42 protein-coding genes and 1 pseudogene are annotated in these 54568 nt (G+C 69.3%); 10 read left to right on the forward strand and 33 right to left on the reverse strand.

What is annotated here, in order from left to right:
• Positions 1 to 146: 146 nt before the first annotated feature.
• The 6 genes from GAS53_RS03000 to betA all read right to left on the reverse strand — a co-directional run bounded on the left by GAS53_RS03000 (position 147) and on the right by betA (position 8610).
• Positions 147 to 1118, reverse strand: a complete 972-nt coding sequence (locus GAS53_RS03000; RefSeq protein ID WP_151475827.1) for an ABC transporter substrate-binding protein — start codon at positions 1116 to 1118, stop codon at positions 147 to 149.
• Between the two features lie 12 nt (positions 1119 to 1130).
• Positions 1131 to 3149, reverse strand: a complete 2019-nt coding sequence (locus GAS53_RS03005) for an ABC transporter permease (RefSeq protein WP_151475828.1) — start codon at positions 3147 to 3149, stop codon at positions 1131 to 1133.
• Complete coding sequence (locus tag GAS53_RS03010) at positions 3149 to 4237, reverse strand: quaternary amine ABC transporter ATP-binding protein (protein ID WP_151475829.1); 1089 nt, start codon at positions 4235 to 4237, stop codon at positions 3149 to 3151. The genes GAS53_RS03005 and GAS53_RS03010 overlap by 1 nt, the downstream gene beginning before the upstream one ends.
• Before the next feature lie 20 nt (positions 4238 to 4257).
• Entirely contained in the window at positions 4258 to 5727 is a 1470-nt protein-coding gene (locus GAS53_RS03015) for an aldehyde dehydrogenase family protein (RefSeq protein ID WP_151475830.1), read from the reverse strand.
• 372 nt (positions 5728 to 6099) lie between these two features.
• Entirely contained in the window at positions 6100 to 6936 is an 837-nt protein-coding gene (locus GAS53_RS03020) for a methylenetetrahydrofolate reductase (protein ID WP_151475831.1), read from the reverse strand.
• A gap of 3 nt (positions 6937 to 6939) precedes the next feature.
• Entirely contained in the window at positions 6940 to 8610 is a 1671-nt protein-coding gene (betA, locus tag GAS53_RS03025) for a choline dehydrogenase (RefSeq protein WP_151475832.1), read from the reverse strand.
• Between the two features lie 199 nt (positions 8611 to 8809).
• On the opposite strand from betA, the gene GAS53_RS03030 reads away from it, so the two are divergent.
• A complete protein-coding gene (locus GAS53_RS03030) occupies positions 8810 to 9556 on the forward strand; it encodes an IclR family transcriptional regulator (protein WP_151476010.1) in 747 nt (248 codons plus the stop codon).
• 81 nt (positions 9557 to 9637) lie between these two features.
• Here the strand turns inward: GAS53_RS03030 and GAS53_RS03035 are convergent, their stop codons facing one another.
• The 11 genes and pseudogenes from GAS53_RS03035 to GAS53_RS03085 all read right to left on the reverse strand — a co-directional run bounded on the left by GAS53_RS03035 (position 9638) and on the right by GAS53_RS03085 (position 21543).
• A complete protein-coding gene (locus tag GAS53_RS03035; protein ID WP_151475833.1) occupies positions 9638 to 10768 on the reverse strand; it encodes an aromatic ring-hydroxylating oxygenase subunit alpha in 1131 nt (376 codons plus the stop codon).
• A gap of 130 nt (positions 10769 to 10898) precedes the next feature.
• Complete coding sequence (locus tag GAS53_RS03040; RefSeq protein ID WP_192582922.1) at positions 10899 to 12062, reverse strand: NAD(P)/FAD-dependent oxidoreductase; 1164 nt, start codon at positions 12060 to 12062, stop codon at positions 10899 to 10901.
• Positions 12059 to 12421 carry a bifunctional 3-phenylpropionate/cinnamic acid dioxygenase ferredoxin subunit gene (locus GAS53_RS03045; protein WP_151475834.1) on the reverse strand — a complete coding sequence of 121 codons (363 nt, stop codon included), beginning with the start codon at positions 12419 to 12421 and terminating at the stop codon, positions 12059 to 12061. The genes GAS53_RS03040 and GAS53_RS03045 overlap by 4 nt, the downstream gene beginning before the upstream one ends.
• Before the next feature lie 419 nt (positions 12422 to 12840).
• Positions 12841 to 13737, reverse strand: coding sequence for a dihydropteroate synthase (gene folP, locus GAS53_RS03050; protein WP_151475835.1), 897 nt, complete (start codon positions 13735 to 13737; stop codon positions 12841 to 12843).
• Positions 13734 to 14963, reverse strand: a complete 1230-nt coding sequence (locus GAS53_RS03055) for an NAD(P)/FAD-dependent oxidoreductase (RefSeq protein ID WP_151475836.1) — start codon at positions 14961 to 14963, stop codon at positions 13734 to 13736. The genes folP and GAS53_RS03055 overlap by 4 nt, the downstream gene beginning before the upstream one ends.
• Positions 14960 to 15322: a bifunctional 3-phenylpropionate/cinnamic acid dioxygenase ferredoxin subunit gene (locus GAS53_RS03060; protein WP_151475837.1), complete on the reverse strand. Its 363-nt coding sequence runs from the start codon at positions 15320 to 15322 to the stop codon at positions 14960 to 14962. Before GAS53_RS03060 ends, GAS53_RS03055 begins: the two co-directional genes overlap by 4 nt.
• A 195-nt stretch (positions 15323 to 15517) precedes the next feature.
• Positions 15518 to 15832 (reverse strand): annotated as a pseudogene (locus GAS53_RS58225) (chorismate-binding protein); the annotation flags it as partial.
• Positions 15831 to 16466: an MBL fold metallo-hydrolase gene (locus GAS53_RS03070; protein WP_151475838.1), complete on the reverse strand. Its 636-nt coding sequence runs from the start codon at positions 16464 to 16466 to the stop codon at positions 15831 to 15833. The gene GAS53_RS03070 and the pseudogene GAS53_RS58225, both read right to left, overlap by 2 nt.
• A complete protein-coding gene (locus GAS53_RS03075) occupies positions 16466 to 17551 on the reverse strand; it encodes an S-(hydroxymethyl)mycothiol dehydrogenase (RefSeq protein ID WP_151475839.1) in 1086 nt (361 codons plus the stop codon). Before GAS53_RS03075 ends, GAS53_RS03070 begins: the two co-directional genes overlap by 1 nt.
• A 222-nt stretch (positions 17552 to 17773) precedes the next feature.
• Positions 17774 to 19399, reverse strand: a complete 1626-nt coding sequence (locus GAS53_RS03080; protein ID WP_151475840.1) for a BCCT family transporter — start codon at positions 19397 to 19399, stop codon at positions 17774 to 17776.
• A 161-nt stretch (positions 19400 to 19560) separates the two neighbouring features.
• Positions 19561 to 21543 (reverse strand): ABC transporter ATP-binding protein, encoded by a 1983-nt coding sequence (locus GAS53_RS03085; RefSeq protein ID WP_225858685.1) that lies wholly within the window; start codon positions 21541 to 21543, stop codon positions 19561 to 19563.
• Positions 21544 to 21687: 144 nt separating this feature from the next.
• Between GAS53_RS03085 and GAS53_RS03090 the strand changes: the two genes are divergently transcribed.
• The 4 genes from GAS53_RS03090 (at position 21688) to GAS53_RS03105 (ending at position 26564) form a co-directional block, all read left to right on the forward strand.
• Positions 21688 to 22650, forward strand: coding sequence for a lysylphosphatidylglycerol synthase transmembrane domain-containing protein (locus GAS53_RS03090; protein ID WP_151475841.1), 963 nt, complete (start codon positions 21688 to 21690; stop codon positions 22648 to 22650).
• A 124-nt stretch (positions 22651 to 22774) separates the two neighbouring features.
• Complete coding sequence (locus tag GAS53_RS03095; RefSeq protein ID WP_151475842.1) at positions 22775 to 23539, forward strand: crotonase/enoyl-CoA hydratase family protein; 765 nt, start codon at positions 22775 to 22777, stop codon at positions 23537 to 23539.
• A gap of 384 nt (positions 23540 to 23923) precedes the next feature.
• On the forward strand, positions 23924 to 24997 hold the full coding sequence (locus tag GAS53_RS03100) for a mechanosensitive ion channel family protein (protein WP_151475843.1): 1074 nt from the start codon (positions 23924 to 23926) through the stop codon (positions 24995 to 24997).
• Positions 24998 to 25079: 82 nt separating this feature from the next.
• Positions 25080 to 26564, forward strand: coding sequence for an FGGY-family carbohydrate kinase (locus GAS53_RS03105; protein ID WP_151475844.1), 1485 nt, complete (start codon positions 25080 to 25082; stop codon positions 26562 to 26564).
• A 32-nt stretch (positions 26565 to 26596) separates the two neighbouring features.
• On the opposite strand, the gene GAS53_RS03110 is transcribed toward GAS53_RS03105, so the two are convergent.
• From GAS53_RS03110 to GAS53_RS03130, 5 genes are all read right to left on the reverse strand, one after another.
• The gene (locus GAS53_RS03110) at positions 26597 to 28660 is read right to left on the reverse strand and encodes a beta-galactosidase (RefSeq protein WP_151475845.1); all 2064 of its coding nucleotides are present in this window, start codon (positions 28658 to 28660) and stop codon (positions 26597 to 26599) included.
• Between the two features lie 45 nt (positions 28661 to 28705).
• Positions 28706 to 29602, reverse strand: coding sequence for a carbohydrate ABC transporter permease (locus GAS53_RS03115; RefSeq protein WP_225858687.1), 897 nt, complete (start codon positions 29600 to 29602; stop codon positions 28706 to 28708).
• Positions 29599 to 30540 carry a carbohydrate ABC transporter permease gene (locus GAS53_RS03120; protein WP_151475846.1) on the reverse strand — a complete coding sequence of 314 codons (942 nt, stop codon included), beginning with the start codon at positions 30538 to 30540 and terminating at the stop codon, positions 29599 to 29601. Before GAS53_RS03120 ends, GAS53_RS03115 begins: the two co-directional genes overlap by 4 nt.
• Positions 30541 to 30663: 123 nt before the next feature.
• Complete coding sequence (locus tag GAS53_RS03125; RefSeq protein WP_151475847.1) at positions 30664 to 32004, reverse strand: ABC transporter substrate-binding protein; 1341 nt, start codon at positions 32002 to 32004, stop codon at positions 30664 to 30666.
• 144 nt (positions 32005 to 32148) lie between these two features.
• Positions 32149 to 33210: a LacI family DNA-binding transcriptional regulator gene (locus GAS53_RS03130; protein WP_318720985.1), complete on the reverse strand. Its 1062-nt coding sequence runs from the start codon at positions 33208 to 33210 to the stop codon at positions 32149 to 32151.
• A gap of 279 nt (positions 33211 to 33489) precedes the next feature.
• On the opposite strand from GAS53_RS03130, the gene GAS53_RS03135 reads away from it, so the two are divergent.
• Positions 33490 to 34440 (forward strand): alpha/beta hydrolase, encoded by a 951-nt coding sequence (locus GAS53_RS03135; RefSeq protein WP_151475848.1) that lies wholly within the window; start codon positions 33490 to 33492, stop codon positions 34438 to 34440.
• Between the two features lie 42 nt (positions 34441 to 34482).
• On the opposite strand, the gene GAS53_RS03140 is transcribed toward GAS53_RS03135, so the two are convergent.
• The 8 genes from GAS53_RS03140 to GAS53_RS03175 form a co-directional block, all read right to left on the reverse strand.
• Entirely contained in the window at positions 34483 to 35433 is a 951-nt protein-coding gene (locus GAS53_RS03140; protein WP_151475849.1) for a catechol 2,3-dioxygenase, read from the reverse strand.
• 10 nt (positions 35434 to 35443) lie between these two features.
• Entirely contained in the window at positions 35444 to 36535 is a 1092-nt protein-coding gene (locus tag GAS53_RS03145) for a 4-oxalomesaconate tautomerase (RefSeq protein ID WP_151475850.1), read from the reverse strand.
• Positions 36532 to 37281, reverse strand: coding sequence for a 4-carboxy-4-hydroxy-2-oxoadipate aldolase/oxaloacetate decarboxylase (locus tag GAS53_RS03150; RefSeq protein WP_151475851.1), 750 nt, complete (start codon positions 37279 to 37281; stop codon positions 36532 to 36534). The genes GAS53_RS03145 and GAS53_RS03150 overlap by 4 nt, the downstream gene beginning before the upstream one ends.
• Complete coding sequence (locus GAS53_RS03155) at positions 37278 to 38027, reverse strand: PIG-L deacetylase family protein (protein ID WP_151475852.1); 750 nt, start codon at positions 38025 to 38027, stop codon at positions 37278 to 37280. The genes GAS53_RS03150 and GAS53_RS03155 overlap by 4 nt, the downstream gene beginning before the upstream one ends.
• 172 nt (positions 38028 to 38199) lie before the next feature.
• Positions 38200 to 38850, reverse strand: a complete 651-nt coding sequence (locus GAS53_RS03160; RefSeq protein ID WP_151475853.1) for a GntR family transcriptional regulator — start codon at positions 38848 to 38850, stop codon at positions 38200 to 38202.
• Positions 38851 to 39008: 158 nt separating this feature from the next.
• On the reverse strand, positions 39009 to 39785 hold the full coding sequence (locus tag GAS53_RS03165; protein WP_404829168.1) for an FAD:protein FMN transferase: 777 nt from the start codon (positions 39783 to 39785) through the stop codon (positions 39009 to 39011).
• A gap of 5 nt (positions 39786 to 39790) precedes the next feature.
• A complete protein-coding gene (locus GAS53_RS03170) occupies positions 39791 to 40192 on the reverse strand; it encodes an FMN-binding protein (RefSeq protein WP_151475854.1) in 402 nt (133 codons plus the stop codon).
• Between the two features lie 10 nt (positions 40193 to 40202).
• Complete coding sequence (locus GAS53_RS03175; protein ID WP_151476015.1) at positions 40203 to 41489, reverse strand: ferredoxin reductase family protein; 1287 nt, start codon at positions 41487 to 41489, stop codon at positions 40203 to 40205.
• Positions 41490 to 41694: 205 nt separating this feature from the next.
• Between GAS53_RS03175 and GAS53_RS03180 the strand changes: the two genes are divergently transcribed.
• Together GAS53_RS03180 and GAS53_RS03185 are read left to right on the forward strand one after the other, a co-directional pair.
• Complete coding sequence (locus GAS53_RS03180; RefSeq protein ID WP_151475855.1) at positions 41695 to 42384, forward strand: response regulator transcription factor; 690 nt, start codon at positions 41695 to 41697, stop codon at positions 42382 to 42384.
• Entirely contained in the window at positions 42381 to 43862 is a 1482-nt protein-coding gene (locus GAS53_RS03185; RefSeq protein ID WP_151475856.1) for a sensor histidine kinase, read from the forward strand. Before GAS53_RS03180 ends, GAS53_RS03185 begins: the two co-directional genes overlap by 4 nt.
• 91 nt (positions 43863 to 43953) lie before the next feature.
• Here GAS53_RS03185 and GAS53_RS03190 read toward each other — a convergent pair whose 3' ends face one another.
• Positions 43954 to 44820, reverse strand: coding sequence for a LysR family transcriptional regulator (locus tag GAS53_RS03190; protein ID WP_151475857.1), 867 nt, complete (start codon positions 44818 to 44820; stop codon positions 43954 to 43956).
• 68 nt (positions 44821 to 44888) lie between these two features.
• Between GAS53_RS03190 and GAS53_RS03195 the strand changes: the two genes are divergently transcribed.
• Entirely contained in the window at positions 44889 to 45830 is a 942-nt protein-coding gene (locus GAS53_RS03195; protein ID WP_151475858.1) for an EamA family transporter, read from the forward strand.
• A gap of 80 nt (positions 45831 to 45910) precedes the next feature.
• Here the strand turns inward: GAS53_RS03195 and GAS53_RS03200 are convergent, their stop codons facing one another.
• Together GAS53_RS03200 and GAS53_RS03205 are read right to left on the reverse strand one after the other, a co-directional pair.
• Positions 45911 to 47329 (reverse strand): family 43 glycosylhydrolase, encoded by a 1419-nt coding sequence (locus tag GAS53_RS03200; protein ID WP_151476016.1) that lies wholly within the window; start codon positions 47327 to 47329, stop codon positions 45911 to 45913.
• Between the two features lie 98 nt (positions 47330 to 47427).
• Positions 47428 to 48864 carry a family 43 glycosylhydrolase gene (locus GAS53_RS03205; protein WP_151476017.1) on the reverse strand — a complete coding sequence of 479 codons (1437 nt, stop codon included), beginning with the start codon at positions 48862 to 48864 and terminating at the stop codon, positions 47428 to 47430.
• Positions 48865 to 49313: 449 nt separating this feature from the next.
• Here GAS53_RS03205 and GAS53_RS03210 point away from each other — a divergent pair, with 449 nt between their 5' ends.
• Positions 49314 to 54515 (forward strand): family 43 glycosylhydrolase, encoded by a 5202-nt coding sequence (locus tag GAS53_RS03210; RefSeq protein WP_151475859.1) that lies wholly within the window; start codon positions 49314 to 49316, stop codon positions 54513 to 54515.
• Positions 54516 to 54568 lie beyond the last annotated feature (53 nt).

Below are 54568 nucleotides of genomic sequence, written 5' to 3' on the forward strand. Positions count from 1 at the left end.
CGAAACGCGGCGGGGCCCGGCAGGCTGCCAGCGCAGCCTGCCGGGCCCCTTCCGGCGGGTTCCGGGTCACTCGTGCGTGACGGTCCGGCGTCGTTTTCGGAAACCGGAAACGGTGCCGCCTCGCCCTGCTTGATCCAGGCGTCGACCTACTTGATCCAGGCGTCGACCTTGTCGCGGTTGGCCTCGACCCACTTCTTCGCCGCGGCCTCGGGCGACATCTTGTCCACCGCGATGTACTTGGCGACGGTGTTCTGGTCTTCGTTCGTCCAGGTGAAGTTCTTCACCAGGTCATAGGCCGGGCTGCCCGACTTGGCGAACTTCGCGCTGGCGATCTTGTCCAGCTCGTACACGGGATAGTCACAGGCGACCTTCGCCGCGTCGGCGTCACAGCCGTCCTTGTACTCGGGCAGCTTGACCTTGGCCAGCGGCACCTCGGACATGAACCACTGCGGCTCGTAGAAGTAGCCGATCACCCATTCCTTGTTCTTCTCGGCCTTCCGGAAGGCCTGGATGAGCGCGGTCTCGCTGCCCGCGTACACCACCTTGAAGTCCAGATCCAGGTTCTTCACCAGCGCCTCGTCGTTGGTGACGAACGAGGGGTCGCCGTCCAGGAGCTGGCCCTTGCCACCCGACTCCGAGGTCTTGAACTTGGACGCGTACTTGTCGAGGCTCTTCCAGTCGGTGATGTCGGGATGGGCCTTCGCCAGCCACGGCGGCACGTACCAGCCGATGAGGCCCTTGTTGCCGGTCAGGCCCGCGTCGACGGCGGTCTTCTGATCGGTGATGTACTTCTTCTTCAGGTCGTCGTGACCCCAGTTCTCGATGACGGCGTCGACCTCACCCGTCCCGAAGCCCTGCCAGGCGATCTCTTCCTTCAGATCCTTCTTGGTGACCTTGCAGCCGAGGTCCTGCTCCGCGACATACGCGACGACCGCCGCGTTCGCTTCATAGCCCACCCACGGGTTGACCGCGAGATTGAAGGTGCCGCACTTGCCCGAGCTGTCCGAGCCGCCGGCGCTGTCGTCACCGACCTTCGCGCCGCCGCAGGCCGTGAGGGTGAGGCCGAGGACCGCTATTCCGGCCGCGCCGGCTCTCCACTGTCGTGCTTGCCTTGCCATGGTCAGTGCTCCTTATGCGCTCGTACGTCGAGCCGCTGCCTGAGTGATCCGGTCGAACATGACTCCGAGCAGTACGATGGCGAGCCCCGCCGCCAGCCCCTTGCCGTACAGCTGTCCCTGCGAGAATCCGGCCACGACGTCGTAGCCGAGGGCGCCCGCTCCTACCAGGCCGCCCACAACAACCATCGACAGCACGTAGATGAGGCCCTGGTTGGTCGCAAGCGTCAGGGCACTGCGTGACATCGGCAGTTGAACCTTGGTGATGATCTGCCAGGTGTTGCACCCGGCAGCCGTGGCCGCCTCGACGGTGGTCTCGGGCACCGCCCGCACTCCGTCGGCGATGATCTTGATGGCGACCGGCGCCGCGTAGACGACGGCGGCGACGATGGCCGTGAAGCGTGTCGCGCCGAACAGCGCCAGGAACGGCACGAGATAGACGAACGGCGGCATGACCTGTGCCGCGTCCAGGGTGGGCCTGAGCAGTCGGTCCACGAGCGGGCTGCGGCCCATCCACACTCCGCAGACGACACCGAGCAGCATCACCAGCACGGTGGCCACGACGGTCGACGCCAGTGTCGTCATGCCGTCCGACCACACGCCCGTACCGACCAGCAGTCCCACGCACACGGCCGTGGTGACCCCGGCGCGCCATCCGCCGAGCACCGTGCCGAGTCCGACCAGGGCCGCGCCGACGAGCCACCACGGAGAGTCGGTCAGCAGTGTCTGGAACGGATTGAGCAGGCCGTTGGTGATGGCGTCGCGGAAGGCGTTCGTGACACCCGACAGGTTGTCCTGCGCCCAGGTGGTGACGTTGTCCGCGGCGCGCGCGATCGTACTGCCGGTGCTGCCCTCGCCGGGGAACTCGGCCGCCCATACGTACGTGTGCGACAGGTACACCAGAACCGCCGCCGCCACTCCTCCCGCCGCCAGCAGCGGCCGCCGCCACTTGAGGAAGCGGTTCCCCGAGCTACGGGCCGCCTCCGCCCGCCCGCTCGCCGCGGTCGTGACCCGGTCCAGCACGATGGCCATGACGACGATGGCCAGACCGGCGTTGAACGCCGTGCCGACATCCAGCGACTGCAGGGCCTGGACGACGGTCTTTCCGAGACCGGGCGCGTCGATCAGGGCCGCGATGGTCACCATGGCCAGTGCGGCCATGATGGTCTGGTTGATGCCCATCACCACGGTCCGCCTGGACATCGGCAGCAGGACCTTCAGCAGCGTCTGCCGCTGTGTCGCGCCCATCGAGTCGGCCGCTTCGACGGTGGTCTCCGGTACGGAACGGATGGCGTGCGCGGTGATGCGGATCGCCGGCGGTGCCGCGTAGATCAGGGTGGCGATCGTGGCGGAGGCAGGACCGATGAGGAAGAACAGGGTCAGGGGTGCCAGATAGACGAAGGTCGGCATCGTCTGCATGAAGTCCAGGAAGGGCGTCATGATCCGGTTGAACCGGTCGGACAGCCCCGCCCACACACCCAGGGGAATCGCGAACAGCAGCGCCACGAAGACCGCGGACAGGGTCAGCGCCAGCGTGTCCATGCTCTCCTGCCACAGACCCTGCAGCCCGAGGAAGGTGAAGCCCGCCACGGCAAGGAGTGCGACTCGCCAGTTGCCCACCGCCCAGGAGACGTACCCGGCGATGCCGACGACGCCGAGCCAGCCGATCTGCGGCACTGACCGCCCGGCGGACGACTGGGAGATCAGATCCTGGACGAAGGTCACCAGATTGTCGATGACCAGGCGGATCTCGTTGAAGAAGTACAGGAAGAGCGGGTTGGAGTTGCGGTCCGCGCCGATCGAGTCGTTGACGTCGTTGAACCAGCGATGCAGATCGGTGAGGTCCGCCGCCGCCAGTGTCAGGGTGTGCTTTCCGCGCAGCACGGCGAAGAGCACCAGCCAGGCGACCAGGATCGCGGCCAGCATCATGCGACGGCTGATCCTGCGGGCGCCCGCGACGGGCGCGCTTCCCTCCGGCTTATCGACTTTGTCCGCCTTGTCGGCGTTCTCAGGCTTCTCTACGGCGACGGTCATCACATGTCGCCTTCCTGCCCGGCGACCACCGCGAGGATCTCCTCATCGCCGACGATGCCGAGCAGCTTGCCGTTCTCGACGACCTTGACGGGCTTCTCGGCCGCCAGCACCGCCCGGGTGGCTTCCCGCACCACGACGTCCGGGCCCAGCTCCGGGCCGTCCAGGGCGTCGTCCGGCTCCACCGGACGCATGATCCACCGCAGGGTCAGCACCTGGCCGCGCGGTACGTCCCTGACGAAGTCGCGTACGTAGTCGTCGGCGGGGGCGCCGACCAGTTCGTCGCCGGTACCGCACTGGACCATCTTGCCGTCGCGCATGATGAGGATGCGGTCGCCCAGTTTGAGCGCCTCGGAGAGGTCGTGGGTGATGAACACCATGGTCTTGCCGACCTCGTGGTGCAGGCGGATGACCTCGTTCTGCATGTCACGGCGGATCAGCGGGTCGAGCGCGGAGAACGGTTCGTCGAACAGGAGCACGTCCGGGTCGCCGGCCAGCGCCCGGGCGAGGCCCACGCGCTGCTGCATACCGCCGGAGAGCTGGTCGGGGTAGGAGTTCTCGTACCCGGAGAGGCCGACGAGCTCGACGACCTCCAGAGCCCGCTTGGTGCGCTCCGCCTTGCCCATGCCGCGGATCTCCAGGCCGAAGGACACGTTGTCGACGACCCGGCGGTGGGGCAGCAGCCCGAAGTGCTGGAAGACCATGGAGAACTTGCTGCGCCGCAGTTCGCGCAGGCGCTTGTGGTCCGCGTCGCGGATGTCCTCGCCCTCGAAGACGATCTCACCCGCGGTGGGTTCGATCAGCCGGGTCAGACATCGCACCAGGGTGGACTTGCCGGAACCGGACAGGCCCATGACGACGAAGACCTCGCCGGGTGAGACCTCGAAGTTCACATCGCGTACGGCGGCGGTGCATCCGGTGCGGTCCATCAGCTCACGGCGGGTGAGCCCGCACAGCTCCTCGGAGTCCGGTACCTGGTCCGCCTTCGGCCCGAACACCTTCCACAGGTTGCGCACGGATATGACCGGGGTGGGGGCCTGGTCCTGGGGCGTGCCGCGCCGCTGCGGCACCTCAGTCGTTGCTGGGGTCACGATCGGCCTCTTTTCGGCGTTCAGCCGCGGAACCAGCGCTGCGGCCTGGGTTGGATGTTCTGCCAGATGTGTTTGGGCTCTCGGTACTCGTCCAGGCCTGTCGGTCCCAGCTCCCGGCCCACGCCGGACTGCCCGAAGCCACCCCATTCCGCCTGCGGCACATAGGGATGGTAGTCGTTGATCCACACCGTGCCGTGCCGCAGCCTACGGGCGACCCGCTGGGCCTTCCCCGCATCCTGCGTCCAGACGGCTCCGGCAAGTCCGTACTCGGTGTCGTTGGCGATGCGTACGGCGTCGTCCTCGTCGTGGAAACGCTCCACGGTCAGCACGGGGCCGAATGACTCCTCGTGCACGACACGCATGTCCTGCCGGCACTCGTCGAGCACGGTGGGCGGGTAGTAGTGGCCGTTCGCCAGGGCAGGGTCACCGGGGCGGAGGCCACCGCAGCGCAGTACGGCGCCTTCGGCGAGGCCCGCCGCCACATACGCCTCGACCTTCTCCAGGTGCTGCGCGGAGATCAGCGCTCCGGTCTCGGCCTCGGGATCGAAGGGCCCGCCGAGGCGGATCTGCCGGGCGCGGCGGACGACCTCGTCGACGAAGGCGTCATGGAGGGAGTCCTCGACGATCAGGCGGGCGCCGGCCGAGCAGACCTGCCCGGAGTGCAGGAACACGGCCGTGAGCGCGAAGTCCACGGCCGTGTCGAAGTCGGTGTCCGCGAAGACGACGTTCGGGTTCTTGCCGCCGAGTTCCAGCGCCACCTTCTTCACGGTCGAGGCGGCCGTGGCCATGATGCGCCGGCCGGTCTCCAGGCCCCCGGTGAAGGAGACCATGTCGACGGCAGGGTCTTCGGAGAGCGGTGCGCCCACCTCGGGCCCGGCGCCCAGGACGAGATTGGCGGCACCGGCCGGGAGCCCGGCCTCCTGAAGTGCCCTCATCAGCAGGATCGAGGTGGAGGGGGTGAGTTCACTGGGCTTCAGGACGATCGTGTTGCCCGCGAGCAGGGCGGGCGCGACCTTCCACGACGCCTGGAGCAGCGGATAGTTCCAGGGGGTGATCAGCCCGCACACGCCGACCGGTTCGTACACGACGCGGCTGACGGCGTCGTCGCGGCCGGTGTCGATCACCCGGCCGGCATCGGTGCCCCCGATCCCGCCGTAGTGGCGGAAGCAGGAGACGACATCGGCGATGTCGTACTCGCTCTCCACCAGCCGCTTGCCGGTGTCCAGCGATTCGGCGCGGGCGAACTCCTTGGCGTCGCGCTCGATGAGCTCGGCGGTGCGCAGCAGCAGCGCACCGCGCTCCCGCTCGGGGGTGCGCGGCCAGGGTCCTTCGTCGAAGGCCCGGCGGGCCGCGGCGATGGCCGCTTCGGTGTCGGCACGCGTCCCTTCGGACACCGTCGCGGCGAGCGTGCCATCAGCGGGACAGCGGATTTCCCGGTGACCGCCGGCCACCGGTTCCCGCCATTGTCCGTCCACATACAGGTCTGCCACGCGGGGAGCCCTTCGAGGGAATTTCGTTGCGCATTGTGCATCGAATTGCTTGTGGTGGAACACTCTGGAGAACGTGTGGACCCACGTCAAGAGGTTGACGGTGACGGTTTCACCAAGCGGACGGTCACGCTACCCCGAGCCGTTTCTCCACGGTCACTTCGGCGTTTCCGATCCAGTAGCCGACATGAGTCGCGCCCCTACCAGCAGACACTCGCTCACTTCAGGAAGCCGGTCGCGATCGAGCGGGGCGGGGGTTCAGGTGCTCCCGCGGTGAAAAGGGGCGCCGGGCGGAGCCTGAGGCCGGCTCCGCCCGGCGCTGTATACGACCTGTGGCGGTGAGAGCACCCGGCCCCGGTCATTGCCGAGATGGGCTCAGCTGCCCAGCCGGTCGAGCAGGGCGCAGCGCCACCGCTCGGTCTCGGCGATCTGGTTGAAGGTGAAGAGGTGCAGGCCGGCCACTCCCGCCGAGGGCGCGGTGAGCGCCTCGGCACTGCGTGCGAGCAGCCGCTCGGGCGAGTAGCCGCCAGGTGCCGCGAAGCGCAGGAACCAGGAGGCGTGCTTGGTCAGGAAGCGGGTCGACTCCCCCACGCCGATCTTCGCCGCCATGGACAGCAGCTTCGCCCGCTGTACCGGCCCCGCGACGCCCACATGGACGGGCAGGGTGACCTCGCGGCGGCGAATCCGGCCGATCCAGTCACCCAGTACGCGCGGGTCGAAGCAGAGGTTGCTGGCGATGTACGTGGCGTGCACCTGCTTGTCCCACATCGCCTGGATGGTGAGGTCGTCGTGGATGAGCGGGTGGCTCTCTGGGTAACCGGTGATGCCGACATGGGCGAAGGGGCTGCCCAGCTCGCTCAGCCTGCGCAGCACCGGTAGTGCCCCGTCGTAGGCCCCGGCCGGCGGGTCGGCGTCGCCCGCAGGGACGAAGAGGTCGTCGATGCCTGTCTCGCGGAGCCGGTCGACGACGTCCTTCAGGTGCGCGTCGTCCCGCAGCAGCCTCGCGGGCACGTGCGGGACGACGCGGTAGCCGCGCGTGGCGAGCCTGGTGGCGAGGTCGAGCGTCGGTTCCAGGCCCTTGACCGGCGACGCCGTCACGGTGACCACGACATCGTGCGGAACGTGGGCGAGAACCTTGTCCTCCGTCGCCTTCGCGGGGAGCACCTCGTAGCGGACGCTCGACAGCAGCGCCCGGATGTCTTCGCCGCCCAAGGCCTACCCGGCCTGCTTCTCGGCGTCGCGGTACCGGTAGTACGCGGCCTCGGAGGGCGGCAGCGGCTCCTTGCCGAGGATGAGGTCGGCCGCCTTCTCGGCGATCATCATCACCGGTGCGTAGATGTTGCCGTTGGTGACATAGGGCATCACCGAGGCGTCGACGACGCGCAGCCCCTCCACCCCGTGCACGCGCATGCTCGAGGGGTCGACGACGGACATCTCGTCGGTGCCCATCTTGCAGGTGCAGGACGGGTGCAGGGCCGTCTCCCCTTCCTTGGCGACCCAGGCGAGGATCTCCTCGTCGGACTCCACGGCCGGGCCGGGCGAGACCTCCCCGTCGTTGTACGGGGCGAGGGCGGGCTGGTTGAGGAGCTTGCGCGCGACCCGGACGGACTCGACCCACTCGCGGCGGTCCTGTTCGGTGGACAGGTAGTTGAACCGCAGCGCCGGGTGCTCGTCGGGGTTCTTGCTCTTGATCTTCACCGAGCCGATGGCGTCGGAGTACATGGGCCCGACGTGCACCTGGTAGCCGTGCCCGCCGGAGGGCGAGGAGCCGTCGTAGCGGACCGCGATGGGCAGGAAGTGGAACATCAGGTTGGGGTAGTCCACGTCCTCGTTGCTGCGGGCGAAGCCGCCGGCCTCGAAGTGGTTGGTGGCCGCCGGACCCGTGCGGAAGAGCCACTGCAGGCCGATGAAGGGAGCACGCCACTTCGCCATGTACGGCTGCATGGAGACGGGTTGCTTGCAGGCGTACTGGATGTACACCTCCAGGTGGTCCTGCATATTCTCGCCGACGCCCGGGAGGTCGTGGACGACGTCGATGCCGAGCGCGCCCAGTTCCGCGGCGTTGCCGACGCCGGAAAGCTGCAGCAGTTGAGGGGAGTTGATCGCGCCGCCGCAGAGGATGACCTCGCGGGCGCGCACCTGCTGGGGCTTGCCGCGGCCGCGCCGGTACTCGACACCGACGGCACGCTTGCCCTCGAACAGGACACGGGTGACCAGGGCGCGGGTCGTGACCGTCAGGTTGGGCCGCTTCTTTACCGGCTTGAGGTACGCCTTCGAGGCCGACAGGCGGCGTCCGCGGTGAACGTTGCGGTCGAAGGGGGCGAAGCCCTCCTGCTGGTAGCCGTTGACGTCGTCGGTGCGGGGGTAGCCCGCCTCCTGGACGGCCTCGAGGAAAGCGGTGAACAGCGGGTTGGTGGCCGGGCCGCGCTCCAGGACGAGGGGGCCGTCGTGGCCGCGGAACTCGTCGTCCGGGTCGGCCGCGAGACAGTTCTCCATCCGCTTGAAGTACGGCAGGCAGTGCGCGTAGTCCCAGGTCTCCATGCCGGCATCGGCGGCCCAGCGCTCGTAGTCCATGGGGTTGCCGCGCTGGAAGATCATGCCGTTGATGCTGCTGGAACCGCCCAGCACCTTGCCGCGCGCGTGGTAGACGCGCCGGCCGCCCATGTGGGGCTCGGGCTCGGACTCGTACTTCCAGTCGTAGAACCGGCTGCCGATCGGGTAGGTCAGCGCCGCGGGCATGTGGATGAAGACATCCCACGGGTAGTCGGACCGGCCGGCCTCCAGCACCAGTACCTTGTTGCCCGGGTCGGTGGAGAGCCGGTTCGCCAGTGCGCTGCCGGCGGATCCACCGCCGACGATGACGAAGTCGTACTGCAGAGGAGCCATGGTGCCTCGTCTCGCTCGCGCCGTAGGTATGCGGGGCATGCTAGTACGGGTATCGCCATACGCACCAGGTTGCGAAGCACGCAACTTGTAGACTGTGTTACAGGTAAGCTTTTGCTTCGGTTTTGTTTACTGCGAGTATAGTTTTGCTGTGAGCAACTACAATTCACATAACGAAACGACAGGTCCGCAGGCCGGCGGGGTGCAGTCAGTCGACCGCGCCATCAGCGTGCTGGAAATCCTGGCCAAGCGCGGCGAGGCCGGCGTCAGCGAGGTGGCCGCCGAGATCGATGTACACAAGTCCACCGCCTTCCGGCTGCTCGGCGCCTTGGAGGCGCGCGGCCTGGTGGAACAGGCGGGCGAGCGCGGCAAGTACCGCCTCGGTTTCGGCATCGTACGTCTCGCCGGCGCGGTCACCGGACGCATCGACATCACCCAGCAGGGGCGCCCGGTCTGCGAGCGCCTCGCCGAGGAGATCGGCGAGACCGTCAACATTGCTGTGATGCAGGAGAAGTACGCGGTGAACCTCTACCAGGTGCGCGGGCAGGGGGCCGTCACCGCGCACAACTGGGTTGGCCATCTGACCCCGTTGCACGCCACCTCCAGTGGCAAGATCCTGCTCGCCCACATGCCCGCCCACAAGCGTGCCGAGCTGCTGTCCGAGGCCGGCCTGAAGAAGGTGACCCCCCACACACTGACCTCGAAGACGAAGCTCGAGAAGAATCTCGCCGAGGCTCGGGAGCGCGGCTACTCCTGGACCATGGAGGAGCTGGAGGTGGGCCTCCACGCCATCGCCGCGCCGGTCCGCGACCGGGACGGAGAGGTCATCGCGTCGGTCAGCGCCTCCGGACCCGCGTACCGGCTCACCGAAGAGCGCCTGCACGAGCTTGCCCCTGTGCTGATCGAGGGCGCGGAGGAGATCAGCCACCGGATGGGCTACCTGGGCTGAGCGACCGTGCGCCGCTGTCGACGACCGCGTCGGCCACGTCGGCCACGTCCGCCGCCGGGCATCGCCCGTCGAGAGCCGCGGCTACTGCGACGACCCCGTCCCGAGACGCTCCTGAACGAAGTCATGGAACTCGCCGATGTGGTGCTCGCTGGGCACCAGGACGCCGCCCTTGGCGTACAGCCGGGAGCTCATCGCGGGCTGACAGCGCTCGCATGCGTCGAAGTCCTGCCGGTTGACGAGGTCGAAGAGCTCCACCGACCGGCTGACGTCCTTGCCGCTTTCGACGACGTGCTTGAGGTAGAGCCAGTCACACTCGACGATCGTGCGGTCCGCGGCGACCGGGTACATCCGGTGGAAGATCACGTGGTCGGGCACGAGGTTGATGAACACCTGCGGCCTGACGGTGATCGCGTAGTAGCGGCGGTCCTGTTCCTCGGTGACCCCCGGAATGCGGTCCAGGCCCTCGGAGCCGTCGACGGTGAAGCCCTTGACCTCGGCGCCGAACTCCGCGCCGTGACCGACGTAGTACTGGGCGGCGTACCCGTCGGCGAACTCCGGGAGCACCTCGGTGAGTTCGGGGTGGATCGTCGCGCAGTGGTAGCACTCCATGAAGTTCTCGACGATGAGCTTCCAGTTCGCCTTGACGTCATAGACGATCCGCTTGCCGACCTCGAGGTTGTCGATGTCGTAGCGCTCGATCGACTCGGTGTCGCCGAGACGTGCGACCACATCCTGCACGACCTCGTCGAAGGGAGGCGGGTTCTCCGCGAGGCACACCCACACGTAGCCGAGCCACTCACGAGTCGCCACGCCCACCAAGCCGTACTCCGAGCGGCCGACGTCGGGCATCTTGGTGAGGTTGGGCGCCGCGACGAGCTTGCCCGTCAGGTCGTACGTCCAGGCGTGGTACGGGCATTGGAATGCGCGCTTGACCTCGCCGGTCTCCTCCGTGCAGAGCTTGGCCCCGCGGTGCCGGCAGACGTTGAAGAAGGCGCGTATGGAGTTGTCCCGTGCGCGCGTGATCAGGATGCTCTCGCGGCCCACCTCGACGGTCCGGAAGGCGCCGGGCCTGGCCAGATCGGAGGAGCGCACGGCGCAGAACCACATCGCTTCGAAGATGCGCTCCTGCTCCTGGGCGAAGATCTCCGGATCCGTGTAGGCGGAGCCGGGGAGGGTGGTGATCAGGCTGTCCGGCAGGCTGGTCGAGGTCACAGCGCACTCCTCGGGGAACGTCGTGGTTCGGTCATTCACGCGCCGGGAAGAGCGACTCCGGACAGCGTTTTGCGTGGAGCAACGCTGCGCGCCATGCGCAACTGCAGCATGAGATGCCGCAACAGCGGTGTCAAGAGGGTGTGGCGGCGAGCTGCTTGCGCCACCGCATGAACACGCGCGGCTGGTTCATCGCGAGCACGGCGACCGGATGCCCGGCACGCCGGTAGACGGCCAGGAAACTGCGGTCACCCGGGGCACCTTGCTCGACGGTCACGCTGTCGGCACCGGCCGCATGACCGGCGAACTGGATCTTCACGCCGTACTGGTCCGACCAGAAGTACGGCGGCCTGGGCGCACCCGGTTCCGCCGCACCCCCCGACAGCAGGGTGGCCACGGCCGCGTCGGGCCGCTCCCGCGCACCGGTCCAGTGCTCGACGCGGCGGTGGACCCCCACGTGAGGGTCGTACCAGGAGGCGCAGTCACCGACAGCGACCACAGCGGCCAGGCTGGTGCGGCCGTCCGCACCGCACTTGACGCCGTTGTCGAGCACGACGCCGGATCCTTGCAGCCACTCGACGCACGGGTGCGCGCCGACTCCGACGACGACGATGTCGGCGGGGACCGTGCGACCGTCCTCGAGCAGGACGGCGTCGACCCGGGTCTCACCGCTCAGTCCCTTGACGCCCACGCCGCACAACAGCCGTACGCCATGGTCCGCGTGGAGGGCGGAGACGACGCCGCCCATGGTCTCGCCGAGCGGTCCGGCCAGCGGTGTCGGCGCCGCCTCGACAACCGTCACATCGAGCCCGAGAGCGTAGGCGGTGGACGCGACCTCGGCGCCGATGAATCCGCCGCCGATCACGACCAGCCTTCCGCCCAGCGCCAGTTCGTCCCGCAGGGCGCGGGCGTCGTCCAGCGTGCGCAGGGTGTGCACACCGGCCAGACCGTCCGTGCCCGGCAGCCTCCGCGCGGTCGCGCCGGTCGCGATGACGATGCCGTCGGCCCGGACCTCCCGGCCGTCGGCGAGCCGCACGGCGCGGTGTGCGCTGTCGAGCCCGGTGGCGCGGGCGCCGAGCAGCCACTCCGCCTGCAGGTCCTCGTCGTCCGGCTCCAGCGCGAGATCGGCTTCGCCGATCTCGCCGGCCAGGAACTCCTTGGACAGCGGCGGCCTGTCGTACGGGCGGTGCGGTTCGTCGCCGATGACGACCAGCCGCCCGTCGTACCCCTGCTTCCGCAACGAGCGCGCCGCCGACAGACCGGCCAGCGAGGCACCCACCACGGCCACTGCCCTCACGCGGGTTCTCCGGCGAGCCGGGCCGCGATGCAGGGGGGCAGGTTGGGGGCTTCCGTGGACGGCTGGACGTAGATCATGCCGTCCACGACGAAGACCTCGTGCGTGCGGACCGGGCGCTTGGCCGGCGGAGCGTCGACGGCTCCGGTCCGGAGGTCGAACTTCGAAGCATGCAGCGGGCATTCCACCTCGCAGCCCTCCAGCCAGCCGTCGGCGAGCGACGCGTCCTGGTGGGTGCAGGTGTCGTCGATGGCGAAGACCTCGCCGTCATCGGTGTGGAACACCGAAACCGGCGGGTCGATGTCGAGCCGGTAGGCCTCGCCTCGCGGTAGCTCCACGAGAAGGCACACGGGAATCATCATGACACCTCGGTGCGTATAGCGAAACGGATTGCGGTGAACGCAACGCCAGTTTGAGGGCGCCCCCAAACCCTTGTCAAGGTGTCCAGAGGACGGGCCACCCCTTTCTTGAGTGTTTCTTTTGACGCAACAGCTTGCGCCATGGACAACACTTCGAAGGAAGGAGCGCAGGGTGGCGAGCAGAGTCTTCGACCTGTTCAAGCCGTACTCCTCGGCCTCGCAGACGGGATGGCAGGCCGGCTGCGGCCGTCGGTCCGCCGGCCGGCGGGACGCTGCCCGCCATCGCACTGTCCCGGCGGAGCGGGGCGCGGTTCGCGCCGGCCGTCAACGAGGAGCGCACCTCGGCCGGGGGCGCTGTTAAAAGCTGTTGGCGGGGCGCTGTTAAACGCTGTTAAAAGAGAGCGCCTGTCAGAGCAGAGGCTCTACAGCTGCGCGGCTGCGGCTTCGAGGCCCCAGCGGGCGGTCACACGCACCGCGTCGACCGTCGAGACGACGTCGTGGACGCGAACGCACCAGGCGCCCTGCGCAGCGGCCAGGACGGACACCGCGGAAGTGGCCGCGTCCCGCTGCCGCGCCGGGCGAGGCCGGCCCGTGGACGGATCCGCCAGCAGATGGCCCAGAAAGGACTTCCGCGCCGCGCCCACGAGAACCGGATGGCCGAGCGCCACGACCTCCCGGAGCCGGCCCAGCAGTTGCCAGTTGTGGTCGGCGTGCTTGGCGAACCCCAGCCCCGGGTCGAGGATGAGGCAGTCCGGAGAGATCCCGGCGTGCAGAGCCGCTTCGACCCTCAGCCTCAACTCGTCGACCACGTCGGCGACGACGTCGTCGTACAGGGCGTTCGCCTGCATGCCGGCGGAGTGCCCGCGCCAGTGCATGACGACGTACGGCGTCCCGGCCTGGGCCATCAGCGGCAGCATCGCGGGGTCGGCGAGGCCGCCTGAGACGTCGTTGACCAGCATCGCGCCGGCCTCTATGGCACGAGCGGCGACCTCGGCCCGCATGGTGTCGACACTGACGGGCGCGCCCGCGGCGGCGAGTTCGCGGACGACCGGCAGAACGCGCCGCAGTTCTTCCTCGACCGGCGGACGCGCGGCGCCGGGTCGGGTGGACTCGCCGCCCACGTCCAGGATGTCCGCGCCCTCGTCGAACAGCGCGAGGCCGTGCGCGACGGCCCGTTCCGGGTCGAACCACCGCCCACCGTCGGAGAACGAATCGGGCGTGACGTTCACGACGCCCATGACCAGGGTCCGGGCGGGCCGGGGAAGTCCTCGCGGGTACAGGGCGGGAGCCCCCTGGCCCGGCCGGGTGGCAGTGCTCATGCGGTCCCGACCGGGGCCGCGGCGGTGGCGAGCTGCCGACGCCAGCGGGTGAAGAGCTTGGTCCGGTCCATGCCGAGTACGGCAACCGGGTGCCCGGCGCGACGGTAGACCGCGAGGAAACTGCGGTCGGCCGGGTCGCCGTCCTCGATCGTCACGCTGTCGGCCTGCGCGGCGTGCCCGGAGAACTGGATCCGCACGCCGTACTGGTCGGACCAGAAGTAGGGCGGGCGAGGCGGAGTGAACGGGGCGGTGCCGCCGGAGAGCAGGGCCGCCGCGGCTGCTGCCGGGCGCTCCCTGGCGCCGGTCCAGTGCTCGACCCGGCGGTGGGCGGCGAGAGCGGGGTCGTACCAGGCGGCGCAGTCACCGACCGCGACGACGCCCGGGACGCTCGTGGTGCCGTCGGCCCCGCAGCGCACGCCGTTGTCGAGCGCGACGCCGGACCCCTCGAGCCAGCCGGTGCAGGGATTCGCGCCGATCCCCACGACCACGATGTCGGCCGGGATACTCCGGCCGTCGTCGAGCAGGACCGCTGCCACCCTCCCCCGGCCGCTTCCCCGAGCTGCGGTCCAGGGAGTGGTCGGCGGTTCCCCCGGCTTCCCGGTCACCCCTCGCACGCCGGTGCCGCACAGCAGGCGAACGCCGCGATCGGCGTGCAGCAGGGAGACGGCTGCCGCCATGTCCGGCCCGAGCTGACCGGAGAGTGGTGTGGGCCCGGCCGCGACGAGCGTGACCTCCAGGCCCATGCCGTAGGCGGTCGAGGCCACTTCGGCGCCGACGAACCCGCCGCCGACGACCACCAGTCGGCCGCCGCGCGCCAGGTCGTCCCGCAGGGCCCGGGCGTCGTCGAGTGTGCGCAGCACGTGCACACCGGCCAAGCCGTCACTGCCGGGCAGGGTCCGCGCGGAGGCTCCCGTGGCGACCACGACGCCGTCCGCACGCACCGCCCTGCCGTCGGCGAGACGTACCGAGCGGTCCCTGATTCCCAGACCGACGGCTCGCGTGCCGAGAATCCACTCGGCGTCGAGGTCCTCGCCGTCCGCCTCGAGCGCGAGCTCGGCCTCGTCCACCGCGCCGGTGAGGAACTCCTTCGACAACGGCGGCCTGTCGTAGGGGCGGTGGGACTCCTCGCCGATGATGACGAGTCGCCCGTCGTAGCCCTGACCGCGCAGCGAGCGGGCGGCGGACAGTCCGGCGAGCGAGGCGCCCACGACGGCCACGGTCTTCATACGAGGCCTCCGGCCAGGCGCGCGACAGCGCAGGTGCGCGGCAGGTTCGGCACGGCGTCGGACAGCATTACGTAGACCATGCCGTCCTCGACGAGGACCTGGTGGGTGCGCACCGGGAGCCTGGCCGGCGGGGCGTCCACGCTGCCGGTGCGCAGGTCGAACTTCGAGGCGTGCAGGGGGCATTCGACCTCGCACCCCTCCAGCCAGCCGTCGGACAACGAGGCGTCCTGATGGGTGCAGGTGTCGTCGATGGCATAAAGCTCGCCGTCATCGGTGTGGAACACCGCGACGGGCGGGTCGGACTCGAGCCGGAAGGCCTCGCCTCGCGGAAGATCGGCGAGACGACACGCGGGAACCATCACGACACCTCGTTGCGTATAGAGGAACGATTAGCAATCTACGCAACGAGTCTGCGGGCGACCCAGAGCGCTGTCAAGACGCCGGGAAAGACAGCAAACGGCAACTTCCGGACTGCGCGACGCCCTACGGCGATCACCTGGGGCATGCGCCCTCCCGGCTCCTCTTGTCAGCGCCGAAGGCTGTTCACACGGTGTGACGCCGGCGCCCGTGCCGCCGGTCCCCCGGTCGGCGTCGACCCAGCCGATGCCACCGCAGTACGGGCCGCGGGGCGCGGTCTCCGCCGCGTCGATGATGCTGAGCGCGCTGAGCTTGGGCGCGCCTGTGACGGAGCCCGGCGGGCACGTTCCGGCCATCAGCTCGGGCCGTCCCGCGCCCTCCGCCGGCTCGCCGCGCACGGTCGGGACGTCCTTGACGGTGGGCACCGGGCCGGGGCTCTCGTCTGCGGGTCTCGCCCGGAAAGGCACGGTCGCAGTCGATCGCCCCGGCGTGGCATGGCCGCGCCCGCGGTCACCAGCCGCGGGCCGCCCACTCCTGAAGGTGCGGTGATTCCGCGGCGATGCCGGTCGTCTCGCCGTGTCCGGTGTGGACGACCGTCTCGCCCGGGAGCGTCAGCAGCCGGTCACCGATCGACGTGATGATCGTGCCGAAGTCGCTGTACGAGCGCCCGGTCGCGCCGGGCCCTCCCGCGAACAGCGTGTCGCCGCTGAACAGCGCTCCCAGTTCGGGTGCGTACAGGCATACGGCCCCCGGAGCGTGTCCGGGCGTGTGGAGGACGCGCAGGCCGATGCCCGCCACGTCGATCACGTCGCCGTCGGCGAGCGCCCGGTCGGGTCGCCGGTTCGGGTGCGTCATCTTCCAGAGCACCTGGTCGTCGGGGTGCAGGAGGATGGGCGCGCCCGTGGCGTCCGCGACGGCCGGCGCAGCGTTCACATGGTCGTCGTGGGCGTGGGTGCACACGATGGCCGACAGGCGGCGGTCACCGATGGCGGCCAGGATGGTCCCCGCATCGTGTGCCGCGTCGATGACGACGACCTCGTCGTCGTCACCGACGAGCCAGACGTTGTTGTCGACTTCCCAGGTGCCGCCGTCGAGGCTGAACGTCCCGCTGGTGACGAGGCGTTCGATGTGCGGAGCGCCTGCCATCACAGCACCACCACGGAGCGCAGCACCTCGCCGCGGTGCATCTTCTCGAACGCCTCCTCCACGTCACCGAGCCCGATGGTCTCGGAGACGAAGGCGTCCAGGTCGAAGCGCCCTCCCAGGTACAGGTCGATGAGGGCCGGGAAGTCGCGCGAGGGCAGGCAGTCGCCGTACCAGCTGGACTTCAGGGCGCCGCCGCGTCCGAAGACGTCGAGGAGCGGCAACTCCACCTTCATCTCCGGGGTGGGCACGCCGACCAGGACGACCGTGCCGGCCAGGTCGCGGGCGTAGAAGGCCTGCTTGTACGTCTCGGGCCGGCCCACCGCCTCGACGACCACGTCCGCGCCGAAGCCCCCGGTCAGCTCGCGCACCGCTTCCACGACGTCTGCCGTCGTGCCGTCGACCGTGTGGGTGGCCCCCATGGTCATGGCCCGCTCCAGCTTGCGTCGGTCGACGTCGACGGCGATGACCTTGGTCGCACCGGCGAGCCTCGCCCCCGCGACGGCGGCCATTCCGACCCCACCGCAGCCGATGACGGCGACGGAGTCTCCGCGACCGACGGCCCCGGTGTTCACGGCCGCGCCGAATCCCGCCATGACGCCGCATCCGAGCAGGCCGGCGGCGGCCGCCGGAGCCGCCGGGTCCACCTTGGTGCACTGCCCCGCGGCGACCAGCGTCTTCTCCGCGAAGGCGCCGATGCCGAGTGCGGGCGAGAGCGGAGTGCCGTCGAGCAGCGTCATCGGCTGCGTCGCGTTGTGGGTGGCGAAGCAGTACCAGGGCTTGCCCTTGCTGCAGGCCCGGCACTGACCGCAGACCGCGCGCCAGTTCAGGATGACGAAGTCACCCGGCTCGATGCCGGTGACACCCTCGCCGACGGCCTCGACACGGCCCGCCGCCTCGTGCCCGAGGAGGAAGGGGAAGTCGTCGTTGATCCCGCCCTCCCGGTAGTGCAGATCGGTATGGCAGACGCCGCACGCCTCGACCTTGACCAGCGCCTCACCCGGACCGGGGTCGGGGACGACGATCGTTTCGACGGAGACCGGTGCGCCCTTCTTCCTGGCGACGACGGCACGAACCTCATGAGCCATTGAGTTACTCCTCGAGCGGGAAACTCTCGCATGCGTGTTGCCTAATGCGATACACGCACCTTGATACGCAACCGAGCATCGGGGAGGACGGGCCGAGGGTCAAGAGGTCGCCTCGAACCAGGTCGACTCCGCCGGATCCGGCGACCCGCCACCGCACGCGAGGCGGAACGCGGTCGCGACATGGCGCCGGATCCGCGCCGGCACCCGCCCCGATCAGGCAGCTCAGCCCACGGCCGGCGAATCCGTCATGGCCTCGGCCGTTCGTACACCGTCGCCCGGCTCCCGTTCGTCGTCGATGCCGGCAGTGTCCTCATGTGCTGGGGGCCGTTCCCCCTTCGGCTCGGCGCGCAGTGCCTTCATCAGGGAGACACACATGCCGATCATCACGAAGAGGAACGGGAAGGCGGCGATGATGGCCACTTGCTTGACCGCCTCCAAGCCACCGGCCAGCAGCAGGACGGCCGCGACCAGACCGGTCAGCACGCCCCAGAGGATCACGACGGGGCGGCTGGGGTTCATGCTGCCCCGACAGGAGAGCATCCCCAGCACCACGGAGGCCGCATCGGCACCGCTGACGAAGAACAGGCCGACCAGAATGATCACCACCACTGAGGTGATGGGGAACCAGGGAAGATTCTGCAAGGTGGCGAACAGGCCCGCCTCCTCACCCTTGGCGACCGCCGCGGACAGCTGACCGCCGTGCATTTCCTGGTTCAGAGCGGTACCGCCGAGGATCGCGAACCACACCACGCTCACCAGGCTCGGCGCGATGACCACACCGACGATGAACTCCCGGATCGTACGGCCGCGAGAGATCCGTGCGATGAACGTGCCCACGAACGGCGTCCAGGAGATCCACCATGCCCAGTAGAAGACCGTCCAACCGGAGAGCCATTCGCCGCCGCCGAAGGCGCCCGTCTTGAAACTCATCTTCGGGAGCGAGGCCAGGTAGCCCCCCAGCGCCTCGGTCTGGCTGTTCAGGATGAACACCGTCGGACCCACCGCGAAGACGAACAGCAGCAGGAGCACGGCCAGGATCATGTTGCCGTTGCTCAGCCACTGGATGCCGCGATGCACCCCGGAGAGAGCGGAGATCACGAACATGATGGTCAGGACCGCGATGATCGAGACGGCGAGTTCGGTGGAGTTGGCGATCCCCCAGAGCTCCTTGAGGCCGCTGTTGATCTGCAACGCGCCGAGCCCGAGGGAGACGGCGGAGCCGAAGAGGGTGGCGAAGATCGCCAGAATGTCGATGGACTTGCCCAGCGGTCCGTCCACTCGGTCACCGAGCAGTGGACGAAAGGCGGAGCTGATCAGGCCGTTGCCGCTCTTGCGGAATCCGAAATAGGCGAGCGCCAGGCCGGCGACTGCGTACATCGCCCAGGGATGGATCGCCCAGTGGAAGTACGAGTACTCCAACGCCACGCGGGCCGCGTCCTCGGTACCCGCCTCGGCAGTGCCCGGCGGAGGGCTGGACATATGCATGATCGGCTCGCTCGCCCCGTAGAACATCAAGCCGATGCCCATGCCGGCGCTGAACATCATCGCCACCCAGGAGGCGGTGCTGAATTCCGGGCGGTCGCCGTCCTTGCCCAGCCGGATGCCGCCGAACCGGCTGAACGCCAGCACGGCCGCCAGCAGCACGAATCCGGAGCTGGTCAGGACGAAGAGCCAGCCGAAGTTCCCAATGATCCGCCCCAGCGTGGCGTCGGCCACCGAAGCGAGATTGTCGGTGAAGAACACTCCCCACGCCACGAAGAGGGCAGCCAGCGTCACGGATATGTAGAGGACTGCCGGATCCACCCGGGCCAGGGCCGATTCTGCTCTCTTCGCCGTTGCGTTACTCATCCGAAGCCTTCCGAAAGAGGACGTAGGGGGAGGGTCTCTTTCCTGTGGACCGCCACACAGAGGTGCGCCACACGCAACCATGGGCTTGATGCGCAACACAGTTCCGGCCGGGTCCCGCCACGTCAACCCCCCGTACACCCATCGTTCTCGCGGGAGGCTGCCTATGCCGCCGTCCCTCCCGCCACAGCGATCTCCGTCGCGCCGACCGGGCTCCCGTCGGTCCTCCCCCGGCCTTCGGCCGCGGGGATCCCCATCTCGCTTCGCTCGTCCTGCCCGTGGGGTGCCGGCTTCGCGAACTGCGTCCGGTACAGCTCCGCGTACCGTCCGTCCGCCGCGAGCAGTTCCTCGTGCGTGCCGCGCTCGACGATCCGGCCCGCCTCGACGACGAGGATCAGGTCGGCGGCCCGTACGGTCGAAAGGCGGTGCGCGATGACGATCGCGGTGCGCCCCGACAGTGCCTCGGTGAGGGCTTCCTGGACGGCGGCCTCGGAGGTGTTGTCCAGGTGGGCCGTGGCCTCGTCGAGGACGACCACCCGCTGGCGGGCGAGGAGCAGCCGGGCGATGGTCATGCGCTGGCGCTCGCCGCCGGAGAGCCGGTAGCCGCGTTCACCGACCACCGTGTCGAGGCCGTCGGGCAGGGAGCGTACGAGGTCGTCGAGGCGGGCCCGGCGCAGCACGTCCCACAGTTCGTCCTCGCCGGCGTCGGGCCGGGCGAGCAGCAGGTTGGCGCGGACCGATTCGTGGAAGAGGTGACCGTCCTGAGTGACCATGCCGATGGTGGCCCGCATCGACTCGGCATCCAGGTCGCGGACGTCGACGCCGCCGATGCGTACGGAGCCCTCGTCGGCGTCGTACAGCCGTGGCAGGAGGGAGGCGATGGTCGACTTTCCCGCGCCGGACGAGCCGACCAGGGCGACGGTCTGGCCGGGTTCGGCGCGGAAGGAGACGCCGTGCAGGACCTCGGCGCCGCCCCGCGTGTCGAGTGAGGCCACTTCCTCCAGGGAGGCGAGGGAGACCTTGTCGGCGGACGGGTAGGCGAAGCGGACGTCGGTGAACTCGACGGCGGCCGGGCCCTCCGGCACCGCGCGGGCGTCCGGCTTCTCCTCGATCAGCGGTTTCAGGTCGAGGACCTCGAAGACGCGCTCGAAGCTGACCAGGGCGCTCATGACCTCGACGCGGGCTCCCGCCAGGGATGTCAGCGGCGCGTAGAGGCGGGTCAGGAGCAGGGCCAGTGAGACGACGGCGCCCGGTGCCAGGCTGCCGCGCAGGGCGAACCAGCCCCCGAGGCCGTAGACCAGGGCGAGCGCGAGCGCGGAGACGAGGGTGAGCGCCGTGATGAACGTCGTCTGCGCCATCGCCGTGCGCACGCCGATGTCCCGCACCCGCCGGGCCCGCGCCGCGAACTCCGCGGACTCGTCGCCGGGCCGGCCGAAGAGCTTGATCAGCGTGGCGCCGGGCGCGGAGAAACGCTCGGTCATGCGCGTACCCATCGCGGCGTTGAGGTCGGCCGCCTCGCGCTGGAGTTTCGCCATCCGGCTGCCCATGCGGCGGGCGGGCACCACGAACACCGGGAGCAGGGCGAGCGCGAGCAGTGTGATCTGCCAGGACAGGGTGAGCATCACGGCGAGGGTGAGCAGCAGGGTCACGAGATTGCTGACCACTCCGGACAGGGTGTTGCTGAACGCGCGCTGGGCGCCGATCACGTCGTTGTTGAGACGACTGACGAGCGCGCCCGTACGAGTGCGTGTGAAGAACGCGACCGGCATGCGCTGCACATGATCGAAGACCGCTGTCCGCAGATCGAGGATCAGTCCCTCGCCCAGGTTCGCCGAGAGCCAGCGTCCGACCAGGCCGAGGGCCGCCTCGGCGAGCGCGATCACCGCGATGAGCAGCGCCAGTCGTACGACCCTTCTCTCGTCGCCGCCGGACACGATCGCGTCCACGACGTGTCCGGCGAGGACCGGTGTCGCCACGGCGAGCAGCGCCGTCGCCACGCTGAGCACCCCGAACTGCCCGATACGGCGGCGGTGCGGCCGGGCGAACCGGGCGATGCGGCGCAGCGTCGCGCGGGCGAAGGGCCGGCGGTCCTGCTGGGCGTTCATGACGCTGTACATCTGCGTCCAGGCTGTCGTCTCCATACTCATGGGACCGACCGTAGAACCTCGAGCAATCTTGAGGTCAAGGGCGGCCGGGTGAGGGAGCGCGACGCGATGACGTGCCCGGCGTGTCAGCCGCCGTCCCCGTGCCCGAAACCCCCTGTTGGTGCGGCGTGGGGACCCTTTCCCGATGTGACGGCCGTACGAGTCCCCCTGCGTCTCCCCGCTCGCATCCCGCTCCGGCAGATCCTGTGCCTGCTTCCGCTCGCGCTCGTGATCGTGGTCGCGGTGCGCCACTGGTCCGTGCTCGTGGAGGGTTTCGGCCATCTGGCGACGGCCGAATGGCCGTGGCTGCTGGCCGCGGTCGCCGCGACCTGTCTGACCTGGGTGGCGGCGGCGGTCACCCGGCAGGGCGCGCTCGTCGAGCGGCTGCCCAAACGGCGTTTGCTGGCCACTCAGTTCGCGGCGGGCGCGGCCAACCACCTGCTGCCCACGGGTCTGGGCGCGAGCGCCGTCAATCTGCGCTTCATGACGGTGTGCGGGGTACCGCTGGCCCGTTCGTCGGCCGCGCTCGCGCTGTATCTCCTCGCGGAGTCGGTGGCCCGCGTGGGGCTGCTGCTCACGCTACTGCTCGTCTTCCCCCACGCGCTGCGCATCGGCACACTCCTGCCGGACGGCGCGATCGGTCCGCTGCTGGTCGGCGTGGGCGCGATCGTCTGTGCGGCGGTGCTGCTGCTCCTTCTCGTACGGAAGCTGCGTACGGCCGTGCTGTCCTTCCTGCGCACCGCGTTGGGCGAGGCCCGCTCCGTGCACACCCGGCCCGCCCGCGCACTCGCCCTGTGGGGCGGCTCGCTGGCCTTCCCGGCCCTGCAGGCGGCCGGACTGGTCGCGGTGGGGCTGGCATTGGGACTGCCGGTGCCGCCGACACACATGGTGGTCGCGTATCTCGCGGCGACCGTCGCCGTGGCCCTGATACCGACGCCGGGTGGCATCGGTTCGGTGGAAGCCGCGCTGATCGTCGCCCTGGTGGCGGCGGGCGGCCCCGTGGCGCTGGCTACTGCCGTGGTCCTCGGCTATCGCATCATCACGGTCTGGCTGCCGCTGCTGCCCGGCGCCCTGACCCTGGGCGCGCTCGTCCGGCTCAAGGTGATCTGAGGCCCTCGGATTCAGCTCCTGGACGCCCCTGACTCCCTCCCGGATTCCGCTCGGTGACGACCCCGGTCTCTCGCTGTGACTCGGGAGTAACCTGCTGGCGTCGTCACACGAAGGGGTCCGCGCGATGCCGGTCCGGATCGAACGCCAGGAACACGTCACCACCGTCGTCCTCTCCCGCCCCGAGGTCCGCAACGCGGTGGACGGTCCGACGGCGACCGAACTCGCCGATGCCTTCCGGCAGTTCGAGAACGACGAGACGGCCCGGGTGGCGGTGCTGTGGGGCGAGGGCGGCACGTTCTGCGCGGGCGCGGACCTCAAGGCGCTCGGCACGGAACGCGGCAACCACGTCACGGAGGACGGCGACGGGCCGATGGGCCCGACGCGGATGCGGCTGTCCAAGCCGGTGATCGCGGCGGTCGCGGGCCACGCCGTGGCGGGCGGTCTGGAACTGGCCCTCTGGTGCGATCTGCGGGTCGCCGAGGAGGACGCGGTCTTCGGCGTCTTCTGCCGCCGCTGGGGCGTGCCCCTCATCGACGGCGGCACGGTACGGCTCCCCCACCTCATCGGCACCGGCCGCGCGCTGGACATGATTCTGACCGGCCGTCCGGTGGCCGCTCCCGAGGCGTACGAGATGGGGCTCGCGAACCGTGTCGTCCCGCCGGGCCGGGCACGCGCCGAGGCCGAAGAGTTGGCCGCCTCGATCGCCCGCTTCCCACAAGCCTGCCTCCGGGGCGACCGCGGCTCCGTCCTCGACCAGGAGGGCCTGACCGAGCGTGCCGCCATGCGGGGTGAACTCCGTCACGGGATGGGCGTGTTGGCGGAGAGCCTGGAGGGGGCGGCGCGATTCACCGCGGGGGCGGGTCGGCACGGGTCGTTCGGCGAACCCTGACGCCGGGCACGGTCGTTCGGCGAACTCTGACGCCGGGCACCGATGCATCCAGGCCATCTTGCACGCGAGGACCGATCTCGGCCACCGGCTCGTGCAACCCACCCGGCTCGGCATGAACGAGTCGGCCGGGCGTCCACCGGGGCGGATGGGCGCACCGCCGCCATCGGGCATATCGGGCCAGGACGCGGGGAGTTGGCCTGTCCGCGGCGGCTCCGCGTCGAAGCATCTCCGCACATGTAGCAAGATGAGCCGAACCCGCCGGTCAACGACTCGTCGTTCCCGGCGGGTCCGCACATCCCGGAATCGAGCAGCAGGTGGCAACAAGGTGACGACACATCACATACCGGGCGTACGCCCCTTTCGCGGAACGACGGGAGGCAGTTGGTGAACCGGGACCTCACACTGCACGACTGGATAGTCGCCGGTGTCTGGCTGGCCGTCGGGCTAGCGGCGGGCGTCCTGCTGCGCCTCCTCCTGCGCTGGCTGGGCAAGCACGCGACCCGTACCCGCTGGAGCGGTGACGACGTCCTCGTCAACGCGCTGCGCGCGCTGGTGCCGATCGCGGCACTCGCGGGCGGGGTGGCGGCCGCCGCCGCGGCGCTGCCACTGACCGGCAAGGTCAACAACACCGTCAACCAGATCCTGACGGTCCTGCTCATCCTCGCCGCCACCATCACCGCGGCGCGCGTGATCACCGGCCTGGTGAAGGCCGTCACGCAGTCCCGTTCCGGCGTCGCCGGATCGGCCACGATCTTCGTCAACATCACCCGGGTCGTCGTCCTGGCCATCGGCTGCCTGGTCGTCCTGCAGACCCTGGGCATCTCCATAGCCCCGCTGCTCACCGCCCTCGGCGTCGGCGGTCTCGCGGTCGCGCTGGCTCTCCAGGACACCCTCGCCAACCTCTTCGCGGGCATCCACATCCTCGCCTCGAAGACGATCCAGCCCGGCGACTACATCCGTCTCACCAGCGGGGAGGAGGGGTACGTCGTCGACATCAACTGGCGCAACACCGTCGTGCGCAACCTCTCCAACAACCTCGTCATCATCCCGAACGCCCAGCTCTCCAGCACCAACATGACCAACTACAGCCGCCCGGAACAGGAGATGACCCTCACCGTGCAGGTCGGCGTCGGCTACGACAGCGACCTGGACCACGTGGAGCGCGTCACCTCCGACGTCGTGACCGAGGTCATGACGGAGATAGAGGGCGCGGTCCCCGAGCACGAACCCGCCATCCGCTTCCACACGTTCGGGGACTCGCGGATCAGCTTCACCGTGATCCTGGGCGTCGGGGAGTTCAGCGACCAGTACCGGATCAAGCACGAGTTCATCAAGCGGCTGCACAAGCGGTACGACCTCGAGGGCATCCGCATTCCCTCCCCGGCGCGCACGGTCGCCCTCCAGCAGAACGGCGTGGCGATTCCCCCGCAGCGCGACGGATCCATCTCGATCCCGTAGAACATCATCGTGGTGGGGCGGCCCACGAAGGCCGCCCCGGACCAGGTGCGGTGAGCGCGGCTGAGCGGGGAGACGTGAGCGTATGACGGTGCTCGGGGTCGACATCGGCACGTCCAGCAGCAAGGGCGTGCTGGTGGACGAGGACGGAACGGTGCTCGCCACGGCAGTCCGCCCGCACACGGTCGGCCGGCCGCGGCCCGGGCACGTCGAGATGGACGCGCGGGTGTGGTGGGACGAGTTCACCTCGATCGCCCGGGAATTGCTGAAGTCCCCGAAGGACGGCGCCGCCGTCACCGCGGTCGGCGTCAGCGGCATGGGCCCGTGCGTCACCCTGGCCGACGAGACGGACACGCCGCTGCGCCCGGCGATCCTGTACGGCGTCGACACCCGCGCCACCGAGCAGATCGCCCGCCTGGAAACCGAGTTGGGCCGTGACGCCGTACTGCGGCGCTGCGGGTCCCTGCTGTCCACCCAGGCCGTGGGGCCCAAGATCGCCTGGCTGGCCGAGCACGAGCCCGAGGCGGTCGCACGGGCCCGACGCCTCTACATGCCCAGCTCGTACCTGGTGTGCCGGCTCACCGGGACCTATGTGCTCGACCACCACTCGGCGAGCCAGGCCGTCCCGCTGTACGACTCCGTGACCCAGGACTGGTACGAACCGTGGACCCGGCGCATCGCACCGTGGCTGGAACTCCCCCACCTGCTGTGGCCGGGAGACGTCGCCGGGCACGTCACCGCCGAGGCTGCCGGCGCCACCGGCCTGCCCGCCGGGATCCCGGTCGTCTCCGGCACGATCGACGCCTGGTCGGAGGCGCTGAGCGTGGGGGCACAGCACACCGGTGACCTCATGCTCATGTACGGCAGCACCATGTTTCTGATCAACACCGTTTCCGAGCGACTCCTGGTGCCCCAACTGTGGAGCACCGTCGGGGCGTTGCCCGGAACACGCAGTCTCGCGGGCGGCATGGCCACGTCCGGCGTGATCACCGACTGGCTGCGGGAGCTGTTCGGCTCGCCCGACCACGCCGACCTGCTCGCGGAAGCGGAGGCGTCCGGGCCCGGTGCGCGAGGGCTGCTGATGCTGCCGTACTTCGCGGGCGAACGGACACCGGTGGCCGATCCACATGCCCGCGGGATCATCGCCGGTCTGACGGTGGAGCACACCCGCGGCGACCTCTACCGCGCCGCCCTGGAGGCGACGGCCTTCGGCGTACGGCACAACGTGGAGGCGATGCGCGCGGCCGGCGCGGACATCCGCCGGGTCGTCGCCGTGGGCGGAGGCACCCAGGGCGGGCTGTGGACCCGGATCGTCTCCGCGGTGACGGGCCTGGAGCAGGAGATCAGGACCGTCACGCTCGGCGCGAGCTACGGCGCCGCGTTCCTCGCCGCGAGCGCGGTCGGCGCCCCGCTCATCGACGTGTGGAACCCGGTGCGCGAGCGGGTCACCCCGGACCCGCACCTCCGCGCCCGCTACGACGAGTTGTACGCGCTGTATCTCCGGCTGTATCCGGCCACGCGCGACATCGCCCACGCGCTGGCCGGACACCAAAGGGATCTCAGCGGCTGACCAATGGGGAGACCGGGTCCGGGATCAGCTGTTCATGAGTCCTCCCGGAGCACCTTCACGTCCCACGGCCCCAGTGAGACCTCCTGGTCCGCGGCGTACGACGTCCCGGTGACCACATCACGTACGGCCATGGGCAGTACGACCTCCGCCTGGTCCCACGACCAGTTGTGCAGGAAGCGGACGCGTCGGCCGTCGCGAGCTGTCGCCGCCGTGGAGGTGACGCTCGGGTGGGACGGGTGCCAGAGGCCGGCCGGGGCCGCCCAGCGGAAGAGGGCCTTGGCGAAGGCGGGATCCGGCACGGTGCCGACGTACGTGACGCGCCCGGCGCCGTGTTGGTGCGACGTGGCGGCGGGCCAGCGGCCGAAGTGCGGGTGATCGTACGTGGCCAGTGTTTCCGCTCCACGAGATCGCAGGCCGTCCGCCCAGTGGAGTGCGCGCGCCGCGTCCGGGAGCGGGAAGGCATCGGTGCCGTGGACGACGAGTTCGCCGCTCAGGTTGCTGAATTCGTCGTACGTGACTCCGGCGGCCTTCGCCAGACGAGCGGGCTGCTCGTCCGTGCGGGCTCTCGCCTCGTGGTCCGCGTACGCCGTGCGCGGGCCAAGGACCAGGTGGCCGCCGGACTTGACGTAGGCGAGCAGGCGGTCGAGGATCGCGTCGTCGGCCGCGTAGTAGGCGGGGACGACAAGGACCGGCGGCAGGTCCGCGGTGTCCAGCTGCCCGGGGTGCACGATCCGGCTCTGCAGCCCCGACTCGAAAGCGCCGCGGTAGAAGGCGTCGAAGACGGTCTGGTACGAGCGGGGGTCGGGCCCTCCGTCCGGCGCGGCGAGCGCGGGCTGCGCCTGGAGCGCCCACTTGCTGGGGTGGGAGTAGAGGAAAGCCACGTCGGCATCCGGCGTGAGGGAGGCCACGAGATCGCCTGCGGTCTCCAACTCGGCGCCCAGCGCTGCCAGTTCGCGGTACACCCGGCCGGGGCGCCCGTTGTGCGGCAGCACGCCGCCCCAGTAGGTCTCGGCACCGAAGTGCAGGGTGTGCCAGTGCCAGTACTCGATCATCGAGGCGCCGCGCGAGATCAGCGCCCAGGCGGCCTGGCGCCACTGCCCGTCGTACGCGGGGCGGTTGTTCCAGGGGAATCCGATGGCCTGCGCGTCGGTCTCGGTCACCAGGAAGGGCTCCTGGCGGGAGGAGTACATGCGGTCGGCGCTCTGGTACAGCGCCCATGTGCCGTTCGTCGTCCAGCCCTGATCGCCGCGGCCCTCGTCCGGCAGGGCGAGGGCGTCCTGCATCGTGTAATACGGATTGCCGGCCGTGACGTCGAGGTTCTTCGTCAGCTCGTCGTCCTCGACACCGGGGCGTTCGTAGGAGATGCACGTCGTGACGAACTGGTCCGGCCGGGCGTACTCGCGCACGATGTCCGCCTGCCAGGCGATGAACTCGGTGGTCAGCCGCGCCTGGAAGCGGCGCCAGGCCAGGTCGTACTGCGGTTGCGCATTGCCGTCGGGGGTCCAGAGGTCCGCCCAGGTCGACAACCGGTGCGACCAATAGACCAGTCCCCACTCGCGGTTGAGGGTCTCCACGTCGCCGTACGTCTCGCGCAGGTGGTCGGTGAACCGCTGGAACACGCCGTGGTTGTGGAAGAGGTGGAGGCCCGGCTCGTTGTCGACCTGGAAGCCGATCACCGCCGGGTGTGCGGCGTACCGGCCGACGACCTTGCGGATGATCCGCTCGGCGTGGAAGCGGAACGCCGGGTGGGTGAAGTCGACTTCCTGGCGGGCGCCCCAGCCGAGGCGCTGTCCGGTCCGGTGCTCCCCCGCGATCTCCGGGTACTGACGGGCCAGCCACGGCGGCACGGCGTACGTCGGTGTCCCGAGGACGACCGATATGCCGCGCTCGTGGGCACCGTCCAGGACCGGTTCGAGCCAGTCGAGGTCGAAGCGCCCGTTCTCCGGCTCCCAGGTCGACCACACGGATTCCCCGACCCGGATCACCGTGAAGCGGGCCTCCGCCATCAGGTCGAGGTCGTCCTTGAGCCGCTCGTACGGCTGGTACTCGTGGTAGTAGGCGGCGCCGAACAGGACCCGGCCGGGCAGCTCGAACATGCTTCTCCTTTACGGGATATGGCCTTTACGGGACGTGAGGGGGCGTCAGCCTTTGACGGCTCCCGTGGACAGGCCTTCGAGGAGCTGCTTGCGCAGCAGGACGAAGAGCACGACGGCGGGCAGGACGGCCAGCACGGCACCGGCCATCACCAGGTCGTACTGTCGTTGCTCCGAGACGAAGAGGGTCTGCAGGCCCAGCGGCAGGGTGTACTGCGAGCTGTCGGAGACCAGGACCAGCGGCCACAGGAAGCTGTTGTAGCTCTGCAGGAACGTCCACACGGCGAGTGCGCCGAGCGAGGGACGCAGCAGGGGCAGCACGATCCGCCGGAAGATGCCGAACTCGCTCGCCCCGTCGATGCGGGCGGCTTCCAGGACCGAGTCCGGAACGGACTGCACGATGTACTGCTGCATCATGAAGATCCCGAACGCGGGCGCCACCCACGGCACGATCAGCGCGAACCACGGGCTGCCGAGCCCGGTCTTGACCAGGATCACGAACAGCGGCACGAGGATCACGGCGAACGGGATGGACAGCGAGCTGAACATCACGCCGAAGAGCAGCCGCTTGCCGGCGAAACGGAACTTGGCGAAGCCGTAGCCGGCGAGTGCGCAGACGAAGACGGACACGACGGTGGCGACGACCGCGACGACGGTGCTGATGAGGAACCAGCGCACGAAGGGCTGATCCTCGATCAGGGCACGGTAGTTGTGCAGGGTGAAGGGATCCGGAACCAGCTTCGGCGGATACGCGAAGATGTCGCCGCGCGGCTTGAACGACCCGCTCAGCGCCCACAACAGCGGGGCGAGGAAGGCGAGAAGCAGCAGGATCAGCGTCAGGTAGAGCAGGCCCCGGCGGCTCCTCGCACGTACGGAAGCACGTCCGGAAGAAGCGGTACGTCCGGAAGAAACGGTAGGGCGTACGGAAGAAGTGGTCGCGCTCATGAGGACGCCCTCCCGATGCCGAGCAGACGGTTGAAGAGCTGGCTGAGGCCGAAGACGAGGACGAACAGCACGACCGCCGCGGCGGCCGCGTACCCGAACTGCTGGCGCTGGAAGGCGGCCCGATAGATGAACATCGTCACCGACAGGGTGCTTTCGGCAGGTCCGCCGCCGGTCAGCAGGTAGGGCTCCTCGAAGATCTGCGCGGCGCCGATGAAGGAGGTGACGACCACGAAGGCTGTCACCGGTTTCAGGGCCGGGAGTGTGACGGTGGTGAAGGTGCGGATGCGTCCGGCGCCGTCGAGAGCGGCTGCCTCGTACAACTCCCTTGGTACGGCCTGCAATCCGGCGAGGAAGAAGATCGTGAGGTAGCCGGTCCAGCGCCACAGCATCACCAGGCCGATGCTCACCTTGGCCAGATCCGGATTGCCGAGCCAGTCGACTCCCCCGGTGCCGAACAGCGCGCGCAGGACGGAGTTCAGCAGCCCGAACTGCCGGTCGAAGATAAGTCCGAAGATGAGCGCCACGATGATCGGAGACACGACGATCGGCACGAAGTAGGCGGTCCGCCACAGGTCGCGCACCCGCAGGCCGCGGGTATTGAGTGCCTGCGCGATGAGCAGGGCGAGCGGTACGACGAGGAAGACCGCCACGACCACGAAGACACCCGTGTTGCCCAGGGCGCGATGGAAGCTGACATCGGTGGCGAGGAGACGGTAGTTGCGCAGACCCACCCAGTGCGGCGTACCGAGACCGACCCATTCGGTGAGACTCAGCCAGAGCGAGACCCCGATCGGCACCAGCATGAACAGCACGTAGAGGACGTAGAAGGGGGCAATGAAGAGATAGGGGGCGCGGGACTTCTTGAGACGAGGAGCGACCTGACGTGCACCCGTACGTTTGCGGGCACTACTGGCCGGCTCGGCGATGGCGGTGGTCATGGGCGACTCTCCTGGCGTACGTGCCATAGTTCCGATGCGTACAGGGGCGCCCCGTCAGGGGCGCGGGGAACTGCGCGACCAGCCACAGACGGCCCGCAGTGTTCAACGGCGCTCCCTGCGGGGCTAACGCCCCGCTTGGTCGCGGAACTCCTCCGCAGACCGACGCAACGCCTCCCGCGGGCTGAGGTCCCCCCGATACGCACGCAGCAGATTCCCGGCAAGCACATCGAAGAGAATCGACTGATCGGGACTCGTGTGCAGCGGAGGCACATCCGACAGAAGGTCGCGATAGAGACCGAACAACCGCTGCCCACCACAGAAGTCGTCCTTGAGCGCCCCGAGCTGCGGATCCTCGTACACGGAACGACGCGTGGGCAGATATCCCGTCTCGGTGAAACGCCGGACCTGACCGTCGTGGGTGAGCCAGGTGTTCAGCAGAAACTCCGTGGCCGCCCGCGTATTGGACTTGTCCTTGATGACCCCGAACCCGGTGCCACCAAGGGCGGCCGTCGTCCCTCCGCCCTTCGCAAAGCGCGGCATGGCCTTGACCCGCCACTTCCCTCTCTGTTCGGGCACGTTGGGCACGAGGCCGTAGTTCTTGTACCAGATGGCCATGGGCAGCCCGATGACCCGGCCAGACTTCAGGGCGGTCTGCATCGCGGCCCCGTAGTAGTCGGAGATGTCGATGACGAATCCGCTGCGCAGCCCCTCGCAGAGGAAGCCCAGCACTTCCTCGGCCTCGGCCGAGTCGAGCACCAGCTTCTGGTCCGCGTCGAAGAAGGCGCCGCCGCGCTGGTAGAGCAGCATTTGAAAGGACTGCACGACCTGCCCCGGATCGCTGCCGGCGGTACTGACGACGCACATCGAAGCGCGGTGGTCCTTGTACGCGCGGGCGCCGAGTTCGGCGAACTCCTCCCAGGTCGGGGTGTCCTTCGGGAGGCCGTACTCGGCGAACAGGTCGTCGCGGTAGTAGTAGACGACCATCGGCGTGTCCGAGTCGAGGGCGTAGAGCTTGCCGTCCTTGGTGTAGGGGGCGGTGCGGGCCGGCAACAGATCGTCCTCGAGTCCCGGTACCGCGGCGATGTCGGGGGTGAGGTCGTGCAGCAGCCGCTCGGAGATGTCGCCGCGCAGCATGCGCGGGAAGCTGCCGATCTCGAATCCCACCATGTCCGGTGTGCCGCGTCCGGCGACGGCCTGGGCGAGCAGTTTGGTGACGAGGTCGGCGGGTCCGGTGCGAGTGACCTTCAGGCGGTAGCGGAAGTCGGTGAGCCGGTCGGCCTCCGGAACGCCTTTGGCGAAGAAGTCCTCGTAACCCGGGTCGTGGGTCCAGAGGGAAAGGGTCACGTCTCCGGAGGTACGGGCGATGGTGCTGTCGCGACCGCAGGCGGCGAGCCCGGCGGCCGCGCCCAGACCGAGGGCGCCGCGCAGCAGGGTGCGGCGTGGCAAGGGCGATGGGGTGTACACACGTGACTCCTCACGTGGTGCGGCTACGGGGTGCGCGTGCGACGGCCGTCCCGGGCGGCGCACGTGGGCAGGGCGGATCGGGTCGGCCACGAGGTGCGGTCGACCGTCCCGCCGACGGTTCAGCGGTTCGGGCAGTGAGCTCGGTCAGCGGACGGGGGCAGTGGAGCTTCGTACGGTCAACTCGAAGGCGAGATCGGCGGATTCGGCCGGATCGGGCCTGTCCTCGATCATGGCGATCAGGACATCGACGGCGCGGGTGGCGACCGAGACGAAGTCCTGTCGGACGGTGGTCAGGGGAGGGGACAGATAGGGCGCGGCGGGGATGTCGTCGAAGCCGACCACACTCACGTCCCCCGGGACGGAGCGTCCGGCCTCGGCGAAGGCCCGCAGCACGCCGATCGCCATGTCGTCATTGGCGACGAACACGGCAGTGACGTCGAGGTTCTGGGCGAGCCGCTGTCCAACGGCGTGCCCGGCGGCGGGAGTCCAGTCGCCGTCCGGGGGGAGCGGCGGCTCGGGGGCGCCGGCGGCGGCCAGTGCCTCGCGCCAGCCGCGGACACGGTCGCGGGCGGCCCACCAGTCCTGCGGGCCCGGGATGTGCCACACCGTACGGTGCCCCAGCGACAGCAGATGCTCGGTGGCGATCCTGGCCGCGGCGACACCGTCGGCACGGACCACCGTGCTGGAGCCCCCGGGCGTGTCCACGTTGTCCCCGACGCTGACCACAGGCACATCCGCGCTGAGCCGCAGCGGGGTGCCGTCGTCGATCGGCTCGGACAGGACGATGCCGTCGACGCCCTGCTCGAGCAGGGACTCCACCGCTGCCGCGATACCACCGCTCTGTCCCTGTCCCTCCAGGGTGCTGACCAGCGCGAACGAATACCCCGCCCGCTGCATGGCCCGCTCCAGTGCGATGAGCAGCGTCGACGGGCCGTAGAGCGCGGAGCCGAGCGAGACCACACCGATGCGCCGGTATCTGCCCATCAGCAGGGCGCGCGCCGCGTTGTTCGGGCGGTAGTCCAGCTCACGGATGACACCGAGCACGCGGTCGCGGACGTCGGCGCTGACATGGGGCTCGCCGTTGACGACACGGGACACGGTCTTCTGGGAGACGCCCGCGGCACGGGCGACCTCCATCATCCCGGGGCCGCGCCGGCGGCGTCCGGGACCGCCGGGGGACGAAGGCTCGGTGCTGGTGGTGGCCATGAACCCTCCTCGTGCCCCTCGGCGATGACTACGTAGTCAAATTCAGACGACAAGACGTGCGCTTCGGATTGACTACGTAGTCACGCCAGTGTTCACAGCTTCGTGACGCGAGTCAATACTTCGCGCGGCACCCATTCCGGACGGGCAGGGGTTGGGGGTGTACGTCACCGGTCGGCGAGACCGGAGCCGTGTTATTGTCCCCAACAATCAACAGGAAACCTGTTGATTGAATCGCTCGTCCACATCACTCGTCCGATTCGCTCGACCGAACGGAGACCCATGTCCATCCTGGCCCGGCCTGCGGTGGCGTCCTTCGCCGCCAAGGCGATACAGCGTGCCGTTCAGCTGGCCAGTCGGCGAGCGGGCGGGCGCGGCTCCGCGACTTCGCCGCTCGACCGGTTTCCCGAATTCCCGCGTGACGCACACGAGTTGACGATCCCGACGTCTGTCGCCCCGGCCCGGGTCACCGTCTACATGCCCGCCACCAAGGGGGCGCCTCCGCCGGTCCACGTCAACTTCCACGGCGGCGGCTATGTCATGCCGCTGACGGAACTCGACGACCCGCTCTGCCGGTTCCTCGCCGCGGAGGCGGGCGTGGCCGTGATCAACGTGGACTATGTCGTCGCCCCGCAGCACCGGTTTCCCGCCCCGCCACGTCAGGCGTACGAGGTCGTCCGGTGGATCGCCTCGCACGGTGACGAGCACGGCTGGGACGGCAGCCGGCTCACCGTGGGCGGCCAGAGTGCCGGAGGCGGCCTCGCCGCGGCGGTGGCACGCCAGGCTCTGGAGGAGGACGGACCCGCGATCGCGCTCCAGGTCCTCCACTATCCCCCGCTCGACCTCGCGACCAGCGCCAAGGACAAGCGCGCCGCCATCGCCAAGCCGATGCTGCGCCCCTGGATGGCGGAGGTCTTCGACAGCTCGTACGTGCCGGACCCCCGGGAGCGTGCCGACCGCCTCGTGTCGCCCGCCAACCCGGCGGACACCGCGGACCTCGAGGGCATCGCCCCGGCCCTGGTCGTCACGGCGCAGTTCGACCTCCTCCGGGCGGAGGGAGAGCGCTATGCCGAGCGTCTCAAGAAGGCCGGTGCTCTGGTCGAGCACCACGACGTGCCCGACGCGGACCACGCGTACGACGGCAAGGACTTCGAGAAGGCCAGGCAGGTCTACTCCCTCATCGCCGGGCATGTGAGGCGGGCCGCGAGCGCGACGCCGCCCGACGCCGACTGAGGACTGCCGTCACCTGTACTGGCAGGATGGTGTGCCCGACTGTCAGGAGACGGGCGGGGTGCCGTGCGTGTGGAAGGACTCGATGGTCTTCAGGCCCCAGGCCTGGCCCTTCTTCCGCTCGTCCTCGGTCCAGGTGATCAGCGGCCAGTCGGGGGCCAGGACGAGGCGGGTGAGCGGGTTGCACAGCTCGATGCGGTTGCCGCCCGGCTCGTAGACGTACAGGAAGAACGTCTGCTGGATGGCGTGCTTGTGCGGCCCGGTCTCGATGAACACGCCCGTGTCGAGGGCGAGATCGGCGGCCCGCAGGATGTCCTCACGGGTGTCCGTGGCGAACGCGATGTGGTGCAGGCGGCCGTTGGAGCCGGTCCAGTCCTCCGTGTAGACGATGTCGTACGACTTACTGCTGAAGGTCAGCCACTGGGCGGCGATCTTCCCGCTGTTGAGCTGGATCTGCTCGGTGGGGCGGGCGCCGAGCACCTCGTGGATGAATCCGCCGTTGGGTGCGACGTCGGCGGCGAGGAAGTTGACGTGGTCCAGACGGCGCACGCCCACCCCGTGTCCGGGCTTGGCCTGCGGCTGGTTCTTCAGGCCCGGCTTCAGCTCGTCAGGTGCCTGGTACCACTCACTCTCCCAGTAGAGGGCGAGTTCGTGGCCGTCGGGGTCGGTGGTGACGTACAGCGGACCGATGCCCGGCTCGTCCTCGGTCCAGCGGCCCGCGCGGCCGGCGTTCTCGATCTCCTTGACCCGGCGCTGGAGGGCTTCTCCGCTGGAGGTGCGCAGGGCGGTGCGGCGGATCCCGGACGTCGAGTGGGCGGTCAGGGTCAGACTGTGGTGCTCGTAGTCGTCCCAGGTCCGCAGGTGGACCGAGCCCCCGGAGCGGCCGTTCTCGGTCAGGCCGAGGTAGTCCGTGAAGAACCGGACGCTCGCGTCCAGGTCGGGGGTGAGCAGTTCGACATGCCCGAGGTGGGCGATGTCGCCGAGCGGCGGGGCCATGCGGGCCTCCTTAGGGGTGATGTCCGGCTTCGGCCGGCCGGGGGAAGACCGTGCCGTCGAAGATCTTTCGCGCGGTGCGTACGACGGCGGTGCGCCGGGCCACCGGGACGCCGCCCGGGGCGTCGTACGCGACGATCGTCTCGATATCGAGGAATCCGGTGGGGTGCTCGATGCGCAGCCGGTTCCCGCGGGCCGGCAGCCGGGCCAGGTTCTGGCCGACCCCGCCTTCGATACGCAGCCCGGCGGCCACGCTCGCGGCGCCCAGGACCCCGATGGAGGTGTGGCAGCGCACCGGGATGAAGGTCCGGGTCATGACCGCGCCGCCGTCCGACGGCGGTGCCAGCAGGCTGAGTTTGGGCACGGTGGTGCCCTCGACGTCGCCGAGGCCCATCAGTTTTCCGGCCTCGAGCCGGATCTCCCGGAGCCGGTCGGCGAGGGCCTGGTCCTCCTCCAGGACCGCGGGGGTCTCGTAGCCGGTGACACCGAGGGCGGACGCGGCGATCAGCACGGTCGGCATGCCGTTGTCCACGCAGGTCACCGGCACATCGGCGACGAGTTCACGCACCCGGCCGGTCGGCAGCAGGGGGCTGCTGCCCTGCGGGAACTCGATCACCACCGGTGCGGCGGTCCCGGGCACACCGGAGATCTCGGCGGAGCCGGTGTAGTCGACGCGCCCGCCCGGGGCGGGGAATTCGGCAACGGCCAGGTCCCCGGTGTTGAGCATGCGGATCCGTACGGACGTCCGGCCGTCCCCGGGGGCCACCAGTCCGCGTTCGACGGCGAAGGGCCCCACCCCGGCGAGGAGGTTCCCGCAGTTCTGATGGTCACTCACTTCCGCTGTGTCGACGCCGACTTGGAGGAACAGGTAGTCGACGTCCGCCGTGGGGTCGGCCGAGGCGGAGACCACGGCCACCTTGCTGGTCAACGGGTGCGCCCCGCCCAGGCCGTCGATCTGGCGCGAATCGGGGCTGCCCATCACACGCAGCAACAGGTCGTCACGGACGGCGGGTTCGGCGGGCAGGTCCCCGGCCAGGAAGTAGGCGCCCTTGGAGGTGCCGCCGCGCATGAGCATGCAGCGCAGCCCCTCCTCGGGCGCAGTCACGACCCCGCTCCGTCCAGGAGGTCTCGGTCCTGGAGGTCTCGGTCCTGGAGGTCTCGCCGGTACTCCTCGTACGACTGGTAGCGCACCCCCAGGCGTACGAGCGTGTCGCGCAACCCGTAGCGGTCCAGGCCGAGTTGGCCGTCGGCGAACGCGGCCCGCGACGCCTCTTCCTTCGCGGTACGCGCGGCGGACGCCTCGACGGCCTCGCCGGACCGCTCACGGGGCACGACCATCACCCCGTCGTCGTCGGCGAGGACGACGTCGCCCGGCCGGACGCTCTGTCCGCCGAGGACCACGGGCACGTTGACCGAGCCGCCGGTCGCCTTCACGGTGCCCTGCGCGGACACGGCCGCCGACCAGACGGGAAAGCCCATTTCGCGCAGCTCCTGGGTGTCGCGCACTCCGGCGCCGGTGACCAGGCCGCGTACGCCCCGGCGTTGCAGCGCGGTGGCGAACAGCTCGCCGAACATGCCGTCCGTGGAGGGCGAGGTGGTGGTGACGACGAGGATGTCGCCCTCGCCGCACTGCTCGACCGCCGCGTGGATCATGAGGTTGTCGCCGGGCCAGCTCAGCACGGTGACCGCCGTGCCCGCGACCCGCACGCCCTGCTGGATCGGGCGCAGCCCGGCGCCGAGGAGTCCGGTGCGGCCGAGTGCCTCGTGGACGGTGGCGACACCGTATCCGGCCAGTGCCTCGACGTCCTTCTCGGCTGCCTTCGGGGGGTTGGTGACGATCAGGCCGCTCATGCCAGTTCCTCCGTGACCTGCGGGTACGGGCGCATGTACGCCTCGGCGTAAGTGGTGTGCGGCAGACCGAGGTTGGGGCCCGCGTTGCGCTTGAGCTGTACGCCGCGCCGGACGGCGAGGTCGGTGTAGTAGTCCCACAGGTGCCGCTGGGCGGCCAGGCACTCCATGGCCTTGCGCTTGGTCTCCCACACCTCGGAGATGTCGAGGAGGACCTCCGGCTTGAATCCGCACATCTCGGGCTGGTGCGGCTCGAAGAAGAACACCGGCGGGGCACCGATGATCTCCCCCTCGGCCGGGTAACCGATGGCCTGGGCGAGAACGCGCGCGTCCAACGCCATCCTGGCGGCCGCCGGGTGGTCGCCGTTGTACGGGTCGTCGAGCGGATGCGTGAGCACGACGTCCGGCTGGGTCTCGCGGTAGACGGCCACCAGGCGGTCGGTCAACTCGGGTGTGGCGATGAGCGGGTAGTCGCCGGCGTCGAAGAAGACGACCTCGGCGCCGAGGGTGGCGGCGGCCGCCTCGGCCTCCGTGCGGCGTATCTCTTTGATCTCCTCCAGCGACCTGCCCTCGCGCCAGGCTTTGGCGGACTCGCCGCGCTCGCCGTAGGTCAGGCACGCGATGGTGACCTTCTCGCCCCGCGATGCGGCGAGGGCGATGGCTCCGCCCGCCCGCCAGACGAAGTCCCCCGCGTGGGCGGTGATGACAAGTGTCGATCGTGGGGTGGCAGGCGCCTTGCCGTGCGTCATTGCCTCAATCTCCCCTATTTCAGGCGGTTCGCCTCCGGGGCGCTGGAGTCGGTGTCGAGAGCGTGACCGTGCTCAACCCTTCGGGCCTCCGCGCGGTCGCGGTCTCGACACCGACGCGCCCCTTCGGCTCACTCGCCGTGATGGACAGGCCGGTTGGCCCACCCCTGCGGTGTCATTCGCGCAACGCGTCGATCACTCCCGCGAGGTGGGCGCGGACGGCCGTTTCGGCCGCCTGCGGGTCCCGGGCCGTGATCGCCTCGATCATGGCCAGATGCTCACCCAGGGACTTCTGCGGCCGCCCCGGCCTCAGCGCGAGCTGGAAACGGTGGCGCACCAGCTGTGCGTTGAGCCGCTCCAGCAGTTCCACGGCCGTCTGCTGGCCGGAGAACTGCCTGATCAGGGCGTGCAGTTCGTGGTTGAGGTCGGAGTAGGTCACCGGCTCCCCGTCGGCGACGGCCTTGGACATCGCCTCGCCCACCTCGACCAGCTCGGTCAGCTGATCGTCGGTGGCCGCGAGGGCCGCCTTGGCCGCGCACAGCCCTTCGAGGACCATCCGGCACTCGGTGATGGCGACCGCTTCCTCCATGGTCACCACCCGCACCCGCGAGCCGCGGTTGCGGATCCGCTCGACCAGGCCCTCCGACTCCAGCTCGATCAGCGCTGCCCGGACGCTGGCCCGCGTCACACCGAACTGCTCGGCGAGTTCGTTCTCCACCAGCCGCTGGGCCGGTGCCATCTCGCCGCGCAGGATCGCCTGCCTCAGCTGCGCGAGCGCATGCTGTCTGGCCTGCTCTCCGGTGCTCGGACGGGCTTCGTTCGGCATGTGTGCCCTCCCTGAGTGAGTGCCTGTCGAAGCTAAATCTAGGGGTGCAGGATTGTCAACAATTTTGTTTGCCATATTGCTGTCCGGCAGTTCATCGGGCAACAACGAGGGCCCTGGTACCCGCAGTTGCGGATACCAGGGCCCTGGGTCGTTGGTGGTCAGGCAGCGACGGGGAACCCCTGCGTGCGGAAGACCCGGCGCTCGGCGTCCACAGCGAACACCTCGCAGCCTTCACGCGCGGCGGCCCAGTCGATGCCCTCCGCGCCCATCGCGAACGCCGCGGTCGCCGTCGCGTCCGCCTCGGTCAGGGACGAGGCCACGACGGTCATGCTGAGCAGTGCGGTCGCCGGACGGCCGGTACGCCCGTCGAGGATGTGGTCACCCCGTTCGTACCGGGCGGAGGTCGCCACCGCCCCGTCGGTGATCTCCAGGACCGTGCACAGCTGGTCGGCGCGCTCCGGGTGCCGTACACCCACGCGCCAAGGACGGCCGGCCGAGACCACGTCGCCGCCGGCGTTCAGGCAGAACGTCGTCACGCCCTCCGCCCGCAGCAGCTCCGCGGCGCGCTGTACCGCCCAGCCCTTGACCATCGCGCAGGGATCGAGCCCGCGACCGGGAATCCGCACCTGGAACGCGCCCCCGCTGGCCACCCGGTACTCCTCGCACAGGTCGAGGACTTCCACCAGGTCAGGGCTGAGCTCGTGGGGTTCGAGCTCTCCCCTGTCCAACCGGGACACCTCGCTGTCGGCGAGGAAGGGGCTGAACCGCGCGTCGACCTCGCGCAGCCACGCGAACACCCGGTCCGCGGCCGCGACGTTGACGTGCCCGTCGATGTCACCCTCGATGTCTCCGTCGATGTCGCCGTCGTCGATCCGCAGGGAGATCGGCAGTCCCATGATGTGCTCGACGCGGCGCACCTCTTCAGCCCTTCGCATCGACGTCAGGCCTTCGCATCGATGGCGGCCTGGAGCGACTCCTTGTATCCGTCGCTCGTGATGGTGGCCCCGGACACCGTGTCGACGTCCGCGCTCTGCGCCTCAAGTGTCGACGCGATCAGCTTCGGCACGGCGGCCTTGGTCTGCGGATGGTTCGGCTGCTGCAGCATCCGCACGGAGCTGATCTTGTCGCCCTCGAAGGTCACCTCGACCTGCACGGGGCCCTTCTCCGTCTTGATCGTCGAACCCGCGACGACCTGGCCCGAGGAACCCGACGAGGACGAGGAGGGCGTCGAGGCGGGTTCGGCGACCTCCGTGCTGGACGACGTGTCGGTCGACGGCGCGTAACGCCACACCGGGATGAGACCCGCGACGGTCAGAACCAGAACTGGCAGTGCTCGTTTCACGGTGTCTCTCTCATCCCGCCAGGCTGAAGCGTTCGAAGTGGATCTGCTGCTTGGGCACGTTCAGCTCGCGCAGGCTGCCCAGCACCGCGTTCATCATCGGGGGCGGCCCGCACAGGAAGACGTCCCGGTCGCCGATGTCCGGCACGAGCCGTGCGAGTTCGTTCGGCGCCAGCTTGTCCGGGCTGACCGGCCCGGACACCAAGTGCAGCTCGGCACCCTTGGCCTGGGCGAGTTCCCGCAGCTCGTCGTAGAGGACCGCGTCCCGGTCCGTGGAAACCCGGTAGATGACCACCGCGTGGCCGTGGAGTTCCTCCAGCAGGGCCCGGATGGGGGTGACACCCACGCCGCCGGCGATGAGCAGGGCCTCCGGCCGGGTGCGGTGCATCGCGGTGAAGGCGCCGTACGGGCCCTCGGCGAAGACCCGCGTGCCGACCTTCAGGTGTCGCAGGGCGGCGGTGCCGTCGCCCGCGGCCTTGGCGGTGAGCCGCAGCGTCCGGCCGTCGGGGGCGGCCGACAGCGAGAACGGGTTGGCCTGCCACCACCGGTCCCTGGTCAGGAACCGCCACAGGAAGAACTGACCCGCGCGCGCCGGCAGCCGGTCCAGATCGCGGCCGGTTATGTACACCGACACGACGTTGTCGGACTCCGGGACGACGGCCGAGACCCGCAGCTGGTGCCGCAGGTTCCGCCACAGCGGGAGCACCAGCCGGCCCAGGACCACTGCCCCGAGCGCGACGCCCCACAGGACGTACCAGTACGTCGTGGCCACGGACGACGCGGTGAAGGTCGTACCCACCGCGACCTGGTGCGTGAAGGCCAGCACCACCGCGACGTACGTGTAGAGGTGGATGAAGTGCCATGTCTCGTACGCCAGCCGGCGGCGGGCGTAGCGGGCCGATACGGCGCCGATCACGAGGATCAGGCCCAGCGCGACGATCGCGCGCAGCACGCCCTCCACGGTCTCGGCGAGATCCACGATCTGGCTCACCGGATCCATCGAGGACGACTGGGCGTAGCCGAAGGTGATGAACACGGCGTGGCCCAGCAGCGTCCACAGCAGGCCGAAGCCGACCCAGCGGTGCCAGGAGGTCAGCCGGTCCATGCCGATCCGGCGGTCGAGCCACGGCAGCCGGGCGACCAGCAGCAGTTGGAAGGCCATCAGGAGCGCGGCGTACAGCCCGGCCAGCCGGCCCAGCACGATGAGCGCGTTCGAGGCGAACCCGGCCTGGAAGAAGAACACGGTCACCACGGCCGCGTTCGCGGCCAGCACGCCGTACAGGCCCGCGCGGGCCACCACCTTGGGGCGCACCGCCGCGGAAGGCGGCGGGACGGTCGTCTGGACAGTCGTCACGGACGGAAACTCCTTGATCGGGTCCTGGGACTCCGAGCCTGCCTGGAAGGAGCTGTCGTTTTCCTGTCGCTCAACTTTCAAGTTTTTATCGATGTGAAGTCGAGGGGCCCGCGGCTATGGCGTCTCAGGACACGTGAAGCACTATGGGCACGTGGAAAAAGTACGACTTCTCGTTGTGGACGACGATCCGCCCATCGCCGACCTGGTCGCGACGGTCGCCCGCTACGAGGGCTGGGAGGCGGTCACCGCGAACTCCGGCGAGGAAGCGCTGAGCCGCGCCGCCGACTTCCACCCGGACATCGTGGTGCTCGACCTGATGCTGCCGGGCCTCGACGGCTTCGCCGTGCTCGACCGGCTGCGGCTGTCCGGGACGATGGTGCCCGTGGTGTTCCTCACCGCGCGGGACGGCGTGGCCGACCGGGTCGCCGGCCTGACCAGGGGCGGCGACGACTACCTGGTCAAGCCGTTCGCGGTGGAGGAGCTCATGGCGCGGCTGCGGACGGTGCTGCGCCGCAGCTCCGGACCCGGCTTCCAGCGGTCCGTGCTCAAGGTGGCGGACCTGACGATGGACGAGGACACGCGCGAGGTGCGGCGCGGCGACCGGCTGCTGACGCTCACCCCGACCGAGTACGAGGTTCTCCGCTACCTCATGCGCAAGTCGCCGACCGTGCTGACCAAGGCCCAGATCCTCGACCACGTCTGGGAGTACGGCTTCGGCGGCCGTTCGAACGTGGTGGAGCTGGTCGTCAGCCGGCTGCGCCGCAAGCTCGACGACGTGGGTGAGCCCCTGATCCACACCGTGCGGGGCGTCGGGTACGTGGTGCGGCAGGTCGCCGAGTGATCGGCCGCCTGAGCCGGTCCTACCGACGGACACGCCTCGTCACCCGGCTGGCGCTGGGCATAGCCGTGCTGTCTCTGGTCGTGTTCGCCGTCGTCGGCACGGCCCTGACGACGTATATGCGGGGCTATCTGGAACGCCAGCTCAGAGACCAGATGAAGCTCGTCCAGATCAGCCAGTCCAAGGACGCCCTGGCCCACGGAACAGTGGCGGCGAAGCCGTACTGGCGCTGGTACACCGCGGTGTACGAGGTGTCGGGCACCACGGCCGTACTCCGCAAGCCCAGCGACGTGCCGAAGGACACCGCCGAGCTGGCGGCTCTCGCCGAGGCCCAGGCCGCCACGAAGTCCGGGGAGATCCTCCGCACCGCACGCATCAAGGGCGAGGGCAGATACCAGCTGCGCGCCTGCGAGGTCGAGCCCGGTGTGGTCCTGGTCACCGCGGCGCCGATGGCGGACCTCGAAGACACCATCGACCAGCTGGTCACGGTCCAGGTCGTCGCGTTCGCGGTCGCGCTGCTGGCGCTCGTCGTGGCCGGCCGGTCGGTGCTGCGGCGCGGACTGAAGCCGCTGAGCAACATGGCGCACACGGCGCGCGGCATCACCTCGCACAATCTGACGGGCTCGGCCCGGCTGCCGGTGCGCGACGCCGGGGGCAGGAACGGCGACGGCCCGGAAGTCGAGGAACTGCGCACCGCGTTCAACACCATGCTGGAACACATCGACGACTCGCTGGCCGTCCGCACCGAGGCCGAACAGCGCCTGCGCCGGTTTGTCGCGGACGCCTCGCACGAGTTGCGCACACCCCTGATGTCCGTACGCGGCTACGCGGACCTGTTCCAGTACGCGGCGGCCAACGAGCCGGAGGAGCGGGAGAAGCACCTGGCCCGGCTGCGCGCCGAGGCGGCCAGGATGGGCGTGCTCCTGGACGATCTGCTGCTGCTCGCCCGGCTGGACGCCGCCGAGGTGGAGGCACCGCTGCGGCTGGAGGACGCGGACCTGGTGGAGCTGGTGTGCCAGGCGGCGGACGCGTTCCGCGCGAGCCGCCCGGACCGTCCGCTGTCCGTGACGGCCGGTCCCGATCCGGTGCCGCTGCGCCTCGACACGCTGCGCATCCGGCAGGTCCTGGACAACCTGCTCACCAACGCCGCCGTGCACACCCCTCCCGGTACGAAGGTGTCCGTGGAGGTGTCCGTCGCATCCGGCGCGGCGACCGTGCGGGTCACCGACTCCGGTCCCGGCATTCCGGCCGCCGACCAGGATCGCGTCTTCGACCGCTTCTACCGGATCGACAAGGCCCGCAGCCGCGACCGCGGCGGCAGCGGCCTGGGCCTCGCGGTCGCGCGATCGCTGGTACGGGCTCACGGCGGCGCCATCGAACTGTCCAGCCGGCCGGGCTCGACGACGTTCACGATGAGGATCCCCTTGGCCCGCGAGGACTGGGGGAACCTGTCGAGCTCAGGCGCGCACCAGCCCTCGTAAGGGGCGCGGGGCTGTATCGATAGGCGGCTCCGCCGCGGGGCGCGACCAGCCACAGACATCCCGCGCCCAAAACGCCGTGCGAGACGAATCCTCATTCCTCGCGATAGAGCGCCGTGAGCAATTCGATCGCGGCCTGCACGGCGGGATGCGGCTCGTCCCGCCACCAGGCGAGCCGCACCGCGATCGGCTCGGCGTCGCGGACCGGGCGGTAGACGATGCCGGGGCGCGGGTACTGGTGCGCGGTCGACTCGGCCGTCATGCCCACGCAGCGGCCCGTGGAGATCGTCGTGAGCCAGTCGTCCACGTCATGTGTCTCCTTGACCGCCGGGCGGGAGTCCGGTGGCCACAGCTCCGTCGTCGTCGTGCCGGTGCGCCGGTCCACCAGCAGCGTGCGCCCGCCGATGTCGGCGAGCCGGACGGAGCGGCGCCGGGCCATGGGGTCGTCGGAGGCCATGACGCACAGCCGCCGTTCGAGACCCACGATGGCGGAGTCGAAGCGGCGGTCGTCCAGCGGTCTGCGTACGACGGCCAGATCGCAGGCTCCCTCCGCCAGTCCGGCGGTGGCGGAGTTGACGCGGACGAGCTGCAGGTCCGTCTCGGGATGCGCGGTGGCCCAGCCGCGCTGGAAGGCCAGGGTGTGGCGGCCGAGTGCCGCCCAGGCGTAACCGATCCGCAGCGAGGCATGACCCGACGTGGCTTCCCGGACCAGGTCGTCCACCTCGCCGAGCACCCGCCGGGCATGCGCCACCACGCGCAGTCCGGTGCCGGTCGGGGTCACCTCCCGGGAGGTCCGCCGCAACAGCCGTACGCCGAGGGCGCGTTCGAGCGAGGCCAGCGTGCGGGACACGGCCGCCTGGGAGACGCCGAGCGCGATCGCGGCATCGGTGAAACTGCCCTCGTCGACGATCGCGACAAGACAGCGCAACTGCCGCAGCTCCACCCGCCCATCCGCATCCATGACTCAAGCGTATAGATGGTTCGGCTGATGCATTTTGCGCAAGAGCCGGATCCGCGCAGCATCGAACCATGCCGGCAGACACCGCACACTCACGAGCGTCCGCGCACCGCACTCCCCCGGTGCCTTCGGATCCGACGCCCGGCGATCAGCCCGGCGGACAGCCCGACGTACAGCCAGACGGTCGGCGTCTGGCCGGTGTGGTCACCATGGTCGGCAGCGGTCTGTCCAACCAGACGGGTGCCGCGATCGGTTCCCTGGCCTTCCCCGTTCTCGGACCCCTCGGTGTCGTAGCGGTACGCCAGTACGTCGCCGCGATCGTCCTGGTGGCCGTCGGCAGGCCCCGCCTGCGCGCCTTCACCAGGCGTCAGTGGTGGCCGGTCCTGCTCCTTGCCCTGGTGTTCGGGACGATGAACCTGTCCCTCTACACCGCCATCGACCGCATCGGCCTCGGGCTCGCGGTGACCCTGGAGTTCCTCGGCCCGCTCAGCATCGCCCTGGCCGCATCGCGTCGCCGCGTGGACGCCTGCTGTGCGGTGATCGCCGCGGCCGGCGTCATCACGCTGATGCGTCCGCGGCCCTCCGCCGACTTCCTCGGGATGGGCCTGGCGCTGCTGGCCGCCGCCTGCTGGGCGTCCTACATCCTGCTCAACCGCACGGTCGGCCGGCGTATCCCCGGAGCGCAGGGCTCGGCGGCCGCGGCGGGCGTCTCCGCCCTGATGTTCCTGCCGGTCGGCATCGTCCTTGTACTCCGGCACCCGCCGACCGCCGAGGCCGTCGCCTACGCCGTCGCCGCCGGCGTTCTCTCCTCCGCCGTGCCGTACCTCGCGGACCTGTTCACCCTGCGCCACGTACCCGCCCCGGCCTTCGGCCTCTTCATGAGCGTCAACCCGGTGCTCGCCGGCCTGGTCGGCTGGGTCGTCCTCGGCCAGAGCCTGGGCGGGCCGGAGTGGGCAGGCATCGGAGCCATCGTCGCCGCCAACGCGGTCAGCATCCTCACGTCGCGCGAGTAGTTGACGCGGATCAGCCCGGCCGACGGGACGTCGGCCGGGCTGATCGGCTGATCCTCAAGCTGAATCCGGTGCGGCTGCCGTCACTCGGCGTAGAATGTCGCGTCCGCCTTGGCGGTCGCCGTGTCGGCGGGCTGCGTGTAGAGCAGGTATTCGTAGTGCCGGATGTAGCGGCCGGGGAAGTTGTACGACTCGAAGGAGACGCCGGCCGTGTCGGCCAGACCCGCCCGCCGGAAGAAGCTGGCGTCGTTCTTGAAAGTCGTGCTCCCGTCGTTCTTCTCGACCCAGACCTCGTTGTTCTTGTGGCGGAGGTAGTAGCCGGGGAAGTTCGCCGACTCGATGGAGACGGTCCCGGTGCCGGCCAGACCGGTCACCACGCGGAACTGGGAGTCGGCGAGCTTGGTGACGTTCGGTTCGATCTTGGCCCGGTACTCCCAGTGCCGGATGAACCGGTCGGGGAAGTTGTACGAGGAGAAGCGGACCGGGGTGACACCGTCGGCCACCGGGATGCCGAAGTTGGGCGTGCCGTCGGCGTTCCAGTACACCTTCTGGTAGCGGGTGCGGCGGTTCGGGTCGTTGAGCGGGTCGCCGCTGATGTCCTTGTAGTTGCGGTCGTGGTAGACGAGGATGTCCGACTTTCCGTCCTCGGAGACCGTGAAGGTGTTGTGGCCGGGGCCGTACTGGCCGGTGGCCGTGTTGCTGGTGAAGACCGGGGTGGGCGTCTTGGTCCAGGAGGACGCGTTCATCAGGTCGGCCGAGGCGGAGGCGGTCAGCAGGCCGAGGCAGTAGTTGGCGTCGGTGGCACTGGCCGAGAAGGTCATGAAGACCTTGCCGTTCCGCTGGATGACCGCCGGGCCCTCGTTGACGGTGTGGCCGACCTTCTCCCAGGCGTTGGTGGGCCGGGAGATCATGACCGGACTGCCACTGATCGTCCAGGGGTTGGACATCTTGGCCAGGTAGATGTTGGTGCCGTCGCCGACCGCCGGGTCGTTCTGCGCCCAGCTGAGATAGCGGGTGCTGCCGACCGTGAAGGTTGTCGCGTCCAGCGAGAAGGTGTCCAGCGGCAGGGCGATGCGGCCCTTCTCCGTCCAGGTCCCGGTGATCGGGTTGGCGGAGCTGGACTCCAGGACGTACGGCCGGATCTTCCAGATGTCGTTGGACGAGCCGGCGGTGAAGTAGATGTACCACTTGCCGTCGATGAAGTGGATCTCCGGCGCCCAGATGTGCGCACCCATCTCACCGCTGGCGTGCTTGGTCCAGATGGTCGTCTCGGCGGCCGTGGACAGACCCTGGAGGGTGGTGGCCCGGCGCATCACGATCTTGTCGTACGCGGGCACGGTGGCGGTGAAGTAGTAGAAGCCGTCCGTGTGCTTGAAGATGTGCGGATCGGCGCGCTGTTCGGCGATGGGGTTGGTGAAGGTGACGGCGGGCGAGGCGGGGGCGGCGGCCTCGGCGATGCCGGAGGTCAGGGCGGCCAGGGTGACGAGCAGCGCCGTGATCACCCTTGCGATCGTGCGTCTCACTGTGTTCCTCTCGATCACGTCGAATGCGTCGGCCACATCGGGCGCGTCGCGTGTGCCGGTCACGTCGTTCGCGTCGGTCACGTCGTGGGCTTGAACTGCCACTGCTGGCAGGTGTTGTTGAGCCAGGTCCACTGGCGTACGTCCGCGCCGTTCGCCGTACCGCAGTTGGCGACGTCGGCGACCTTGCCGGTGCTCTCGTTGACCATCCGCACGTAGTCACCGGTGGCCGTGTACACCAGGCGGAACTTCTGGCAGTTGTTGTTCAGCCAGGACCACTGCCGCAGATCGGCGCCGTCGGCGGTGGAGCACTCCGCGGTGTCCATGACCTTGCCGGTGGCGACGTTGACCAGCCGGCTGGTGTCGTTGCCGAGGTCCTCGATCCGCCACTTCTGGTTGACGCCGCCGTTGCAGGTCCACTGGAAGATGTTGGTGCCGTCCGCGGTGTTGCCGCCGTCGACGTCGAGGCACTTGCCGCTGTTGCGGTTCACCAGCGTGTACGCCGTCGGGGTCGCCGCCGTCTCGCCGGACGGACCGGGCAGGGTGGCGCCGAGGGCCACCGGCGTCCCGAAGTTGGGCGTGCCGTCCGCGTTCCAGGTGAACTTCTGGGCGCGGGTCGTCCGGCCGTTGCCGCAGCCGCCGTTCGCGGAGTTGTTGCCGTGGTAGACGATCCAGTTCTCGGTGCCGTCCGGCGAGGTGAAGAACCCGTTGTGGCCGGGGCCGTACACGCCGGCCGCGTCGTTGCGCTGGAAGACCGGGGTCTGCTTCTTCGTCCAGGAGGACGCCAACAGCGGGTTACTGCCGGTCAGTTCGAGCTGGCCGAGCTTGTAGTCGGGCGTCTGGCACGAGCTGGCGGAGTACGTGAGGAACGTCCTGCCGCCCCGGTACAGCGGCTCGGGTCCCTCGTTGACCGGGTTGCCCTGCGTCTCCCAGCTCAGCGTGGGGCTGGAGATGATGCTGAAGGTGGAGCTGCTCAGCGTGTACGCGTTGCTCATCGGCGCGATGACCAGGCTCTGCGTACTGCCGTTGATGAAGCCGCTGCCCAGCAGGTACAGGTTGCCGTTGTGCCTCAGGACGCTGGCGTCGATGAGCCAGCCGCCGGGTGTGAGGTTGGAGCCGCTCAGCTGGTTCTTGAAGGTGTACGGGCCCATCGGATCGGTGCCCGCGCTCTCCAGGACGTAGGTGCGCTGGGAGTCGCAGCAGGCGACACCGCTCTGCCCCGCCGAGTAGTACAGGTACCAGTGCCCGTCGACGAAGTGCAGCTCGGGAGCCCAGAAGTTGGTGTTGCGGGTGGAGGTGGTGTCGCTCCACACCTGCACGCTGGGCGCCGTGGACAGCCCGGCCAGGGTCGGCGACTTCCGCATGGTCAGCACACCGGTGAACGACGTGGTGACCAGGTAGTAGTTGCCGTTGTAGTACTCCAGCCAGGGGTCGGCGCCCTTCTGTGCCTTGACGGGGTTCGTGTACGGCCGCCCCTCCGCTGCGGTGGCGGGCTGCGTGGCGACGGATGCGAGCATCACGAGCAGCGCTGCCACGAGGGTGAACCAGTGACGGGTGCGGAACACGGCGGGCCCCTTCTGACGGACACGCCGTTCGATATTCCGAACAGCGTGCGTAACTTCGACCAGAAGATAAGTACAGGGCCTGTACGCGTCAACGGTTCTGACACATTTGGTTCCGGTTGGTTTTCCGTCACGTAAAGCCGCCGTTGTCCGAGCCGTCGAACACCACCCCAATTCGGCCCAGAGCTGCAGTCTTTGGCGGGCAGGACGGCGATCCCCGGCGAGCATGGAGATATCTCGTTCGACCTGTCGGACATTGTTCGATACCTCTTGACGCCCTCATACGCACCGATTGACACTCTCGCAACGCGATGTCACACAGATGAAACGGCAAGGTGCCCCGCTGCTGAGGCCTCGCATCCCTCCTTCCCTCCTTCCATGTCTCAGCAAGGGGTTCTGGAACGATGCACATCGCGAGACCGCGCAGCCGCGCGAGACGCCTGGCGGGACAGCTCGCAGGCCTGAGCGCCGCGTCGCTGTTCCTGGGAGTCCTCGGCCCCGTCGCCCCCGCCGTGCACGCGGCGGAGAGTGCGGACATCACCGACGGCCTGGCTCTCTGGTACAAGCTCGACGCCGCCTCCGGCGCGACGGTGGCCGACGCTTCGGGCAACGGCAGGACCGGCACGGTCAACGGCACCGCCGCGTGGTCCGGTTCCGGTGAGGGGCTCGGCTTCAACGGCTCCGACACCTACGTCAAGGTGCCGGACAACATCATGAGCGGCATGAACTCGATCACCGTCTCGATGGACGTGAAGGTCGACTCCGCCCAGTCCACCCCGTACTTCATCTACGGCTTCGGCAACACGAGCGGCACCGCCGGCAACGGCTATCTGTTCACCACCGGCAGCACCTTCCGGACCTCCATCGCCTCCGGCAACTGGTCGACGGAACAGACCACGCAGCCCTCTCCGGCGCGCGCGATGACCCGCGCCGTGTGGAAGCACGTCACCTACACCCAGACCGGTGGCACGGGCGTGCTGTACGAGGACGGCGTGGAGGTGGCCCGCAACACGGCGGTCACGATCACGCCCGGCTCCATCGGCTCCGGCACCACCACCGCCAACTACCTCGGCAAGTCCGTGTACCCCGGCGACAAGCTCTTCAAGGGCAGCATCCGCGACTTCCGGGTCTACGACCGGGCGCTGGCCGGCACGGAGGTCGAGCAGCTCTCCCTCCCCGTCGCCGCCCAGGGCGTCGCCGACGACAAGGCCGCCCTCACGCTCGGCGACACGAGCGCCGTCGTCTCGGACCTGACCCTGCCGACCACGGGCACGGCGGGCGGCTCCACGATCAGCTGGGACAGCGACACGCCCTCGGTGGTGTCGGACTCCGGTGCCGTCACGCGCCCGGCCGCCGGCGAGCCGGACGGCCACGCGACGCTCACCGCGACCCTGAAGAAGGGCTCGGTGACCGACACCAAGACCTTCGACATCACGGTCCCGGCCGCGTTCGACGACGACACGGCCGCCGAGCAGGCCGCGGACGCACTGAAGGTCGACAACCTCGACGACGTGCGCGGCAACATCACCCTGCCGACGGCCGGTGTGTACGGCACGAAGGTCGGCTGGTCCTCGGCGAAGCCGGACGTCATCTCCGCCGACGGCGTGGTCCACCGCCCCGCGCACGGCGACGGCGCCACCACCGTCGAGCTGACCGCGACCGTCACCAAGGGCGAGGCGCAGGCCACCCGCGTCCTCACCGCCAAGGTGCCCGAACTCCCCGCCAAGGAGCCCCTCAAGGGCTATATGTTCAGCTACTTCACCGGCGAGGGCACCTCGGACGGCGAACAGCTCTACGCGGCCCTCAGCAAGGGCAACGACCCCTTGAAATGGCGGGAGTTGAACGACGGCAAGCCCGTCCTGACCTCCACGCTCGGCGAGAAGGGCCTGCGCGACCCCTTCATCATCCGCTCCCCCGAGGGCGACAAGTTCTACCAGATAGCCACCGACCTGCGGATCTACGGCAACGGCAACTGGGACGCCTCCCAGCGCACCGGCAGCAAGTCCATCATGGTCTGGGAGTCCACCGACCTGGTCCACTGGACCGACCAGCGGCTGGTCAAGGTCTCCCCGGACTCGGCGGGCAACACCTGGGCGCCCGAGGCGTACTACGACGAGAAGCTCGGCTCGTACGTCGTCTTCTGGGCGTCGAAGCTGTACGACAACCCCGAGCACTCGGGCGACACGTACAACCGCATGATGTACGCCACGACGCGTGACTTCCGCACCTTCAGCGAGCCCAAGGTGTGGATCGACCGCGGCTACTCGGTCATCGACTCGACGATGATCAAGCACGACGACACCTACTACCGCCTGTCCAAGGACGAGCGGAACAACACCTCCTCCACCCCCAACAGCAAGTTCATCTTCCAGGAGAAGAGCGACTCGATCCTCGACGAATCCTGGGACTTCGTCGCCGAGGGCATCGGCAAGGGCGCGATGAACGCAGCCGAGGGACCGCTGGTGTTCAAGTCCAACACCGAGGAGAAGTGGTACGCGTTCCTCGACGAGTTCGGCGGCCGCGGCTACATCCCCTTCGAGACGACGGACCTCGCCTCGGGCAACTGGACCCCTGTCCCCGAGTATGACCTTCCGTCAAAGCCCCGCCACGGCACGGTACTTCCGGTCACCCAGGCCGAGTACGACCGGCTGCTGAAGGCCTACCAGCCGGACCAGCTCGTCGAGTCGGTCGAGGACGTGAAGGTGACGACGGGCATCGGTGACGCCCCGGTCCTGCCGGGCACGGTCATCGCCGACTACGCCGACGGCGTCAAGCGGCCCGTCTCCGTCACCTGGGACGACGTCCCGTCCTCGGCGTACGCACAGGCCGGCACCTTCACCGTGTCGGGCAGCCTGCCCGACGGTGCCGCGCTCAAGGTCAAGGCCGAGGTCACGGTCTCGGAAGAAGGCCCCGAGGTGCCTGCCGACCTGGTCCTGCACTACGACTTCGACGAGACGGGCGGCAACATCGCCCGAGACTCCAGCGGTCACGGCTACCACGGCGCGTACGTCCGTACGCCCGACTTCGGAACGGGGGTCAAGGACGGCTCCTTCAAGATGTCCGGTGGTTCCAGCTCCTCCACCACCTCCCCGTACGTCAGGATCCCGAACGGCGTTCTGAAGGGCGCTGACAGCGTCACCGTCTCCACGCACGTGAAGTGGAAGGGCGGGGACAACTTCCAGTGGCTCTTCGGCCTGGGCCCGGACAGCAACAAGTACCTCTTCGCCTCTCCGTCCAACGGTGGTGGCAAGCTCTTCTCGGCGATCACGAAGGCGACCTGGTCGGGCGAGAAGCAGATGACGGGCGGCTCGCAGCTCACCCCCGGTGAGTGGAAGCACGTCACCGTGACGGTGAACAGCACGACCGAGACGGCGGTCCTCTACGTGGACGGCGCCGAGGCGGCCCGGGCGACCGGGGTCACCATCAAGCCGTCCGAGCTGTACGACGCCTCGAAGAGCTACTCCGGCTACATCGGCAGGTCCATGTACGCCCCCGACCCGTACTTCGGCGGCGAGGTGGACGACTTCCGGATCTACAACCGGGCCCTGTCGCCCACCGAGGTCCTGGAGCTGAGCGGCAACACGACCGGTATCGCCACGGCCACTCACCCCGCGCTGAAGGTCGACGCCATCATCGACGACGCGGACAGCAGGATCACCCTCCCGCTGCGCGAGGGCAGTGATCTGACCGCCCTGGCACCGGAGTTCAGCCTCGCCCACGGCGCGTCCATCAGCCCCGCGTCCGGCTCGCTGCACGACTTCACCGAGCCGGTGACGTACGAGGTGACCGGTTCGGACGGCGAGAAGCGCACCTGGACGGTCAAGGCACTCGAGATGAAGAGCCCGGTGCTGCCGGGGCTCAACGCCGACCCGAACATCGCGCGGTTCGGCGACACCTTCTACATGTACCCGACCACCGACGGTTTCCCGGGCTGGAGCGGCACGCAGTTCAAGGCCTACTCCTCCAAGGACCTGGTCCATTGGAAGGACCACGGCGTCATCCTGGACCTCGGACCCGACGTCAGCTGGGCCGACGCCCGGGCCTGGGCCCCGACGATGGCCGAGAAGAACGGGAAGTACTACTTCTACTACTCCGCCGACACGAACATCGGCGTCGCGGTCTCCGACTCGCCGACCGGCCCGTTCAAGGACCCCCTGGGCAAGCCGCTGGTCGCCCGCGGCGCCTTCACCGGCCAGATGATCGACCCGGCGGTCTTCACCGACGACGACGGCCAGTCGTACCTGTACTGGGGCAACGGCAGGGCGTATGTCGTCCCGCTCAACGACGACATGGTCTCCTTCGACGCCTCGAAGGTCACCAACATCACGCCCAGCGGCTACAACGAGGGCTCCTTCGTCATCAAGCGCAAGGGCACCTACTACTTCATGTGGTCGGAGAACGACACACGGGACGAGAACTACCGCGTCGCCTACGCGACCGGCTCCTCGCCCACCGGCCCCTGGACCAAGCAGGGCGTGATCCTGGAGAAGGACCTCTCCCTCGGCATCAAGGGGCCCGGCCACCACTCGGTGGTGAAGGTGCCGAACACCGACGACTGGTACATCGCCTACCACCGTTTCGCCATCCCCGGCGGTGACGGCACAAACCGCGAAACCACCGTGGACAAGCTGGAGTTCGACTCCGACGGCCTGATCAAGAAGGTCGTACCCACGCTGGAGAGCATCGACCCGGTCACCATCGTCCGGGCAGGCCCGAACGCCCTGGGCACCGAGGGAAGCGCGATCCCCGTCACCGGCACGATCTCCGGGGCCGGTGACCCGAAGTGGACGGTGGAGGACGGAGCGCCCTGCACCTTCTCCGACCCCGACGCCGTTCTCACGTCGATCACCTGCGCCGACGACGGCACGTACGAGGTCACGCTGACCGGTGGCCGCAGCAGCGACAAGCTCACCGTCACCGTGGACAACGCGGCCCCGGTGATCACCTCGGCCACGGGTCCGGGTGCTCCGGTGTCGGTCGGCCAGAGCTCGGTCGTCAAGGCCCCGTTCACCGACCTGGGGTCCGACGACACCCAGACCTGCGAGGTCGACTGGAAGGACGGAACCGAGCCGTCCACCGGAACCGTGACCGCCACGGGCTGCGAGGCCGCGCACACCTACAAGAAGGCGGGCATCCGCCGCCCGGTGGTCACCGTCACCGACGACGACGGTGGTTCGGACAGCACGCAACTGCCCGAACTGATCGTCTACGACCGTGCGGCCGGTCCGATCGCCGGCGTCGGTGTCATCTCCTCCCCGGCCGGCGCCTTCCCGGCCAAGCCGACGCTGACCGGGCTTGCGGGCTTCTCCTTCGGCGCCGCGTACAAGAAGGCGAAGGACACCGTGCCCAGCGGCAACGCGACCTTCGACTTCGCGGCCGGCAAGGTGAAGTTCCGTTCCACCGGGTCGGACTGGCTGGTCGTCACCCGCGAGGAAGCCCAGTACCAGGGCTCCGGCACGGTCAACGGCACCGGCGGATACGCCTTCCGCATCACCATCACCGACTCTCCCGACACCTACCGCATCAAGATCTGGCAGAAGTCCACCGGTGACGTCGTCTACGACAACCGCACCGGTACAAAGGCCTACGGCATCGTGTTCGGCTGACGGCTGACGCACCACCATCCACAGAAGCGGTGCCCGGGGCTCAGAGCCCCGGG

The sequence above is a fragment of the Streptomyces albicerus genome, assembly GCF_008905045.1.
Lineage (GTDB): Bacteria > Actinomycetota > Actinomycetes > Streptomycetales > Streptomycetaceae > Streptomyces > Streptomyces albicerus.

Coding starts and splice junctions, on each gene's coding strand:
- GAS53_RS03000 (WP_151475827.1), bottom strand. CDS start 1,118: ATGGCAAGGCAAGCACGACAGTGGAGAGCCGGCGCGGCCGGAATAGCG.
- GAS53_RS03005 (WP_151475828.1), bottom strand. CDS start 3,149: ATGACCGTCGCCGTAGAGAAGCCTGAGAACGCCGACAAGGCGGACAAA.
- betA (WP_151475832.1), bottom strand. CDS start 8,610: ATGGCTCCTCTGCAGTACGACTTCGTCATCGTCGGCGGTGGATCCGCC.
- GAS53_RS03045 (WP_151475834.1), bottom strand. CDS start 12,421: ATGATGATTCCCGTGTGCCTTCTCGTGGAGCTACCGCGAGGCGAGGCC.
- folP (WP_151475835.1), bottom strand. CDS start 13,737: ATGAGCACTGCCACCCGGCCGGGCCAGGGGGCTCCCGCCCTGTACCCG.
- GAS53_RS03055 (WP_151475836.1), bottom strand. CDS start 14,963: ATGAAGACCGTGGCCGTCGTGGGCGCCTCGCTCGCCGGACTGTCCGCC.
- GAS53_RS03060 (WP_151475837.1), bottom strand. CDS start 15,322: ATGGTTCCCGCGTGTCGTCTCGCCGATCTTCCGCGAGGCGAGGCCTTC.
- GAS53_RS03070 (WP_151475838.1), bottom strand. CDS start 16,466: ATGGCAGGCGCTCCGCACATCGAACGCCTCGTCACCAGCGGGACGTTC.
- GAS53_RS03075 (WP_151475839.1), bottom strand. CDS start 17,551: ATGGCTCATGAGGTTCGTGCCGTCGTCGCCAGGAAGAAGGGCGCACCG.
- GAS53_RS03080 (WP_151475840.1), bottom strand. CDS start 19,399: ATGAGTAACGCAACGGCGAAGAGAGCAGAATCGGCCCTGGCCCGGGTG.
- GAS53_RS03085 (WP_225858685.1), bottom strand. CDS start 21,543: ATGAGTATGGAGACGACAGCCTGGACGCAGATGTACAGCGTCATGAAC.
- GAS53_RS03095 (WP_151475842.1), top strand. CDS start 22,775: ATGCCGGTCCGGATCGAACGCCAGGAACACGTCACCACCGTCGTCCTC.
- GAS53_RS03105 (WP_151475844.1), top strand. CDS start 25,080: ATGACGGTGCTCGGGGTCGACATCGGCACGTCCAGCAGCAAGGGCGTG.
- GAS53_RS03110 (WP_151475845.1), bottom strand. CDS start 28,660: ATGTTCGAGCTGCCCGGCCGGGTCCTGTTCGGCGCCGCCTACTACCAC.
- GAS53_RS03115 (WP_225858687.1), bottom strand. CDS start 29,602: ATGAGCGCGACCACTTCTTCCGTACGCCCTACCGTTTCTTCCGGACGT.
- GAS53_RS03120 (WP_151475846.1), bottom strand. CDS start 30,540: ATGACCACCGCCATCGCCGAGCCGGCCAGTAGTGCCCGCAAACGTACG.
- GAS53_RS03130 (WP_318720985.1), bottom strand. CDS start 33,210: ATGGCCACCACCAGCACCGAGCCTTCGTCCCCCGGCGGTCCCGGACGC.
- GAS53_RS03135 (WP_151475848.1), top strand. CDS start 33,490: ATGTCCATCCTGGCCCGGCCTGCGGTGGCGTCCTTCGCCGCCAAGGCG.
- GAS53_RS03140 (WP_151475849.1), bottom strand. CDS start 35,433: ATGGCCCCGCCGCTCGGCGACATCGCCCACCTCGGGCATGTCGAACTG.
- GAS53_RS03150 (WP_151475851.1), bottom strand. CDS start 37,281: ATGAGCGGCCTGATCGTCACCAACCCCCCGAAGGCAGCCGAGAAGGAC.
- GAS53_RS03155 (WP_151475852.1), bottom strand. CDS start 38,027: ATGACGCACGGCAAGGCGCCTGCCACCCCACGATCGACACTTGTCATC.
- GAS53_RS03160 (WP_151475853.1), bottom strand. CDS start 38,850: ATGCCGAACGAAGCCCGTCCGAGCACCGGAGAGCAGGCCAGACAGCAT.
- GAS53_RS03165 (WP_404829168.1), bottom strand. CDS start 39,785: ATGCGAAGGGCTGAAGAGGTGCGCCGCGTCGAGCACATCATGGGACTG.
- GAS53_RS03190 (WP_151475857.1), bottom strand. CDS start 44,820: ATGGATGCGGATGGGCGGGTGGAGCTGCGGCAGTTGCGCTGTCTTGTC.
- GAS53_RS03195 (WP_151475858.1), top strand. CDS start 44,889: ATGCCGGCAGACACCGCACACTCACGAGCGTCCGCGCACCGCACTCCC.
- GAS53_RS03205 (WP_151476017.1), bottom strand. CDS start 48,864: ATGCTCGCATCCGTCGCCACGCAGCCCGCCACCGCAGCGGAGGGGCGG.
- GAS53_RS03210 (WP_151475859.1), top strand. CDS start 49,314: ATGCACATCGCGAGACCGCGCAGCCGCGCGAGACGCCTGGCGGGACAG.